This window comes from Sphingobium sp. 3R8, from assembly GCF_020166615.1.
GTDB lineage: Bacteria > Pseudomonadota > Alphaproteobacteria > Sphingomonadales > Sphingomonadaceae > Sphingobium > Sphingobium bisphenolicum.
Window position 1 is genome coordinate 230,687 of record NZ_JAIQXR010000003.1, and the last position, 57,671, is coordinate 288,357.

Here is a 57,671-nt window from a genome sequence, read left to right on the forward strand (position 1 = left end):
TTCAAGCCGTTCGATCCCGAACGTCGCCTCTATGTCGCTGACGTACCCAAGGGCATCGATGCGCGGCAGCTCTGGGTGGACGACACGCTCGCCGAACGGCCGTGGATCGAAATCCGGCCGTCCGACCTGACGTTCAACGCCACGGGTTTCGAGATTACCAATCCCGACCTCACATGGATTGCGGGCGTGAAGCGCGCCGACCGGATGGAGTTGGAGGCGACCGGTTTCTTCACCGATCGCGTGTCGCCGGTGCAGGCGATCGCGGGCGGAAAGGTTACCATGGCGCAGCCCGCCTGGGACAATAATAGCTGGGGCTATGACACGATCACCAAGCCGATCTTCCCGCAGGACAGCCGGCTCTTCCTCGTCAATGCGCTGGAATTCGTGGACAAGACCAACGAATGGCACAGCAAGCCCTATCAATGGGTGATCGATCCGCAGGCGGGCAAGCTTTACCTGCGCATGGGGCTGGACGAGGATATCGCCAAGCGCCGCGTTGTCCTGCCCCGGCTGGAGACATTGGTGTCGATCAGCGGCACGCCCGACGCGCCGGTCGAACGGCTGCGGTTCGAAGGGTTGCGTTTTTCTCATAGCAGCTGGCTCGGCGCGTCGCGCGCCACCGGCTACGCCAATCAGCAGAGCGGGTCGTTTCTGGCCGAAACCTCGCCGATCCGCCCGGCGGATGCGTGGAAGACATGCGGCTGGGGTTGCGTCGCATTCGAATCCATGCGCCAGAAATGGAACCAGATGCCCGCCGCAGTGCAGGTGTCGGCGGCGCGCGACATCGTGTTCGAACGCAACCAGTTTTCACAACTGGGCCAGATCGGGCTTGGCATCGGCAATGACGCCAACGCCAACCTGTCGGGCGTGGGCCTGGCCGCCAGCAATATCCGCGTGGCGCGCAACCGTTTCGCGATCCTGTCGGGCAGCGCGATCATGGCGGGCGGTATCCGGGTGGAGGCGCATCATCCCGACAATGCGGCGCTCGTCAACCGCGACATCGTGATCGAGGACAATGTCGTCGCCACCGTGTCACAGGATTACAAGGATAATGCCGCGATCCTGACCACCTATGTCAGCGGTGCGCGCATCGTCCATAACGACATCAGCGACGCGCCCTATGACGGCATCGCGGTCGGATGGGGCTGGGGCTATAATGACGCCGGCGGCAATCCCAATTATGACGAGAACGCCAAAGGCTACGTCCATAATATCAAATATACGACGCCCACCACGCTGCGCGACACGCTGGTCGAGGGCAATCGCATCCATGGCGTGAAAGGCTGGTTCATGGATGGCGGGGCGATCTACAATCTGTCGGCCAATCCCAACGCGATCGTGCGCGGCAACCATATTTTCGACATAGGCGACAAGATCGGCCTCTATCTGGACGAAGGATCGAAGCATTTTCGCGTCACCGGCAATGTGATCGAGACGCGCGGCAAATGGCTGAACATCAATACCGCGGGCAAAATGTACAAGCGCCGCATCTCGACCGACAATGTCGCGACCGGCAACTGGCATAACTCCAACACTATGGGCGGCCGCTGGCTGGAGGAGATCGGCAATGTCGCGCGCGACAACATATTGCTGCCCAATCGCGACTGGCCGGCCGATGCGCAAAAGGTGATCGATGAAGCGGGGGTACGGCCATGAGTCTGATTGAACGCCGGACGCTTTTGAAAAGCGCAGGTGCGCTCGCTGGCCTGCCCGCCTTTGCCGCAAAGGCGCAGGAGGAGGGCGACCTGCGCATCACCGATCTGCGCGCCGAAGGGCTGGTCGATCCGATCGGTCTGGATCAGCAGGATGTGCGCCTGTCCTGGCGGCTGGAGAGCCGCGACCGCGCCGTGCGCCAGACCCGTTGCGAGATACAGGCGGCGAGCAGTCGCGCGCTGCTGGAGGCGGGCACGCCCGATCTGTGGCATGCAGGTGAGGTGCTGACCGACAAGAGCATGGACATGGGCTGGCTCGGTGCGCCGCTCTTATCGCGCCAGTGCGTCTGGTGGCGCGTACTGGTGCGCGACGAGCGCGGCGCAAAGGCGACCAGTCCGGTCGCCAGCTTCGAGATGGGATTGCTCGATGACGCCGATTGGAAAGCGCAATGGATCGAGGCGCAGACACCGCTGGAGCGTGCCGATCGCGCCGCCGGGCTACACTGGATGCGCGGCGACCGGCCCAAGGACAAGTCGCCGCGTCAATTCCGCCTCGCGTTCGACCTGAAGCAGGCCGGGGATATCACCCTCTTCTCGATCGGAAATTTCCGGGCGCCGCTAGTGTGGCTGGATGGCGAGCCGGTCGCCCTGCCCCCGCGCGGCCCCCATCGCTTCGGTGCGGAGCCGATTGCAGAAACTCAGCATAAGCTGGCTTCCGGCGCTCATGTCGTGGCGATGGAGGTGACCGATCCTGAGGGGTTCGACGAGCCGCGGATGCATGAGATCGCCGCCGCGCTGATGATCCGCGCGGGCGAGCGGCGCATCACCGGCGAGGCGATGCGCACCGCGACCCACGCGCCCGTCGGGTGGCAGGCGGTCGCTTTCAACGACGCGGGCTGGGACAAGGCGCAGCGCTCCGCTAGCCAGCCACAGGCCTGGCCGCGTGCCGGCGCCTATATGCTGCGGCGCGATTTCGAGCTGAAACGCGCCATCCGGCAGGCACGGCTGCGCGTTACGGCGCTGGGTTCCTATATCGCGCAGATCAACGGCCAACGCGTCGGCGATGCCCAGCTCGCACCGGAAAGCAGCGACTTTCGCGAAACCGCGCTGGTGCGCACCTATGATGTGACCGCCCTGCTCCACCCAGGCGCGAACGCGATCGGCGCGCTGCTGGGCGAGGGCTGGTATGGCAGCTATCATGCCCCGGCCGGCCGCTACGCCTTTGGTGACCCGCCGCTGCGCCTGTTCGCGCAACTGGAAATCGAGCATGATGATGGCAGCCTGTCGATCGTCGCCACGGACGACAAATGGCAGCTTCAGGTCGACACGCCGATTACCCAGGCGGAAATCTATTATGGCGAGGATTATGACGCCCGGCGCGAACAGCCCGGCTGGTCCAGCCCCGGCTATCGGGCGAAGGGCTGGACGCCCGCCCGTGTGGCCAAGACGCCACCGTGCCGCCTTCGCGCCCATGTCGCCCCGCCGATCCGGGCGATCGAACGGCGGCAACCCGTCACCATCCGCAGCTTCGACGGCGACCGGCATGTCATCGACTTCGGCCAGAATTTCGCTGGCTGGGCGGAACTGAAGGCGAAGGGCGCGGCCGGGCAGACCGTATCGTTGCGCTTCGCCGAAATATTGCACTCCGACGGCACGGTCGATGTCGCCAACCTGCGTGCCGCCCGCGCGTCCTGCCTCTACACCTTCCGGGGCGACCCTGCGGGCGAAAGCTACCAGCCGCATTTCACCTATTTCGGCTTCCGCTATGTCGAGGTGAGCGGCCTTGGCCGCGCGCCGACCCCGGATGAAGTCACCGGCATCGTCCTGTCGAGCGCGCTCCCCGAAACCGGCAAGCCGCTGGTGGAAAGCCGCATCATTCAGGGCCTGTGGCAGAATAGCCGCTGGAGCCAGCGGTCCAATTTCTTCGGCGTGCCGACCGACTGTCCGCAGCGGGACGAGCGGCTGGGCTGGGCCGGCGACGCCAATGTCTTCTGGGACGCGGCCGCCTTCACCATGGACGTCGGCCCCTTCACCCATCGCTTCATGGGCGACCTGCGCGATGCGCAGGGGCCGCGCGGCGAGTTTCCCGACTATGCGCCGACCGGCTGGCGCGACCTGTCGCTGGGCGCCTCGCCGGGCTGGGCGGATGCGGGCATCATCCTGCCCTGGACGGCGTGGCAGCGCTATGGCGACACCGCGATCGTCGATCGCAACTGGGCGTCGATGACGCGCTATATGCGCTTCCTGGCAGAGCATAATCCCGACCATATCTGGCGGAATCTGCGTGGGTACGACTATGGCGACTGGGTCGCGCTCGACGCCAAGAAGCCGAGCGACGAGACGACCCCCAAGGATCTGATCGCCACCGCCATGTGGAAATATTCGGCCGACGCCATGGCCGACATGGCCTTCGGATCGAAACGCCAGCCGGAAGGCGAACGCTACCGCCAATTATCGCGCGACATCGCCACCGCCTTCGCCAAGGTCTTCGTGCGTGCCGACGGCAGCGTCGGCAATGGATCGCATTGCGGCTATATCCTCGCGCTGCGCTTCGGGCTGGTGCCGGAATCGCTGCGAGCCGCGGCGACGGCGAAACTGGCGGCGGATATTCGCCGGCGCGGCACGCTCATCTCCACCGGCTTCCTCGGTACGCCCTACAGCCTCGATGCACTGGCCGATGAGGGGGAGGAGAGCTTGGTCTACGACCTGTTGCTGCGCACCGCCTTCCCGTCCTGGGGCTATATGATCGCCAAGGGCGCGACGACGATCTGGGAGCGGTGGAATGCCGACATGGTCGATTCCGCGATGAACAGCTATAATCATTATGCGCTGGGCGCGGTGGCGGGCTTCATCTTCCGCCGTGTCGCCGGAATCGATCCGATCTCGGCCGGTTTCCTGACCTGGCGTTTCAATCCGGTTCTGGACAAAAGGCTGGAACGCGGCGGGGCCAGTTACGACAGCGTGCTGGGACCGATCCGCACCGACTGGCGCAACGGGCCGGACGGTTTCGCAGCGGATATCAGCGTGCCGGCCAACAGCCGCGCGGAAATATATCTGCCGACCGCCTCCAGCGATGCGATCCGCGAAGGTGGGCAACCGATCGGCGCGATAGTAGGGCTTCGTCCCATCGGCCTGCGGGGCGACCGCTTCGTGCTGGAGGCCGGATCTGGCGACTATCGCTTCACCGTCGCGCGCTGACCCCCCTGTCCCCCACTGGCCGCCCACTGCATCGGGCGGCCATTTTTTCGTCAGGGCCGCGTCGTCCATATCCAGCGCACCGCATCGGTCAGCGCCGTGCCGCCCGCCTGCACCCGCGCATCGACCCTGTTCTCGCCCTTGGCCAGATCGATATCCCAGCTGGCGATATGGTCGTCCACCGGCACGCGGGTCCATGCTCCGTCATTCAGGCGCAGCTCGACCGCCGGTTGGTTGGAAAAGACCTGCACCTTCACCCGCTGCGTCCGCTTGGCGACGTCGCGGCGACTGGCGATGTGCAGCATCGGCGCGTTCGACCAATTGGCCTGATACCAATAATAGGCATCCTTGCGGACCTTGCGATCCTCGCTCACCAGCCCCTTGTCGTTGATCGCGGGACGATCACCCTCATTGCGCTTGAACGACGGGAAATCGATCCCAACCCAGACGAAGGTCGACCAGAGGAAGGGCCGCGTCTTCATCTCGCGCCAATGTTTGATGTGGAAATCGGTCTGATATTGTTCGGGATGCCAATAGCCATTGGATTCCGGCCGCTTCATCACCGGGTCTTCCTGATGCAATATGCTCGCCCCCGCGCCATATTCGCTGACGCCGATCGGACGCCCCGGTAGCTTCGCGTGCAATTCGTCGGCCCAGGGACCAATGTCTTCCGACTTGGTCCAGTACCAGCCGAAATAGCGATTGTAGGACACGGTGTCGCTATGCTGTGCGATCGGGTCGCTATCCTCCAGACAGCAATGGGCATAGGTGGTCGGCCGGGTCGGATCGAGCGCCTTCGCTGTCGCCTGCAACGCCGCGAGGATGCGGTTGGACGCCGCATCCGACTTGCGGATTTCATTCCCGATGCCCCAGAGCGCGACCGAAGGATGATTGCCCGTCTGCGCGATCAGTTCGCGCATCTGCTCGACCAGATTCTCGCGAAAGGCATCCGACGGGTCATGATCGTCGATCAGCGGCACTTCGGTCAGCAGCAGCAGGCCCAGTTCGTCGGCCCGTTCATAGACGCGCTGGGGATGCTGCATATGGGCCAGCCGCAACGCGGTTGCGCCCATATCGGCGAAGATCGCCAGATCCTCGTCGATCTCCGCATCGGTGACGATCGGCCCGCGCCCGAAGCGGGTCGGATGCTGGAGGTTGACGCCGCGCATCGGATAGGGCGCGCCGTTGAGCAGCACCGTGCCATCGGGCTTGACCGTGAGGGTCCGCACGCCCAGCGGCACGCTCTGGCTGTCGATGATCTTGCCGCCCTCCACCACATCGGTGACGACATGGTAGAGATAGGGCGATTTGCGCCCTTCCCAGAGATGCGGATTGGGCAAGGACACAGACTGCCTCACCGCCTCCCGCGCGCCAGTCGCCAACGTTGCGGGCGCGACATGCCGGGCCACGATCTTGCCGGCCGCGTCCACGATCCGGCTGGCGATAGTGAACTGCGCGGGCGTGGCGCGGTCGTTGCGCACCGCCACGGCGACATCGATCATGGCGCGGCGCGGCTGGAGCGCGACCGTGCGCGTCTGCACCCCCGGCCCGGCATGGTCGAGCCGGTCGATCGCCAGCGCATCGCTCTCGATCAGCGACACGCTGCGATAGAGGCCGCCAAAAATGTTGAAGTCGCCATTCAGCGGCGCGATATGGGTATCGCGGCTATTGTCGACCCGCACCGCCAGCAGGTTGCGCCCGGGCTGGAGCGCATCGGTCGCATCGACACGAAACGCGGCATAGCCGCCCTGATGCGCGCCCAGCTTCCGTCCGTTCAGCCAGATGTCGGCCTTCAGCGTTGCGCCGCCGAAATGCAGCAGATAGCGCTTGCCCGGCTCCGGCTGGTGATCGATTTCCAGCCGATACCAGGCCGGGCCGCGATAATAGACGCCCTCCGGCTCACCGCGCGCCTTGGCCCCGCCGACGCCGCTATCTTCAGCGTTATAGCTGTGTGGCACGTTGACCGGCGTCCAGGCGCGATCATCCAAATCGGGCGTTTCCGCTCCGGCCGCATCCGCCTTGACGAAACGCCAGCCCGTCGCGAGCGGCGTTTCGGTGGCGGCCTGAGCAACGCCAGGCAGCAGCAGGGCAAGCGCGAAACCATGGCGCATCGTCATTCCTTTAGCTCAAAGTCTGGATATCGCCGATCTGGATGACGCTGCTCGCGGTCGACCGGATCGCCGTGTCGCGGGCATGGCGGGACCGCAGGCCATCTACCATCGCCCCCTGCACGTCGTCGAACAGGATTGCGGGGCGCGCATCCGCCGCCTCCACGTCGAAACTGACGTCGCGCAGGCTGATGTTGCGGGCGTGGCGCACGTAAAGGCCGTGCGCCGGGAAAGCGCCCATGAAGCTGGGCTCCAGGCTGCTGGCGGGCCGTTCGGGGATAGTGCGGCGCGCATCCGCCTCGCTGCCGCCGCCGGCCGAACGGACATGGACGTTGGAGAAGCTGACATCCTCGATCGGTTCGCCCGGATTGCCGACGATACCACAGGCATAGGGGCCGGATGCGCCGGAGACATTGATGTCTGAAAAACGCACCCGGCGCACCTTTGACGGACCCGTGCCACGCGGAGAACGGTTGCGCGCCGCCAGCCGCACGAAAATCGGATGGTTGACCGGATTGCGCAGGTTGATGTCGCTGAAGGTCACGTCTTCCAGCACCCCGCCGTCGATCGCGCCTAGTTGCAGCCCGCGCGTATGGTCGCAGATGCAGCCCGATATCAGGATATTGCGGAAGCCCGTGGCGGAATCGGTGCCGAGCTTGATCCGGCCCAGCACGCCGACATCGTCGACCGAGCGATAAGGCGAGGGACGATAGCTGCCAGCGACGATCGATCCCAGATCATAGCCGCTGGTCTTGCAACCGATGATGGTGACATCCTCACAGAAGACCGGTTCATCGAGCGCATAGCTGCTCTTGAGGACGATTGCGTCATCCTTGGGCGCGTTGACGATGCAATTGCTGATCCGCACGTCGCGGCAACAGTCGATATCGATCCCATCGCGGTCGGTGTCGACCGTCAGATTGTCGATCGTGACATTGGTCGATCCCAGCACATAGCAGGCGAAATGCCCGCCCTGCAGGATGGTGAAGTCGCGCAGCAGCACATTGCGACAGCGGCGCAGCGCCACCGCCTTGTTGCCACGCCCCTCATAAGCCATTTCGCGCGGGATCGCCCGGCGCGCCGCGTCGGCGGACAGGCCTTGTTCCCTGGGTGCCTTCCAGCCCTCTATGCCATGCCAGCGCGGCGCCGGCCCTTCCCGGTCCAGGCCGATGCCGTGGATCAGCCCGCGTCCGACGATCGCCACGTCGGTGACACCGTCGCCATAAAGGAGGGCGTTGTGGAAATGGGCAACGCCATAATCGACATATTGTTCGTCATAGATGCCTTCGGGCAGGTCGTAGCGCCCCTTGTGCCGGCGCGGATCGGCGGCCTCGATCAGGCTGCCGGGCATCAGCAGCAAAGTGATGTAGCTTTTCAGGCGGATCGAAAAGCAGAGATAATGGCCCGGTGGCACCACCACCGTCCCGCCACCCGCCGCGCTGGCCGTCTCGATCGCGCGGTTGATGGCGTCGGAATCGACGGCGATGCCGTCACCCTTCGCGCCATGGTCGCGGACATTGTGGAAGCCGCCCAGCGAGCCGGTGGCGCGGACGGGCGATGCCGCCGATGCGAAGGCCGCGCCCAATCCCAAAGTCATGGCGCGACGGCTGAACATCGCGCGGTCGATCACGCTGCTCATGCTGCGATCCTCTCATTATGTTGTATGACGTATTACATAATGAGAAAGATGTGCCAACCCTAAACCAGCGACCTACTGTCCAACTCGGTGACGCTTTTTGCGCCGCTCAGCGCCATCGACACCTTCATCCCCTGCGCGATCAGTTCCAGCAGACGGGTCACGCCCGCCTCTCCCTGCGCCGCCAGCGCGTAGATATAGGCGCGGCCCAGCAGCACGCCGCGCGCGCCCAGCGCCAGCATCCGCACCACGTCCAGTCCGGTCCGCACGCCGCCATCGACCAGCAGGGTCAGATCGTCGCCCACTGCATCGGCGATGCCGGGCAGGGCGCGCGCGGTCGACACTGCGCCGTCGAGTTGCCGCCCGCCATGGTTGGATACGACGATGCCGTCGGCGCCGAAACGCACCGCATCGCGGGCGTCGTCCGGATCGAGTATGCCCTTCACGATCATCTCGCCCTTCCACACGTCCCTGATCCATTCCAGGTCGGACCAGGTGATGGACGGATCGAAATTCTCCCCCAGCCATCCGATATAATCGGCCAGGTTCGTAGGCTGGCCACGATAGGCGGAGACATTGCCCAGATCGTGCGGCCGCCCTTGCAACCCCACGTCCCACGCCCAGCCCGGACGGCCCATCGCCTGCAGCATCCGGCGCAGCGGCGCATTGGGGCCGCTCATGCCCGAATGGGCGTCACGATAGCGCGCGCCGGGCAGCGGCATGTCGACGGTGAAGACCAGCTTGGTGACGCCCAGCGCCTGCGCCCGCTCCAGCGCGTGCCGCATGAAGCCGCGATCCTTGAGCACATAGAGCTGGAACCAGACCGGCCGGCCGCAATCCTCGATCACTTCGGTCACCGAGCAGACGCTGACGGTGGAGAGGATATAGGGAATGCCAGCGCGACAGGCCGCCCGCGCCACCTGCAATTCGCCGCGCCGGCGCATCATGCCGCCGAGGCCGATCGGCGCGAGCAGCAGCGGCATCGCCATCTTCTCGCCGAACATCGTGGTTTCAAGACTCAGCGCAGACACATCGCGCAGCACCCGCTGGCGCAGCTTGATATCCGCCAGGTCGGCGCTATTGGCCGCCATCGTCTCTTCCCCGAACGCGCCGCCATCGACATAGTCGAACAGGAAACGCGGCAGCCGCCGTCGCGCCGCTTCGCGATAGTCGAGCGGGGAGGAGATGATCATGCTGTAGCCCCTGGCTGGCGGTTATGGTCGAGTTGCAGCGTGAGATCGGCTCGGCCGGGCATTTCCGCCAATATATGCCGGGTCAGCCGCTCATAATGCTGGACGAAGCGATCGAGCTGCGCAGCGTCCATCGCGCCGCTCGCCTTGCTGGCCCACAAGGTCTCCTCCTGCTCGCCGCGCCAGTCACGCACAACACCGAAGTCCGGCGCGGCGAGCAGAACCAGCCGGTCGATGCGGGCGAACAGTTCGGCATAGATGCCCCAGAGCTGGCGATTGACATGGCGCCGCCAGACCGTGTCCGGGTCTTCGATCCGCTCCAGCGCATTGATCGGTGCGGCGAGCGCCGATTCCGCCTGCGGCCGCGCGCCGACGCACCAGCCTTCGAAGATCAGGAGATCGACGGGTCCGGCCGCCTCCTCCCGATCGAACGGCTCGTCCCGCCCCTTGTCGAACCGCGGCAGCGGCAGCGCCTCGCCAGCCTTGACCGAATCCAGAATCGCGATCCCCCGCAACGCATCATGGGTGCCCGGCACGCCGCGGGTGCGCAGCAGCGGATGCACCGTATCGGCCAATTGTGCCCGCGCCGTGCCGCTCAGATAGAGATCGTCGAGCGACAGGATCGCCGTCCGCCGCCCCTCCGCCTCCATCCGCCTTTGCAGGCCGGCGGCGAGCGTCGACTTGCCCGAACCCTGCGCGCCGCACAGGCCCAGAATCAGCGGCCCGTCGGCCGCCGCAAGCCAGGCCCGCGTCGCCGCTGCGATCCGGTCAAGCGACGGGGTCAAGCAGCGGCTCGCCGGCAAAGAAGCGATCGAGATTGTCCGCAACCTTCATCCCCATGGCGGTGCGCGCCTCGATCGTGGCGCTGCCCAGATGGGGCAGCAGCACGACATTGGGCAGGTCGATCAGGGTGGGATGGACCTGCGGTTCGTTTTCATAGACGTCCAGCCCCGCCGCCGCGATCCGCCGCTCCGCCAGAGCCTCCGCCAGCGCGCCTTCATCGACCAGCGACCCGCGCCCGGTATTCACCAGCACCGCATGGACCGGCATCACCGCCAGCAACGCGGTATCGACCATGTGCCGCGTTTCCGCCCCGCCCGGCGCGTGAAGCGACAGGACATCCGCCTGCTGCGCCAGCGCGCCCAGATCGGCATAATAGGCGTCGGCCGGCATGTCAGCCGCAGGACGGCGGCTGTGATAGGCGATGCGCATCCCGAACGCCTGCGCCCGCCTGGCCACCGCGCGGGCGATCCGGCCGAAGCCGACCAGCCCCAACAGCTTGCCATCCAGCGACTGGCCGACAAGATGGGTCGGTCGCCACCCCGTCCAGTCGCCGGCGCGCAATTCGCGCTCACCCTCGGCCGCCCGGCGCATCGCCATCAGCATCAGGGTGATGGCGATGTCCGCGGTGGCTTCCGTCAACACGTCGGGCGTATTGGTAACGGCCAGTCCCGCTTCGCGCGCGGCGGCGAGGTCGATATGCTCATATCCCGCGCCATAATTGGCGATGATCCCTACCCGTCGTCCTTGGACGAGCAATATGTCGCGCGTCACCCGGTCGGTAACGGTCGGGCAGAGCGCATCATGATCGCGCATCGCCCGGACCAGCGTCGCTGCGTCCATCGGCCGGTCGCCTTCGTTGAAGGTCACATCATAGGATGCGGCCAGCCGCTGTTCGACTATGTCCGGCCAGCGCCGGGTGAGGAGAATCCGGGGGCGAGCGCTCACAACAGGCCTCGCTTGGCCAGATTGCGCATCAGCGCCCCTGCACCAAAGGTCCATGGTTCGACCCGATCGGTCGCCGTCACCCGATTCACCAACGTCCCCAGTTCATCGCAGCCAATGCGCACCTCGTCTCCTTCCGCATGGGTGAAGCCCCGTCCCGGCTCGCCCCGGTCCTGCGTCGGCGCGAACAGCGTACCGAGATAGAGGATGAGGCCGTCGGGATAGGAATGATGGGCGTTCACCGCCTGCGCCGCAAGCTCTGCCGGGGAACGGCTGATCTCCGCCATCGCCGACCGTCCATCCATGATGAAGCCGTCGGTACCATGGACCGACAGGGTGACGGTGATCGCCTCCACCACCTTGAGGTCGAACCCACCGTCGAATAGCCGCACGAAGGGGCCGACTGCCGCCGCACCAACATTGTCCTTGGCCTTGCCCAGCAGCAGAGCGGATCGCCCCTCGACATCGCGCAGATTGACGTCATTGCCCAGCGTCGCGCCGATGATCCGCCCGTCCGATGCTATCACCAGCACGACTTCGGGTTCCGGATTGTTCCAGACCGATGCGGGATGGACGCCGATGGCGCTGCCCGCGCCGACGGTGGCCATCGGCTGCGCCTTGGTGAAGATTTCGGCGTCTGGGCCGATCCCCACCTCCAGATACTGGCTCCAGGCGTTCGCGTCGATCAGCGTCTGTTTAAGCTGCGCGGCTTGCACCGATCCCGGCTTCAGGTCGCGCAGGTCGTCGCCGACCAGCGCGCGCACCTGCTCGCGGATTTGGACGGCGACCTCGGGATTGCCGCGCGCCTTTTCCTCGATCACCCGCTCCAGCATCGAGGTGACGAAGGTGACGCCCGCAGCCTTCACCGCCTGTAGATCGATCGGCGAGAGCAGCCAGGGCCGCAACGGATCGCGGCGTTCAATGGGGGTGTTGGCGAGGATGTCGATAAGGGGGCCGGCATCCTCGCCCTTCGCGTCGCGCAGCGCCTGCGCCGGGGAGACACTTTCGCACAGGTCACGCGCGGTCGCGAAGCGGGTGGAGATATCGGTCAGCCGATCGCCATCGACCCGCACCGGCGATGGCCCTTCGCAATCGGGACGCCAGATGCGGCCGAACAGCAGCGCGTCGGGATCGGCCGGCAGAATGGCGGCGGGGGTCAGGTCCATGACTCAGCGCCGCTGAAAGTCGGGCGCGCGCCGCTCGGCAAAGGCCGCGCGGCCCTCGGCGGCGTCGGCCGTGGCGAAGCAGATCGCCTGTAGGTCGCGCTCATAGTCGATCGCCTTGTCATAGGGCATCTGGTGCGCGGCGCGCAGGTTGAGCTTGGCCGTTTCGGCGGCGATCGGCGCGCGCTCTGCAATGGTCGCGGCGATGGCCTGCGCCCGGCCGAGCAACTGGTCGGGCGGCGTGACTTCGCTCACCAATCCCCATGCCAGTGCCTGCTCCGCGCTCACCATGTCGCCGGTGTAGAGCATCAGCGCGGCGTTCGACATGCCGATCGAATGGGCCAGGCCTACCGCCATGCCGCCGCCGCCGATCCAGCCCAGCTTGATCTCCGGCGCAGCGAAGCGGGCATTACTCGACGCGATGCGGATGTCGCAGGCCATAGCGGTTTCCAGCCCGCCGCCCAGCGCATAGCCGTTGATCGCCGCGATTACCGGCTTGCGGCAGGCGCGCAGCGCGTCGCAATAATCCTGCCGATTGCGAAAGTCCCAGGGGGTCGCATAGGCGTCCAGCGTCGAAATGTCGGAGCCGGCGGAAAAGGCCTTTTCGCCCGCCCCGGTGACGACCAACACTCGCACCGCGTCGGAACTGTTGCATTCGCTGACCGCAGCGACCAGCGCCGCCGCCATGTCGGGCGTCATCGCGTTGAGCTTTTCGGGGCGATTGAGCGTGATGGTGGCGATGCGATCGGCAATGTCGAAGCGCAGTTGGGCGCTCATAATGGGGTTCCTTTGCGGTGATGGCGGTGGAAGGCCGCTTCGATGGCGTCCAGCACGGGATCAGCGGGGTCGCCATCGATCAGGCCCGCGCGGAGGCGGTTGGAGGCTTCGGTCTGGAAGGGGATGGCACCGTCATGGCGCGGGCGCAGGCTGGCCGCCTCCAGCGTGGCGCGCGTGCCGCTGTAGAAACCGCCCCAGCGGGCATCGACTTGCGGATCGGCCCAGGCGGTACGGAGCGAGGGCTGGCCGTCCTGCGCTGGAATGAACTGGCGCTGGGCCTCCTCGCCCATCAGCCAGAGGAGGTGCGCCTTGAGCGCCGGGGTCATCGCGCAACGTTTCGACACGGCGATCCCGGTGCCGCCCAGGATCGATCCGATCCCTGCCGTCCCGCGTGGCGCATCGGCGAAACCTACGCGACCGGCGGCGGCATAGTTCACATAGCCGTAGATCAAAGGGACGAGGGCGATATCCTCGCCGGTCGCCATCGCTTCGAGCAACGCGATGGGATTGGCTGCAACAAACGCACGGCTTGTGGAGCCTGTGAGTCCCGCCATGATGGCATAGGCTTCGCGCCCGATCCGCCGATCGACAAAGGCATCCGCCGGGCGGGCGCCGCCCAGCGCGGCGACGATCGACTGGAAGGAGAGGATGGCGTGCGGCCCGGCGAGCGACAGCGCGACCGGCTGGCTGCCGGCAAGGTCGATCACCGCATCCCATGTCGTGGGCGGTCGATCGATCCGGTCGCGGGCATAGGCCATGACCTGCGTCGCCGCGTCGAGCGGCAGCGCCCAGTGCGCGTCGGCATAATGATAGCTGGCGAGCGAACGGCCGATCGCCGCCGTCTCCAGTTCTGCAAGCATCGTGGCGTCGAACAGGCTTTCCATCGGCAGCAGGCAGTCCTGCGCTACAGCTTCGCCGATATGAGGATGGTCCAGAACGATCAGGTCGTAGCGATCGGCGAGTTCCGCAATAGGCGCGGCTTCGAACCCTTCCAGAGAATGGCGGTCCCAGGCGATGGTCAGCCCCTGCCCAGGCGCTATGGCGCACGCGGCCGCCTCCAGCGCGCGATAGCCGCGCGGATGATCCCAGGTCAGGCCGCGATAAAGGGGCAGGCTCATATATGCTGGCGCACCACGCCGGATTCGATCAGTTGCGCGATTTCCGCTTCGCTGCGGCCGATTTCCGCCAGCACGTCGCGGCTATGTTCGCCGACCAGCGGCGCGCCACGGGTGATGGCGGACGGCGTCCTGGAAAAGCGGATCGGAAAGCCCGGCACCTTTACCCGGCCTTCGGTCGCATGGTCATATTCGACGAAGGTGCCGTTGTGGCGGATCTGTGGATCGTCGACCAGGTCGGCATAGCCATAGACCGGCCCGCACCAGATATCGGCGGCGCGGAACGTATCCAGCCAATGCGCCGTATCGCGGGTGGCGAGATGCGTCTTCACCTGGGCGAAAATGGCGTCGCGCTGGGTCCAGCCGTCGCGTTCCTCGTCCAGCTCGGCGAAGAAGGGATCGTCCAGCACCTGCCCCAGCGTCTTGAGCGACGCCATCGCCAGCGTCATATAGCCGTCGGCCGTTGCGAACACGCCATAAGGCGCGCGGATATAGCTGTGCGCATGGGGCTGCGCCGATCGCGTCTGCGCCTTGCCGCCGACGGTGAAGACCGACAATTCCTGCATCTGGAGCGTGGTGATGGCGTCGAGCATATTGACCTGCACCAACTGCCCCTCCCCTGTCCGTTCGCGGTGGAAAAGGGCGGCGAGTGCGCCTTCAAAGGCGGTATAGGCGGTCACGGCGTCAACCAGATATTGTCCGGCGGGCGATGGCGGCGCGCCGTCCGCCCCGGCCGAAAGCATCGCGCCGGACATGCCCTGAAGCAGCAGATCCTGCCCCGGATAGAGGCGGTAGGGACCATCCTCGCCATAGCCGGACATGGACACATAGATGAGGCGCGGGTTGATCGCCGACAGGGTCGCATAATCAACACCCAGCCGCTCGGCGACGCCGGGACGGTAATTCTGGAGAAAGATGTCGGCATCCTTGACCAGGTCGAGCAGCACCGCCTTCCCCTCGGGCGATTTGAGATCGATCGCCAGCGACCGCTTGTTGCGGTTGAGCGAGAGGAAGGAGACGTTGATGCTATTGCCGGTGGCGCCGCCCGCCGAAGCATGGCGCTGCCATTCGCCGCTGGTCGGTTCGACCTTGACGACGTCGGCGCCCATGTCGCCCAATCGCTGCGCCGCGAACGGCCCCGCCATGGCGATCGAACAGTCGAGAACGCGAATATCCTTGAGAATGGTCATTTATGGTCCTTCAGGCCATGACCCAGCCGCCGTTGACGTGCAGCGTCTGGCCGGTGATGAAGCCCGCCGCGTCGGCGGCGAAAAATCCGATGGCATGGGCGATATCGGCGGCGACGCCCCGGCGTTTGACCGCCTGCGCATCCAATACCATGCGGTTATATCCGTCCGGGTCGGGGTGGATTTTTTCTGCGTCGGTCGGAAAGGCGCCCGGCGCAATGGCGTTGACGGTAATGCCGTCGGGACCGAATTCCCGAGCCCAGGCGCGGGTCAGGCCGACCAGCGCGCCCTTCGATGCGACATAGGGCGACAGGTTCGCCCAGCCGCCCGACAGGGTGATGCTGGCGATATTGACGATCCGACCGAAGCCCCTGGCCCGCATCCCCGGCAGCGCCGCCTGCACCGCGACGATCCCGGCATCGACATTGATCCGCTGGACCAGCTGATGCTCCTCGATGGAAAAATCCTCGAAGGGCCGGGACGGATAGATGGCGGCATTGTTGATGACGACATCGAAACCATCATGCTCAGCGAGCAGATCGTCGAGCGTTGCGCGGAAGGCAGCAAGGTCCGACAGGTCGGCGGTCGATACGACCAGCCGCCCCGGTCCCTTGCACGCCGCCGCTTCGGTCAGCCGCGCCACCTTGGCCGGGTCATTGTCTACCGCGATCACGGTCGCGCCGCCTTCGATCAGGAGCAGCGTCGTTTCGAGGCCAAGCCCGCCGGCTGCGCCGGTATAGAGGATCGTCCGGCCCTTCATGCCGCATTCCCGATCGGCGGATAGTGGCCGGAAGGCGCGGGATAGTCGTCATCGGGCTGCAACTGGACGCCCTCGATCCGCGCCACTGCGGCCGATACCGCGGCGGCATCGGGCAGGACGCGCAGGATCGTGTCGTAGCGGCGCTCTTCGCCATGCTCCAGTTCGATCAGTTCGCCCCGTTCGCGCGCGAAATCCTTGCCCAGCACATGGTTGGTCGACGGCTCGATCCCCACTGCATAATGGCCGGCGTGCAAATTCTGCCATTCGAACATGGCGGGAAACTGGTCCTTGCGGGTGACGACCGAGAAGCCGAAGCCCAGCGCTTCGTTGACGATACCGACCTCGACCCGGCCGTCGGCGTCGGGCGCCATGTCATGCTGCCACACCTGTTCGTGGAAATTGACGATCGGAGCGGGCAAGGTGCGATATCCCACGCCCTGCGCCTGATAGGCATCGGCATGAGCGGCCCACAGCACGTCGCGGATCGGCGCAACATAGCGCGCACCTTCCGCGACCACCGGATGACCGACGTTGATATGATAGCAGAACATGTGCGGCGTGCGGTAGAAGCCGTGATTGACCACGCGGTCGGTCAGACGGATCTCGTCGCCGCCCAAATCCGCCTCGATCCGGCGGATGAGATGCAGATCCTCGCCGAAGACGGTCGACTGGCGGACGACGCCTTCCGCCCAGAAGGTACAGGCGTCGCCGTCCCATTGCTCGCCATAGCCGGTGAGTTGCGCCGGAATGGTGCCGATGCGGCCGTGCAGCGAAGAAGACACCGTCTCTCGCGGGCCATAATGATAATGGCCGGCGGGATCATCGTGCATGAAGAGGATATGGTCGAGGCCGCAGGTGATATTGAGACCGGACATGGAGCGGAACCAACCAAGCCCGCCCTCCCCTTCATACTCATGCAGGCCGGGATGGCGGAAGCCCGACGGCGAGTGCCAGCCGACGGCGCGCCCGGCATGGTCGCATTCGGCGATGTCCATGGCGCGGTCGACCAGCACGGTGAAGGCAAGCCCTGAGCCGGTGCGGAATTGCAGCATCCGCACGCCGCGCTCCACCCCATCCCCCAGGGTCATCAATCGCACGCCGGCAAATTGCGACAGCGCGCCGGATCGTTCGGCGATATGTCGTTTGGACACTTCGCCGCCATAAAGCCGGGCCATGATCAGCCTCTCCATCTTGTAAGACATATGATGAATATCTACACTGGACGGACTCGTCAACCGGGAGAAGGACATTGGGTGAGATTGTGCGACGTTGCTTCATGGTCGACCTGGTGGACGAGCCGGATTCGATCGCGCGCTATCGCGAATGGCACAAACCCGGCGGCCCACCGCAAGCGGTGAGCGATGCGATCCGCGCCGATGGCGTGACGGACCTGCAAATATGGATGATCGGCGACCGAATGGTGATGATCATGGAGCAGGATATCGCCCTTGCTCCCGACGGCGCAACCAAGAGGGCGCAGGATGCCGCCAATCCGGATGTCCAGGCCTGGGATGCCCTGATGCGAACGTTCCAGCGCCCTCTCCCATTTGCGCCGAACGTCACCTGGGCTGAAATGGAGCGAATCTACGCGCTCGACGAACAACCCTGAGCCGTGCGCTATGTCTCGACGCGGGAACTGCGCCGTTTTGCCCAGGAAGATTCTATATGCTCGCGCATCGCACGGGCAGCCGCCTCCGAATCGCCAGCGACGATCGCGTCGTGGATGCGCCGATGCGCCGCCTGGGTATCGCGCACATGCGCGACGCTCAGCTTGCCGGCATAGCCATGGGTGTTGAGCGCCTTGCCTTGGATGCCGTCGATGATCGCCTTGCTCAGCCGGTCGCCCGACATGCGCATGATGATGTCGTGGAAATGCACATCCTCATGCACATAGGCAGCAGGCATGTCGACCAGCCCTTCCAGCTTGTCGATCTGCGCCGTCAGTTCCGCCACGCTTTCGGGAGTCGCCTTTTTCGCCGCCTTGGCCGCCATCGACGCTTCAAGCGATGAGCGGATTTCGGAAAGATTGTCGAGATAGGACAGGCCGTCCTCGCGCCGGAACAAGGCCGCCAGGATCATCGGGTCCAGCAGGTTCCAATCGCGCGAATCGCGCACGATCGTCCCGCGTCCCTGCTGCGATACCACCAGTCCCTTCTCGGTGAGCGCCGTCGTCGCTTCGCGGACCACGGTGCGGCTGACGCCATAGAGGTCGCAGAGCATGTTTTCCGGTGGCAGCGCGGTGCCGGCGGGGTACATTTCCGTCACGATCGCATTGACCAGGTCTTCGACCACGGCCTCGGCCAAGCGGGGACGCCGCCGCACCCGCTGCGTTGCCGCCAAAGCCCCGCCGCCCAGTCTATCCTGCATGTATCTTCACGCCTTTTGTCATGCCTGCGCCCTGCACGACGCTAATTTCCAGCGTGGACCCGATTGACAAGCGCCGTCAAGACTTGTCAAACAACATAGATAATACATAATATGACTCGTGGCCGGTAACACCGGAAGGGTAGAGGACATCCCGATGAACATTACAGGCTATCGCAGCCTCACAGCCTATCATGACTGGCGGCGGCCGGTCGGCGACGTGAACGGCGTCGTCGAATCCGGCATTACCGAAGTCCCGGTCCTGCTGCTCGAAACCGATGGCGGTTTGACCGGCATCGGCCTTGGCCAGCATGGCGAGATCGACCGGCTGTTTCCCGCGGTCGAGGGCGCGGACCCGCGCGCGGTGTCGAGCCTCTATGATTCGATGCTCGCCCACGTGTTCAAGAGCGGCCACGCCGGCGCCACCTTCGGCACAATCGCGGCGATCGACATGGCATTGTGGGATCTGAAGGCGAAGATGGCGGAAGAGCCGCTGTGGCGCACGCTGGGCGCGGGTGACCGGTTCGTGCCGGGCTATGCCTCCGGCCTGTGCTACGGCCTGGAGGACGATGCGTTCGCCGGTCATTATGGCGCCTGGGCCGATCGCGGCTTTACCGCAGCCAAGATCAAAGGCGGCCGCGATCTGGACCGTGACATCGGCCGGCTGGAAACGGTGCGCGACATCCTGTCGCGGAACAGCCACCGGCCCGCGCTGATGCTGGACGTCAACGAAGCCTGGAATTGCAAGCAGGCGATCCGGCACCTGGCCGAGATCGAAAAGAGGATCGACCTGACCTGGATCGAGGAGCCGGTGCGGCGATGGGACGCGGCGGGCCATGCCGCCATATCGCGCGCCGTCAAAACTGCGGTGGCGACGGGCGAAAATCTCTCCGGCCTCGAACAATATGCGCCGTTGTTCGACGCCTGCGCCGTCGACATCGTCCAGACCGGAAGCGTTTGGGGCATCACCCATTTCCACCGGGTGGCCATGGCCGCCCATGCGCGTGGCCTGCCCGTCTCGCCGGTCGCCTATAACGCCAATCCGGTCGCCCATGCCGCCGCGGCCGTACCCAACATGATCGGCATCGAAGTGCAGGATTTCGCTTTTCCCACCGGCTTCGACGTCGACCAGCAGATTGCCGATGGCGGCATCATATTGGGCGACCGGCCGGGTCTGGGCATCGTGATCGACGAGGCGGCGATCGCGCAAAGTGTTGCCGGCAACGGCTGGAACGTGCGCGGGGGGCCGCATCGCAGGCCGCGCAATGCGGGGCTGCGCCTGGTCCCGGAAAGCCGGGCGGCCAACTGATGCACAGCATCCCCGCCCCTGCCGACCAATCATCACCGGTCTGGGTGACCGGCGCGGCGCGCGTCCGGCTGCAATTGTCGCTGATGGTCAATTTCTTCCTGCTGATGGCGCTCTACAGCGGCGTGCTGGGCGTGCTTCTGCCCAATCAGATCGCGGAGCTGTCGCCCGGTGCGAAGGAGAACAACCTCGCCCTGCTGTTCGCCATCACATCGATCTTCTCGACCCTGGCGACGCCGATCGCGGGCGCCCTGTCGGATCGTACGCGTAGCCGCTGGGGTCGCCGCGCGCCCTGGATCGCCATCGCATCGCTGATCGGATCGCTCTGCCTGTTCGGCGTGTCGCTGATGACGAGCTTCTGGTCGCTGATGATCCTCTGGGTGATGGCCGCGATCGCCTATAACGCCATGCAACCGGCGATGACGACGCTGATCGCGGACCGGTTCGCGCCGGTGTCGCGCGGCGGCGTATCGGGTATCGTAGGCGCGGGCATGACCGCGGGGTTGACGGCGGGCACGGTGGTCGCCGGCTATCTCGCCGGGGAGCGGGTGCTGGCTTATGGGCTGTTCGCGGCTGCCATCGCCGCCTCCTGCCTCGCCTTCGTCGCGCTCAATCGCGAACCGCCGAGCGACACGATGCCCCGCCGCCCGATCCATTGGGGCAGTTTCTTCAAGAGCTTCTGGATCAGTCCGCGCGCGCACCCCGATTTCGCCTGGGCCTTCGCCAGCCGCTTCACCATCTATATGGGCTATCAGGCGGTCGCCGCCTATCTTCTCTATATATTGCGCGACTATATCGGCCTGGCCGACGGCGCGTCGAACATCGCCATCGCCAACATGGCGCTGCTCACCCTGGTCTGCCTGGTCGCTTCCTCCTTGATCTCGGGATGGCTGTCCGACCGGTGGCAGCGACGCAAGCCGTTCGTTGTTCTAGGCAGCCTGATCATGGGTGTGGCGCTGACCGCCCCACTGCTGGCGCCCTCGATGACCGGCATGTGGGTTTATGCCGGCGTGATCGGCATTGGCTACGGCATGTTCATGTCGATTGACATGGCGCTGATGACGCAGGTGCTGCCGAAAAGCGCACTGGGCGACGAAGGCAAGGATTTGGGCGTGCTGACCACGGCGGTCAATATTCCCCAGATTCTCAGCCCCGTCATGGCCGCCATCCTGCTCGGCATGTTCGACAATGACTATCGCGCGATCTTCATCGCGGCGCTGCTGTTCGTGTTCGGATCGGCGCTTTGCGTGCTGCCGATCCGCTCGGTGCGCTAATTCATATTATGTATTACGTCATTTGACATATGCTGTGTGGTGCGCCATAAACACCGACAATAAACATAGGGAGAGTGGAAGATGACAAAGGTGGGTAAGGTCCGTCTTGCGAGCATGGTGGCGGCGTCGGGCCTGGCGCTGACGATCGGCAGCGCAGCCTGTGCACAGGACGCCGCGGCACCCCAGGGCAGCGATCCGGCGACGAGCGAGGACATCATCGTCACCGGCATCCGCGCCAGCCAGAAGGCGTCGATCGACATCAAGCGCGACTCGATCGGCGTGGTTGATTCGATCGTGGCGGAGGATCTGGGCAAGCTGCCCGATCAGAATGTCGCCGAATCCCTGCAGCGCGTCGCCGGCGTCACCATTGAGCGCAACCGCGGCGAGGGTCGCTACATCACCGTTCGCGGCTTCGGTCCGAAGTTCAACGCCGTCACCGTCAATGGCCGCACGCTGGCCACCGACAATAATGGCCGCGAATTTTCCTTCGACGTGCTGCCGTCCGAAATCATCGCAGGCGCCGATGTGTTCAAGTCGCCCCAGGCGAACCTCAACGGCTCCTCCATCGGCGCGACGGTGGACGTCCACACGCTGCGGCCGATCGACCAGAAGGAACAGTTCGCCTTCAGCGGCTCGGCCGGGCAGATGTGGGCTGAACTGGCCGACAAGTTCAATCCGGAAGTCTCCGGAGTCGCGTCCTGGCGCAATGCGGACCGGACCATCGGCCTGTCACTGTCGGGCGTCTATACCAAGCGTCAGACCCGCAACGACGAATTCACGATCGGCGCGGGCCATGTCCGCCGGTCGAGCGGCGACTCCTATTATCGCGCCAATGGCGTGAATGGTGGGCGTATCGGGCCGGACGTTGCGCCCTTCAGCAATGTTTCTATGCCATCGAACCTGTCGCCCTTCTTCTTCGAACGTGGCCTGGAGCGCTATGGCTTTTCCGGTTCGTTGCAGGTCCGGCCCACCGATACGCTCACCGTTACGCTCGATGGTCTCTACTCCAAGGCCAAGTTTACCGAGCAGCAGACCGGCTTGGCCTACGACTTTTCCGGCGGAACCTTGGTCGAACAAGTCGTCGAGGATGGCGAGGCCGTCTATCAGCGTTATCAGGGCGGCTTCGTCGACCAGATCCTGCAATATGACCAGCGCAACGTCACGACCGACCAGTTTGGCGTCAATGTCGAATGGAAGCCGGCCGACAATTTCAAGCTGAAGCTCGACGCTTCGCGGTCCAAGGCCGAGCGGCGCGGCAAGGAGAATAATCTCTTCACCACCATCCGCCGCAAGAATATCGACCTCTGGTATGATCGGCGCGGCGACAGCCCGATTTATGATTATGGCTTTACCAGCCCCAACTATCCCAATGCCGCGACCAACCCGCAGGGCATCACCGCCCATTATTATATCTGGGGCGGCGGCACCGACGTCGACGACAAGATCAGCGAATATCGTGCCGATACCGAATGGAAGGCGACGTCGAACCTGACCCTCTTTACTGGTGGCATGATCGCCAATCGCAAAAAGCGGCTGACGTCGGACGAAATGCCCTTTGGCGAGCAATGCGCCTATTGCGGGTCCGACCGGCTGTTGCCGACCTCGTTGTTCAGTTCCACCAATCGCAATTTCTTCCAGGGCACCGGGCCCGACAATATCATCCGTGACTGGGTAATCTACAATCCGCAGCAACTGGTCGGCGTGATCGACCAGTTTGCGACGGAGGATGGCAAGGCGTTCAACCCCGCCGTCTTCTCACCCTCCGCCTCGTCGGTGATCGATGAGAAGGTGAAGATCGGCTATGTCATGGCCAATTTCGAGACAATGCTGGGATCGATGCCGCTGACCATCAATGCCGGCCTGCGCTACGAAAACACCGATTACACCTCGTCTGGCGCATCCCGCACGATTTTGAGCGCCAAGCCGCGCCTGGATGCCAATGGCAATCCCACCGGCCAGAACGACATCGTCGTATCGGGGGTGGTGCCCATCAGCTTCCGCGGCAAATATGACGACTGGCTGCCGTCGCTGAACATCAAGCTGGAGGCGGCCGATGATCTGATCCTGCGCCTGTCCGCATCGAAGGTGATGACGCGTCCGACCCTGACCGACCTGTCGCCGCGCCAGTCGATCCAGACCAATCCGGGCAATGAGACGATCAGTCGCGGCAACCCGGACTTGCAGCCGTTCCGCGCCAAGCAGATCGAGGCTGGCGTCGAATGGTATTTCGCCGATTCCTCCCTCTTGTCCTTCGCCGCCTTCTACAAAAAGATCGATTCCTTCGTGGCCCTTTTCACCACCCCGCAAAAGGTCGATCAGGTGACGTTCCAGGTAACGGTGCCGGGCAACGGCAAGGGCGCGACGGTCAAGGGTTTCGAAGTCGGCTATCGCCAGGCCTTCACCAGCCTGCCCGCGCCGTTCGACGGCCTGGGCGTGCAGACCAGCTTCAACTATACCCAGTCCAACGCCAACTATACCAATGCCGTCGCCAACGTTTCCTATGGCCTGGAAGGCTTGTCCAAATATAGTTACAGCCTTGTCGGCTTCTACGAGAAATATGGCGTGCAGGCGCGCGTTGCCTACACCTGGCGCGACAAGTTCCTGCAGGTGGCGGTGGGCCGCAACGGCGAGCCGGAATATTTCGACGCCTATGGCCAGCTCGATGCCGGTCTGTCCTATGAGGTGACGCCAAACTTCACCGTCTTTGCCGACGCGCTCAACCTCAACGACGCCAAGGAGTTCATCTACTCCGTCAGCGCGGATCGGACGAAGGAATATCGCAAGACCGGCCGTCGCCTGTCCGCCGGCGTCCGCGTCCGCTTCTGACCCTGGAGGGCGGGGCCGGACCCCGCCCTCCGCCGCATCGAGGACGATCATCGATGAAACTCGGTTCGGTCGCGATCCTTTGCGCCCTGATGCTGACCGCCCTGCCGTCAGCCGCGCCGTCCCGGCCCGCGCCGCTGGCGGAAAACAACCTCCCCCGCTCGCGCGTCATCGTGCTGACCGATGTCGGGTCGGACCCCGACGATATGGAGTCGATGGTCCGCTTCCTGCTGTACGCCAATGATTTCGACATCGAAGCGCTGGTGCCATCCACGTCGCGGCACCTGAAGGATAGCGTCCATCCCGAGCAAATCCTGCGTCGCATCGACGCCTATGCGCAGGTGCTGCCCAATCTCAAGGTTCATGCCGATGGCTGGCCGAGCGCCGACGCGCTGCGCGCCGCGGTCAAGCCCGGACGCCCGGAATATGGCATGGCCGGGGTCGGCGCGGGCAAGGATACGGCCGGGTCCGCAGCGATCATCGCCGCGATCGACAAGCCCGATCCCCGCCCCGTCTGGATCACGGTCTGGGGCGGCGCGGTCGATCTGGCGCAGGCGCTATGGAAGGTCCGCGAAACCCGCACGCCCGAAGAGGTGGGGAAGTTCGTGGCGAAACTGCGCGTCTATTCCATTTCCGATCAGGACAATGCCGGCCCCTGGGTCAGGCGCATGTTTCCCGACCTGTTCTGGATCGTGAGCCTGACCGCGCACCGCCATTATAACCTGTCCACCTGGGGCGGGATATCGGGCGATCGCATGTATTATTTCGACGGGCCGGACTTCACCACCGTGTCCAAGGAATGGCTGCGCGAAAATGTGCAGATCGGGCCACTGGGGTCGCTCTATCCCGATTATCAGTTCATCATGGAAGGCGACACGCCCAGTTTCCTGTACCTGATCCCGAACGGCCTGGGCCACCCGGACCATCCCGATTATGGCAGTTGGGGCGGCCGCTATGGCAAGGTTTCAGAGTGGGACGGCGTCTGGACCGACACCAGCGATCTCGTGAGCGGCGCGGACGGCCGCACCCATCAGACCAACAAAGCGACCATCTGGCGCTGGCGCGACGCCTTCCAGCATGATTTCGCCGCGCGCATCCAATGGTCGCTTCAGGCGAACTACAAGGGCGCCAATCATGCCCCGCAACTGGTCCTCAACGGGATCGCCGGCAATGCGCCGGTCGAGATGGCGGCCAAGGCCGGCGACGTCGTGCATCTGTCCGCCGCCGGATCGCGCGATCCCGATGGCGATCGGGTCGATTATAGCTGGTGGCAATATCGCGAAGCCGAGGCGGTCAATCGCAATACCCGCATCGAATTGCAGCGCGGCGATCCGCTGGACACGCGCTTCGTTGCGCCCCAAGTCGAGGAGAAGACCCGCTTTCATGTCATTCTGGAGGCGCGCGACCTGGGCAAGCCGGCCCTGACCAGCTACCGGCGGGCCATCATCACCGTCACGCCCTGACCCAGAACGCAGACCATTGTTGCTACGCTGCCGCATATATGTGGTGGCGCCATTCGTCATTCCCCCGGCCCGTGCGGCGCTCAATCTCGTTTTCATGAAATTTCGTATCTATGAATATTTCATCTATGCGAATTTAGTCCGATGCTCTAGGAAGAGTCGGGAGAGGCAAGGTTGAAGGGGATAGGATATGCCGGTCATTCATCCGAACTGGGAACGGCCACCCGTCAACATGGTCGATGGCTATTCGCTGGAAATGACGGCGAAGGACGTGGACTCCCTGCGTGATGCAGCGCCGTCCATCGCGCCCGAAACGCCCGTGGCCGTCACTTTCCTGCCCGGCGAGGATTTCGCGGCTCGCATCGCCGCGACCAAGCTGGTCCGCAGCCTGGGCTTCGAACCCATGCCGCATTTTTCGGCGCGGCGGATCACGTCAGCCACCGAGTTCGAGGCGTATCTGGCGGCGGCCGTGGCGGAAGCGGACGTGCAGCGCTGCTTCGTGATCGCCGGCGACCCGTCTGAAGCCGAAGGCCCCTACGACGACAGCAGCGCGCTGATCGCCAGCGGTGCGTTCGAACGCGCGGGCATCCAAGCCATCGGCGTCGGCGGGCATCCCGAAGGCCATCCCAACATGACGCCGGACCAATGCTGGTCGGTCCTGCTCGACAAATGCACCGAGATCGGGCGCCGCGGCATGGCGCCGCTGATCGTGACGCAATTCGTGTTCGACGCCGATGCCGTCCTGGCCTGGCTGACAGAGTTGCGCGCGCGTGGCATCGATGCGCCGGTGCGCATCGGCGTGCCGGGACCGGCCGGCATCAAGACGCTGATGCGCTTTGCCGCGCGGTGCGGCGTCGGGGCGTCCGCTTCGGTGCTCGCAAAATATGGTATTTCCATTACGAAGCTGCTCGGCACCGCTGGTCCCGACAAGCTGGTCGAGACGTTCGAACGGGCGCTGGGCGAGGAGCATGGGCGCGTAAGACTGCATTTTTATCCCTTTGGCGGCCTGGAAAAGACGGTCGCCTGGATCAACGACTATGCCCGCGCGCATTGACGCAGACGGACAAGTGGGAGGATTGACGTGACGACTATCTATACGCTGCGATTGCAATGCGACGACAAGCCCGGCCTGGTGGCGAAGGTCGCCGGCTATCTGGCCGGACATGGCTGCAACATCGTAGATGCGCAGCAGTTCGACGATGCGATGAACAATACCTTCTTCATGCGCGTCGCGTTCAAGCCCGGCGCGGGCGAGACGCTGGACGCGCTGCGCGACGGTTTCGCTCCGATCGCCGCGGAAGCAGGCATGGAATGGTCGATGGCGGACCAGGCCACGCCCAAGAAGGTCGTGCTGATGGTGTCCAAATGGGACCATTGCCTGGGCGACCTGCTCTATCGCCAGCGTATCGGCGAACTGCCGATGGACGTGGTCGGGATCATCTCCAACCATCCGCGCGACGTGCTGCATACGTCGCTGATCGGCGACATGCCCTTTTTCCACTTCCCGGTGACCAAGGACACCAAGGCGGCCCAGGAAGCGCAGATCAAGCAGGTCGTCACCGACACCGGCGCGGACCTGGTGGTGCTGGCCCGCTACATGCAGATTTTGAGCGACGACCTGGCCGGCTTCCTGTCGGGCCGCTGCATCAACATTCATCACAGCTTCCTGCCAGGCTTCAAGGGGGCCAAGCCCTATCACCAAGCCTATGAACGCGGCGTCAAGATGATCGGCGCGACCGCCCATTATGTGACCGCCGACCTGGACGAAGGCCCGATCATCCATCAGGATGTCGAGATGATCGGGCATGCCGACGTGCCCGACGAACTGGTCCGCCGCGGCCGCGACATCGAGCGGCGGGTGCTGGCCGAGGGGGTGCGGTTGCACCTGCAGGACCGGGTGTTCATGAACCAGTCGCGCACCGTCGTCTTTCGAGGCTGAACCATGAGCGACATCATCGACGGGCGGGCGATGGCGCGCGCGCTGTCGGACCGGACGGCCGCGGATGTCGAGCGGCTGAAGGCAGACGGCGTCGATCCGACGCTGGCGGTCGTGCTGGTCGGCGCCGATCCCGCGAGCGACATCTATGTCCGGCGCAAGATCAGCGAATGTCGCAGGGTCGGCATAGGATCGATCGAGCAGCGCATGGCCGCCGATTGCGGCGAACAGGCGCTGCTCGACATGATCGATGCGTTGAACCGCGATCCCGGCGTGCATGGGATATTGGTGCAATTGCCGCTGCCGGCGGGTATCGATGCCGGGCGGGTGCTGGATCGCATCGCGCCGGCCAAGGATGTCGACGGCTTCCATCCCGTCAATGTCGGGCGATTGTCGACCGGGTCTCAGGGTTTGGTGCCCTGCACGCCGCTGGGCATCATGATGCTGCTCGACAGCGTGATCGACGATTATCGCGGCCTGAACGTCGTGGTGATCGGCAAGTCCAATATCGTCGGCAAGCCGGTGGCGATGCTGCTGCTGGAGCGGGAAGCGACGGTGACGGTCACCCATATCGAGACGCGCAACCTGCCCGATATCGCGCGCGCCGCCGACGTGATCGTGGCGGCGGCGGGCGCGCCGCATCTGGTGCGCGGCTATTGGGTCAAGCCCGGTGCGGTCGTCATCGACGTCGGCATCAGCCGGGTGGTGGATCATGACGGGAACAGCCGGATCGTGGGCGATTGCGCGACCCATGAACTGGACCATGCCAGGGCGGTGACGCCGGTGCCCGGTGGGGTCGGGCCGATGACCATCGCCTGTCTGTTGAGCAATACGGTGCTGGCCGCACAGAGGAGCATAGCCTGATATGGCGTCCGTCACCACCAAGGTCCGGGTCAAGGACCTGCCGCTGCTGGCCGATATCGGCATCAACCCCGATGAGATCGGCCGTCGCCAGCCGCTGGTCATCACCGTCCAGTTGCTGCTGTCCGGCGGCGCGGTCGAGGGGATCGGCGAAACCATCGACTATCGCCGGATCGTACGCGCGGCCGAGGCGTTGTCGGAAGTGCATATTCCGCTGATCGAGACATTCGCCCACCGACTGGGTGAGGAATGCCTGGGCTGGCCGGGCGTGGTGGAGGCCTGCGTCAATGTCGACAAGCCCTTCGCCCTGACGCGCGGTTTGGCGGGGGTAGAGGTTATCGTTCGCCGCGACTGATTATCTGCTGCGCCTGTTTGAGGTGCGGCCGGTCGATCATCTTTCCATCCAATTGCAACGCGCCCGCGCCGGGATTGGCGGCGAAGGCGGCGACGATTGCGCGCGCATGGGCCAGTTCGTCGGCTGTCGGGGTGAAGCCCGTGTTGATCGTCGCGACCTGCGCCGGGTGGATCGCCATCATGCCGGTAAAGCCGTCGCGGCGCGCGCGGGCGACATAATCGGCCAGGGCATCGGGCGCATCGATGCGGGGGAAGACGGTTTCGATCGCGGGCACATGGGCGGCATGGGCGCCGAACAGGGTGAGCGCGCGGACCATTTCATAAGGCGCGGTGTAGCGGCCATCCGCATCGCGCGAGGTCGCTGCCCCGATCGCGGCGGGCAGGTCTTCGGCGCCCCATGTCAGGCCGGCGAGATGCGTGGTCGTCGCGGCGTAGCTGCCCAGTTGGAAGATCGCGGCGGGAGTTTCGGTCGCGATCGGCAGGATCGGCGGCGGGTTCTCGCCGATCAGCGCCAGCAAGGCCCTGACGCTGGCCGCGCCCTCCGCCTTGGGCAGGACCAGGCCGTCGGGACGACCCGGCAGGACCGCAGCGAGATCGGCAACGGTCTGGTCGCCGTCGAGCGGATTGACGCGTACGAAGCCGGGGATCCTCCGATCCTCCGCCAGCCAGTCGGCGACGGCGGCGCGCGCCTGCGCCTTGCGTTCCGGTGCGACCGAATCCTCCAGGTCGAGGATCAGCGCGTCGGCGCCGCTGGCGGCGGCCTTGGCGAAGCGATCGGGGCGGTCCCCCGGCACGAAGAGCAGCGAGCGCAGCGTCATGCGTCGGATCGTTTGAGCAGGGCCATGCGCAGGCATTGGCAGACGATTTCGTCGCGCTGGTTGCGCAGGCGGTGGGTGAAGGTGACGATGCCCGCGCCGGGGCGGGATCGGCTGGGCTTGAGGTCGGTCACTTCGGTTTCGCAACGCATCGTGTCGCCGATGAAGACCGGATGGGGCATGACGAGCTTGTCATAACCGAGATTGGCGACCAGCGTGCCGAGCGTCGTATCCCCCACCGACAGGCCGACCATCAGCGCGAAGGTGAAGGTGCCGTTGACGAGGATCTGGCCGAACTCGCTGGCCTTGGCCGCTTCCGCGTCGAGATGCAGCGGCTGGGGATTGTGGGTCATCGTCGTGAAGAGGAGATTGTCCGTTTCCGTCACGGTGCGACGGATGTCGTGGACGATCATGTCGCCGATGGTCCATTGATCGAAATAGCGTCCCGCCACCCGTAACTTCCCTTCCCGAACTTCGCGCATATGCGCACTATATATTTTTTCAAAAGTCTTGCGATTACAGTTTATTATAGCGACCCGTATTTCTGTAGGACAGCGTAAAGGCAGGTTTTTCAGTCCTCCACCGTGGCGATCCGGGCGAGCAACGCCCCTTCGCTGACCTGTCGGCCTTCGGCCGCGTCGAGTTCCGCGACGACGCCGTCGAACGGGGCGACGAGGCTATGCTCCATCTTCATCGCTTCCAATGTCAGCAGCTTCTGCCCCTTGGCCACGACGTCGCCCGCCGCCACCGCGACCGCGATGATGCGGCCAGGCATGGGGGAGAGGATCGCGCCGTCGGAGGCGGCGCTAGTTATTGAAGTGGCGGGAGCAGCACTATTGAAAAACCAGCTTTGCCCCCCTTCTGTGACAACAATCGTTCCGTCCGGTTCGAAATCCGACGACAGCCCGGTGACAACATTATCACTCGCAACATCTACGGTAACGTGCGTGCCGTTGATTTCGTACAGGTCAACCGTCTGTCGCGCCGGGGCATTGAGCCTGAAACCGAACAGATCCTCTTTCATCGCGCGGTCGTTACAATCCTGATAGGTGAGCCAGTCGCGCCTGAAGCGCCGACCTGCGGTCAGGATCGCTAGCGAAGACGGCCAATCAATCTGCGTCAGCGCATCGCCTTCGCGTTCAATCAAGCCGGTATCCAAAACACCATCCTGAAAATTTGACAACGAAAGGCAGGCGTGAAGGAAGGCTTTATTCGTCTTCAATGGGCCGATATAACTCTGGTTCATCCATTGCAGCAGGCCAGTGCGCGCCTCCTCCCTGTCCGATCCATGACAAATGACTTTGGCGATCATGGGATCGTAGAATGAACTGACGATGTCGCCTTCATCGACGCCAGTCTCTACCCGTGCTCCAAGGTTGAAGACATAGCGTTCGATCCGTCCCGGACTTGGCAGGAAGCCCTTTGCCGGGTCTTCCGCATAGAGCCGCGCTTCCATGGCCCAGCCGTTGATCGACAGGTCTTCCTGCGCCTTGGGCAGCGGTTCGCCCGATGCGACGCGGAGCTGCCATTCGACCAGATCGACACCCGTGATCTCCTCGGTCACCGGATGTTCGACCTGAAGCCTTGTGTTCATTTCCATGAACCAGATGCGGTCGGCGCGCAGGCCTTCCGATCCGTCGGCGATGAACTCGATCGTGCCGGCGCCGACATAGTCGACCGCTTTGGCCGCCCGCACCGCGGCGTCGCAGATGGCGGCGCGGGTGACGGCGGTCATGCCCGGCGCGGGGGCTTCCTCGATCACCTTCTGGTGGCGACGCTGGAGCGAGCAGTCGCGTTCGAACAGATGGACGACATTGCCATGGGTGTCGCCGAAGATCTGCACCTCGATATGGCGCGGGTTGGTGATCCATTTTTCGAGGAGGACATGGTCGTTGCCGAAGCTGGACGCGGCCTCGCGCCGGCAGGAGGCAAGCGCGTCGGCGAAGGCGTCGGCGCTGTCGACCTTGCGCATCCCCTTGCCGCCGCCGCCCGCGACCGCCTTGATGAGGACGGGGTAGCCGATGGCGTCGGCTTCGGCGGCAAGGCGTTCGAGGCTCTGGTCTTCGCCCAGATAGCCGGGCGTGGTCGGGACGCCGGCGGCCTGCATCAGTTTCTTGGCGGCGTCCTTCAGGCCCATGGCGGTAATGCTGGACGGGTCGGGGCCGACCCAGATGAGGCCGGCGTCGATCACCGACTGGGCGAAGGCGGCGTTTTCGGACAGGAAGCCGTAGCCCGGATGGATCGCCTGCGCGCCGGTGGCTTTGGCGGCGGCGATGATCTTTTCGCCGACAAGGTAGGATTCACGCGCCGGAGACGGGCCGATATGGACGGCTTCGTCGGCGTCGCGGACATGGAGGGCGTTGGCGTCCGCGTCCGAATAGACCGCGACGGTGCGGATGCCCATCGCCCGCGCGGTGCGGATGATGCGGCAGGCGATTTCGCCGCGATTGGCGATGAGGAGGGATTCAAGCACAGGGATCTCCCAGTCCGTCTTGCTGAACTTGTTTCAGCATCCATTTAGCGGCAGGCTCAGTACTGCGATGGAAAAGCAACCGTGCGTCTATATTCTGAGTAGTGCGCCCTATGGCACGCTCTATGTGGGCGTGACGTCCGATCTGATCGGTCGCCTTTATCAGCACCGCAGCGGTAGCGTGCCAGGTTTCACGACCCGCTACGCCGTTCATCATCTGGTGCGCTTCGAAATGTTCGGTGATATGGAAGGCGCCATCCTGCGGGAAAAGCAGCTCAAGCGCTGGCATCGCCAATGGAAGATCAACCTGATCGAAAGCGACAATCCGCACTGGGCGGACCTTGCGCCGTCGATCGGGCTTCCGCCTTTGCGGCCCGATGGATGCTGAAACAAGTTCAGCATGACGATTGTCATATCCCACCCCCATCACATCCTGAAAATGCCGAACTGCGCGCGGTCGGGGACCGGGGCGTTCAGCGTGGCGGCGAAGGCGAGGCCCAGCACATCGCGGGTCTGAGCGGGGTCGATGACGCCGTCGTCCCACAGGCGCGCGGTGGCATAATAGGGATTGCCTTCGTCTTCGAAGCGCTGGCGGATCGGGGCTTTGAACGCTTCGGTTTCTTCAGCGCTCCATCGGCTCGCATCGCGATGCACCGTCGCCAGCACGGACGCCGCCTGCTCCCCGCCCATCACGCTGATGCGGGCATTGGGCCAGGTGAAGAGGAAGCGCGGGCCATAGGCTCTGCCGCACATGCCGTAATTGCCCGCGCCGAAGCTGCCGCCGATCAGCACCGTGATCTTGGGCACCTGCGCGGTGGCGACGGCGGTGACGAGCTTGGCGCCGTTCTTCGCGATCCCCTCCGCCTCATATTTGCCGCCGACCATGAAGCCGGAGATATTCTGGAGGAAGAGCAAGGGGATGCGCCGCTGGCAGGCGAGTTCGATGAAATGCGCGCCTTTCAGGGCGCTTTCGCTGAACAGGACGCCGTTGTTCGCCAGAATCGCGACCGGCATCCCCCAGATATGGGCGAAGCCGCAGACGAGCGTGGTGCCGTAGAGCGCCTTGAACTCGTGGAACTCGCTGCCGTCGACGAGGCGCGCGATGATTTCGCGCACGTCATAGGGCGCGCGGACGTCGTCGGGGATGATGCCGTAGAGGTCGGCGGCGTCATATTTCGGCGGGCGGGGATCGCGCAGGTTGAGGTCGGACTGGCGATCGGGCTGGAGCGTCGAGACGATGTCGCGGACGATGGTCAGCGCATGATCGTCGCTTTGCGCGACATGATCGACCACGCCCGACTTGCGGCCGTGCAGGTCGCCGCCGCCTAGATCTTCGGCGGTGATGACTTCGCCCGTTGCGGCCTGCACCAGCGGCGGGCCGGCGAGGAAGATGGTGCCCTGGTTGCGGACGATCACGGTTTCGTCGGACATGGCGGGGACATAGGCGCCGCCTGCGGTACAACTGCCCATGACGCAGGCGATCTGGGGGATGCCCCGCGCGGACAGGTTCGCCTGATTGTAAAAGATGCGGCCGAAATGATCGCGGTCCGGAAAGACCTCCGCCTGGTTGGGCAGGTTCGCGCCGCCGCTGTCGACCAGATAGATGCAGGGGAGGTTGTTTTCGAGCGCGATTTCCTGCGCGCGCAGATGCTTCTTGACGGTGAGGGGGTAATAGGTGCCGCCCTTCACCGTGGCGTCGTTGCAGCCGATCATCACCTGGCGGCCGGAGACGCGGCCGATGCCGGCGATAAGGCCCGCGCCGGGGACTTCGTCGTCATAGAGGCCGTTGGCGGCGAGCTGGCCGATTTCGAGGAAGGGCGAGCCGGGATCGAGCAGCCGTTCGACGCGGTCGCGGGGGAGCAGCTTGCCGCGCGCGACATGCTTGTCGCGGGCGGTGGCGGCGCCGCCCTGGGCGGCGCTGGCGACTTTGGCGCGCAGTTCTTCGGCGAGCGCCCGGTTGTGCGCGGCGTTGGCGCGGAAGCTCTCGCTGTCGAACGCGAGCTTGGTGTCTAAAATCGGTGCGCTCATTTCAGCCTTCTGCCTTGCGTTTGGGGCCTGCCCCTCCACCACCCGGCTAGGCCGGGCGATCCCCCTCCCCGAGCAAGCTCGGGGAGGATTATGCGCCGATCAACTCGCGGCCGATTAGCATCCGGCGGATTTCATTGGTGCCCGCGCCGATGTCCAGCAGCTTGGCGTCGCGCATATAGCGTTCGACCGGCCAGTCCCTGGTATAGCCCGCGCCGCCCAGCGCCTGCACGGCTTCGAGGGCGACCTTCATCGCATTTTCCGACGCCAGCAGGATCGCCCCGGCGGCGTCGAAGCGGGTCGTCTTGCCGGAATCGCAGGCGCGGGCGACGGCGTAGACATAGGCGCGGGCGCTGTTGAGCGCGACATACATGTCGGCGACCTTGGCCTGCATCAACTGGAAGGCGCCGATCGGCTTGCCGAACTGCTTGCGCTCGCGGATATAGGGCAGGACGGTGTCGAGGCAGGCCTGCATGATGCCGAGCTGGATGCCCGCCAGCACGGTGCGTTCATAGTCGAGGCCCGACATCAGGATGCCGACGCCGCCGTTGAGCGGCCCCATGATATTCTCCTCCGGCACGGCGCAATCGTCGAACACTAGTTCGGCAGTGGGGGAGCCGCGCATCCCCATCTTGTCGATCTTCTGGCCGATGGAGAAGCCCTGCATATCCTTTTCGATCAGGAAGGTGGTGATGCCTTTCGACCCCTCGCCGGTCTTGGCGTAGACGACCAGCGTGTCGGCGTAGGTGGCGTTGGTGATCCAGAACTTGGTGCCGTTGAGGATGTAGCGGTCGCCCTTCTTTTCGGCCTTCAGCTTCATCGAGACGACGTCGGAACCGGCGCCGGCCTCCGACATGGCGAGCGAACCGACATGCTCGCCGGAGATGAGCTTGGGCAGATATTTCGCCTTCTGTTCGGCATTGCCCCAGCGGCGGATCTGGTTGACGCAGAGATTGGAGTGGGCGCCATAGCTGAGACCTATGGAGGCGGAGGCCCGGGCGACCTCCTCCTGCGCGACGACATGTTCCAGATAGCCCAGGCCCAGGCCGCCATCTTCTTCCGACACGGTGATGCCGTGCAGGCCGAGTTCGCCCATAGCCGGCCATAATTCGCGCGGAAACCAGTCCTTCGCGTCGATTTCGGCGGCGAGCGGGGCGATGCGGTCGGCCGAGAAGCGGGCCGCGCTGTCGCGGATCATGTCGGCATTGTCGCCCAGCGCAAAATCGAAATCGGTCATCGGCGTCTCTCTCCTGTTGGTCCGATCATAGCGCGGGCCGGTGCGGCTGGAAAATTGACAGTTGCATATCAGTGTATAGATGGAAGCTATGATCGAACGCTATCTTCTCCGCTATTTCCTGGCGGTGGTGGACCAGGGCAATTTCTCCCGCGCGGCGGTCCATTGCAACGTGTCGCAGCCCACGCTGTCGGCCGGGATCGCCAAGCTGGAGAACGCGCTGCAACGGCAACTGTTCAGCCGGACGAACCAGCGGGTGCAATTGACCGAGTCCGGCACCCGCTTCCTGACCCATGCCCGGCGGATCGAGCGGGAGTTCAATGCCGCGCTGGGGGCGATGGCGGACACCGCGCAGGAACGGCCGGTGCGGATCGGGGTGCTGAGCAGCATTGCGGGCGCGACCGTGGCGCGGGCGGCGCGGGCCTATCGGGCGGGCGGCGGCGGGCCGGTGGAGATCGCCTTTGCCAGCGAGCGCGAATTGTCGGCAATGCTGGCGCGCGATCGACTGGACGCGGCGCTCACCATCCTGCGACCGGGCGCGCAGGCGCTGGCGCAGCTTGTGGTGGGAGAGGAAGGCTATGCGATGGTGATGGCGACCGATCATCCGCTGGCCGGCCGGGCGCAGGTCGATGCCGAAGATCTGCGCGACGAGACGATGATCGTGCGGCGGCATTGCGAATTGCTGTCGCAGACCAGCCGGCATTTTCTGGAGCGCGGGGTGCGGCCGCATTTTTCGCTGCGCACGACCAATGACGAGCGGGCGTTGCAGATGGTGGGCGCGGGCATGGGGGTGACGGTGATGCCCGACTGCTATCGCAGCGCCGATGTGGCGCATGTGCCGCTGGCCGGGTTCGACCATCGGCGGACATTGGGCTTCGTCCTGGCGGACGAGAGCGTGGCGGACCATGGGCTGCTGCGCGCGCTGGCGGCGGCGTTCGGGGAACGGACGTGAGCTTCTATGCCGATCGGCAATTTGATGGCGCGAGGTCGGGCAGGAACTGGAAGGATGGTGCGCGCCCGCCTATGAGGGGCGGAATTTTCCTGTCCGGGGCATAGCGCATCATGTCTTTCCGTCCTTTCCTCCAGAGCGCCGCCGCATGAGCGCCCTGCCCTATCTGGCCGGTGTCGAACTGGGCGGGACCAAGATATTCGTGCTGAGGGCCCGCGGGCGGGAGATTGTCGAGCGGGTGTCGATCCCGACCACCGCCCCCGCCGAAACGCTGGGTGCGGCGGGCGCGCTGCTGCGGCGCTGGCATGAGGCGGAACCGTTTGCAGCGCTCGGCATCGGGTCGTTCGGGCCGCTGCGGCTGGATCGGGCGGCGGCGGATTTCGGCCATATGCTGCCGACCCCCAAGCCGGGCTGGACCGGGGCGGATATCTATGGCGCGCTGGCCGGTGTGCTGCCCTGCCCCGCCGCGATCGACACCGACGTCAATGGCGCGGCGCTGGCGGAGCTGCGCTGGGGTGCGGGGGCCGAAGGCGGGACGCCGTCCGATTGCCTCTGCTACATCACCATCGGCACCGGCCTGGGCGCCGGTTTTGCGATGCAAGGCCGGCCGTTGCATGGTGCCATGCATCCGGAACTGGGGCATATATTCACCCGCCGGGCGCCGGGCGACGGCTTTGCAGGCGCCTGCCCGTTCCATGGCGACTGTATCGAGGGGCTGGTGGCGGGACCGGCGCTGGCCAGGCGGTTCGGCGTGCCGGGCGACCGGATACCCGCCGACGATCCGCGCTGGGACGACGTCGCCCATGATATCGCGCAAATGGTCGGCACGATATTGCTGACGACGGCGGCGCGGCAGGTGCTGATCGGCGGGGGCGTGGGCATGGGGCGGACCGACCTGCTCGACCGCGTGCGGACCAGGCTGGTGGCGCAACTGGCGGGCTATCTGTCCTTCGTCACCAAAGACACGGTGGGCGCGATCGTCCGTCCGCCTGTGCTGGGCGATCAGGCCGGGCCGCTGGGCGCGGTGGCGCTGGCGATGGATGCGCTGGAGGGCGCCGGCCGGGTCTGATGCGACAAGGAGTGCGACAATTATAGCGTGTTTTCCAGTCAGTGACGCCTTATAACATATTGAAAATAATATATATTTTTTGAGCGTATCGAAAGTGTTGATCGACAAAATCCATATTACCGTTATTTATCAATTACTTATATGCATTTTCACGCATCTTTCGGCTTGGCGTCATGCCGTGATATCGCCTGGAGGATAACGGCGCGGAAGGCCTGAGCCGTCGGCGGCAAATCATCCTTGTGGATCATCCACAGGCGCGTCCTGACCTGCGGGAAGAGCGGGCGCAGGATCAGTTTTTCGACATGCAGGCGAGACAGCGACCTGGCGAGAATAGTCGCGCCGAAGCCTGCGGAGACCAACCCCAGCAAGGTCGCGAAGCTACCGACTTCCAGCGTGACATCGGGCTTGAACCCCGCCTGATCGCACAGGGCGAAGAAATGGTCGTTGAAGTCGGCGCTGCTGGTGGTGGCGTAGAGGACGACGGGGACGCCGGCGAGATCGGCGATGCCGGGATCGGCGGTCCGCCGGGCCAGTTCATGGTCCTGCCGTACGGCCAGCAGCATCTCTTCGTCCAGCAGGCAGATGGCCTGGAGGCCCGGCGGGAGCGAAGGCGGTTCGACGCCGCGAATGATACCGATGTCGAGATCGCCGCGCTCGATCCGCGCGACCTGATCGTCGCGGCCGAGTTCGTGGAGTTTGAGGTCGACCTGTGGAAAGTTTTGACGGAAATCATACAGGGCGTCGGCGATCTGCGGCACGAACGGCGCTGAGGCGGTGAAGCCCATGGCGAGCCGGCCCAGATGGCCATTTTGTGCCTGACGCGCGACCTGCGCCGCATGATCCGCCTGGGCCAGCGTCTTGCGCGCTTCGGGCAGGAACAGGCGGCCCGCTTCGGTCAGGGCGACGCGGCGGCTGGTGCGATCGAACAGGCGGACGCCCAGTTCCTGCTCCAGCGCCCGGATCTGCTGGCTGAGCGGCGGTTGCGACATGCCCAGGCGCTGCGCGGCGCGGCCGAAATGCATTTCTTCGGCCACGCAGAGAAAATAGCGCAAATGTCTCAGGTCCATCGGATTAGGTCGCCATCGATATCAATCATGCTTTATTATATATTGGACACGAAATAGACAACTGCGCATAGGCGCGGATCAAGGGTGGCGTTTCGAAACTAGAATCCAGCGCCTCCGCAGAGCATGACGGGAACGATATGGCGGTTTGATCGCCGCCCCCCGTTGTGCCTCTCGCGACCCTTTCCATGGGGGGAGGCAGGCATCAAGCATCCGGCGGCGGGCGCCGGCGCGATGAAGGCGGGAGTCGTGGATTGATCGGTATCGTCAAGGTTGCGCTGCATCGGCCGCTGACCTTCATCGTCATGGCGATATTGATCGCGATCGTCGGCCTGATGGCGGCGATCCGCACCCCCGTCGACATTTTTCCCAATATCCGCATCCCGGTGATCGCGGTGGCGTGGCAATATTCCGGCCTGCCGCCCGAAGATATGGGCAACCGGATCATCAGTCCCTATGAGCGGGTGCTGACCACGACGGTCAACGATATCGAGCATATCGAAAGCCAGTCGATGCAGGGCATCGGCATCGTGAAAATCTATTTCCAGCCGGGCGCAGACATCCGCACCGCCACCGCGCAGGTGACATCGGTGTCGCAGACCGTGCTGCGCCAGATGCCGCCCGGCATCACGCCGCCGCTGATCCTGAACTATAGCGCGTCGACCGTGCCGATCCTGCAACTGGCGCTGTCGGGCAAGGGACTGTCCGAGCAGCAATTGTTCGACCTGGGCCAGAACCAGATCCGTCCGCCGCTCATCACTATTCCGGGCCTCGCCATGCCCTATCCTTCGGGCGGGAAGCAGCGGCAGATCCAGATCGACCTCAATCCGGTCGCGCTCCAGTCCAAGGGGCTGACGGCGCAGGATGTCGGCACGGCGATCGCGGCGCAGAACCAGATCAACCCGGCCGGTTTCGTCAAGATCGGCGCGACCCAATATAGCGTGCGGCTGAACAATGCGCCCGGCACGATCGAGGCGCTGAACGACCTGCCCGTCAAGGTGGTGAACGGCGCGACCATCTATATGCGCGACATCGCCTATGTCCGCGACGGCAACGGGCCGCAGACCAATGTGGTGCATGTCGAGGGGCGGCGGTCGGTGCTGCTGACGGCGCTGAAGAACGGCGCGACATCGACGCTGGCGATCGTGGACGGAGTGAAGGAAGCCCTGCCCAAGATCAGTGAAACATTACCCGAGAGCCTGAAGATATTGATGATCGGCGACCAGTCGATCTTCGTCAAGGCGGCGGTCGAGGGCGTGATCCATGAAGGCGTGCTGGCCGCGGCGCTGACGTCGCTGATGATCCTGCTGTTCCTGGGATCGTGGCGGTCGACCGTCATCATCGCCTTGTCGATCCCGTTGGCGATCCTGTCGGCCGTGGCGGCGCTGGCCATGTTCGGCCAGACGCTGAACGTCATGACGCTGGGCGGGCTGGCGCTGGCGGTCGGCATATTGGTCGACGACGCCACGGTGACGATCGAAAATATCAACTGGCATCTGGAACAGGGCAAGGGCGTCGTGGAGTCCATATTGGACGGCGCGGCGCAGATCGTGACGCCGGCCTTCGTGTCCTTGCTGTGCATCTGCATCGTGTTCGTGCCGATGTTCTTCCTGCCCGGCGTCGCGGGATTCCTGTTCGTGCCGATGGCGCTGGCGGTGGTGTTCGCGATGATCGCATCCTTCATCCTGTCGCGGACATTGGTACCGACGATGGCGATGTATCTGCTGAAGCCCCATGTCGAGCATGGCGACGCGCACATGGCCGGCAGCGCCGGATCGCGGAACATCTTCGTGCGGTTCCAGCGCGGATTCGAGAAGAAGTTCGAGACGATCCGCCATGGCTATGTCGGGTTGCTGCGCCGGGCGCTCGATGCGCGCAAGCCCTTCCTGCTGGGGTTCATGGGGCTGGTCGTCCTGTCCTTCGGGCTTCTCCCGATGCTGGGCAGCAATTTCTTCCCGGCGGTGGATTCGGGCCAGATCGCCATGCATGTCCGCGTGCCGGTGGGCAGCCGGATCGAGGATACGGCCGCGCGGTTCGAGCGGATCAGCCATATGGTGGAGCAACTGGTTCCGGCCGCCGAACTGGAGGCCATCACCGACAATATCGGCCTGCCCGTCAGCTCGATCAATACCGTCTACAATAATAGCGGTACGATCGGCCCGCAGGATGGCGACATGCTGATCGCGCTGAAGAAGGGGCATCGCCCGACCGACGAGATCGTCGCGACGCTGCGCGAGGAATTGCCGCGCCGCTTCCCCGGCACGAGCTTCGCCTTTCTGCCCGCCGACATCACCAGCCAGATCCTGAATTTCGGCGCGCCCGCCCCGATCGACATCCAGATCGCGGGCAAGAACGCCGCGGCCAACCGCGCCTATGCGCAGAAGCTGCTGGCGAAGGTCGCGACCATCCCCGGCCTGGCCGATGCGCGCATCCAGCAGCCGGGGCGATCACCGCAGCTCGACGTCGATGTCGACCGGTCGCGCGCGGGCCAATATGGGCTGACCGAGCGGGACGTGACGACCAGCCTGGCCAGTTCGCTGGCAGGCACGGCGCAGACCGCGCCGGTCTTCTTCGTCGATCCCAAGAGCGGCGTATCCTATCCCGTCGTGGCGCAGGCGCCCGAATATCTGATGGGGTCGATCAGCGACCTGTCCAATGTGCCGGTATCGGCCGCCGCGGGGAGCAATGGCGCGGTGCAGCCGCTGGGCGGCCTGGCCACGATCGCGCGGTCGAGCACGGTGCCGGTGGTGTCGCATTATAATATCGCGCCGGTGCTGGACATTTATGCGACGGTGCAGGGCCGCGACCTGGGCGCAGTGGCGGGCGATATCAACGCCGCGATCAAGGCGCTGGAGGGCGAAGTGCCCAAGGGCGCGACCGTTACCATGCGCGGTCAATATGCGACGATGAACACCGCCTTTTCCGGGCTGGGCTTTGGCCTGGCGGGCGCGATCGTGCTGATCTACCTGCTGATCGTCGTCAATTTCCAGAGCTGGGTCGATCCCTTCGTCATCATCACCGCCCTGCCCGCCGCATTGGCCGGGATCGTGTGGATGCTGTTCGTGACCGGCACCACCCTGTCGGTCCCGGCGCTGACCGGCGCGATCATGTGCATGGGTGTCGCCACCGCCAACTCGATCCTGGTCGTGAGTTTCGCGCGGGAGAAGCTGGCCGAGCTGGGCGACGCGACCAAGGCGGCGATGGAGGCGGGGCTTGTGCGGTTCCGCCCGGTGCTGATGACCGCGCTGGCCATGATCATCGGCATGGGTCCGATGGCGCTGGGCCTGGGCGAAGGCGGCGAGCAGAATGCGCCGCTGGGCCGCGCCGTGATCGGCGGGCTGGTCTGCGCCACCATCGCCACCCTCTTCTTCGTACCCGTCATCTTCGCCTTCGTCCACCGCCGCCAAAAAGCCACCGATCCCCAGATGGAATATCAGCCCAGCCATGCATGACAGTCAGCCTTCGCAAGATATGACCGCGAGCGGTCCCGACAGCCGGATGCTGAAGCGCGTGGGCATCGGCGCGGGTGTGATCGCCCTGGCGGTCGTGGCGGTCGGCGCAGCGACGCGGATCAACGCGACCAACGATCTGCGCGACACAGCACAAAAGGCGTCCATCCCGGCGGTCGCGATCGTGTCGCCACAGAGCGACGCCAAGGGCGGGGCGCTGGTGCTGCCGGGCAATGTCCAGGCCTATAACAGCGCGGCCATCTATGCGCGGACCAACGGTTATGTCAGCCGCTGGCTGGCCGATATCGGCGACAATGTGCGGGCGGGCCAGTCGCTCGCGGTGCTCGATGCGCCGGAGATCGACCAGCAACTCGCGCAGGCGCAGGCCGATTACCAGACCGCGCTGGCGAACCAGCGGCTGGCGGGGACGACGGCCAAGCGGTGGAGCGCGATGCTGGCCAAGGACGCGGTGTCGCAGCAGGAATCGGACGAGAAGGCTGGCGACCTGGCGGCCAAGTCGGCGCTGTCCAACGCGGCGCTGGCCAATGTGAAGCGGCTGCGCGCGCTGCAGGGCTTCACCCGCCTCGCCGCGCCCTTCGACGGGGTGGTGACGAGCCGGTCGGCGCAGATCGGCGCGCTGGTGGTGGCGGGCAATGCCGCGTCGCAGCCCTTGTTCACCGTGTCCGACATCCACCGGATGCGAATCTATGTGCGCGTGCCGCAGGGCTATTCGTCGCAGGTGAAGGTCGGGATGCCGGCCACGCTGACCCTGCCCGAATTTCCCGGCCGCAGCTTCACCGCAGCGCTGACGCGCAGCGCTGGCGCAGTCGATGCTCAGTCGGGCGCGGTGCTGGTCGAATTGCAGGCCGCCAATCCCGACCGCGCGTTGAAGCCGGGCGCGTTCGCCCAGGTCCGCTTCGATGTCGGGCAGGGCGGCGGCAATGGATTGAGTTTGCCAGGTAGTGCGATCCTCTATGGCAATGACGGTCCGACCATCGCCGTGGTCGGCCGCGACAGCCGCGTGACCGTGCGGCCGATCAGCATCGCCCGCGACGAAGGCGCGACGGTGCTGGTGGCGAGCGGGATCAAGCCCGGCGAGCGGGTGATCGATTCTCCGCCGGATTCGATCCAGTCGGGCGACACGGTGAGCGTGCAGAGCGGCGGCAAGGGTGCGGCTCATGCCGGCTAGGGCCGCGGCGCGCGCGGGGGTGCGTCTGGGGCTGGCGCTGCTGGGCGGCTGTTCCATGGCGCCCGCCTATCAGCCGCCGCAGATCGCCGCGCCGCAAACCTATAAGGAGATGGCCGGCTGGACCGTCGCCACGCCGATGGATGCGGTCCCGCGCGGGCCGTGGTGGGAAGCGTTCGGCGACCCGGTGCTGAACGAGCTGGAGACGCGCGCGCAAGCGGCAAGCCCGACGCTGGCGGCAGCGCTGGCCCGCTACGACCAGGCGCGCGCGGTGGCGCGGGTCGAGGCGTCGGACCTGCTGCCGACCGTGGGCGTGGGCGGCGATGCTGCGCGCCAGCGCGTGTCGGGCAACCGATTCCAGGGCAATGGCGATGCGCGGACTTACAATGATTTTTCGATCGGCGCAGCGCTCGACTATGAGCTGGACATGTGGGGTCGCATCCGCAACAGCGTGACGGCGGCGCGGGCGGACGCGCAGGCGAGCGAGGCCGACCTGACGGCGGCGCGGCTGAGCCTGCAGGCGGCGGTAGCCGACGCCTATGCGCGGCTGCGCGGGCTGGATGCGCAGGCGGACCTGCTGCACCGGTCGGTGGATGCATTCGAGCGCGCCTATCAACTGACCAGGACGCGGCATGACGGCGGCATCGCATCGGGCATCGACGTCAATCGTGCGCGCACGACATTGAGCAACGCCAGGGCGCGGATTTCGGCGGTGGCGAATGATCGCGCCGCGACCGAGCATGAACTGGCGGCGCTGACCGGGGCGGTCGCTTCCGACTTTTCGATTCCCGCGCGTGTGCAGACGCTGAGCGCACCTGCCATTCCGACCGGTGCGCCGTCCACCCTGTTGCAGCGACGGCCCGATGTGGCGGCGGCGGAGCGGCGCATGTTCGCCAACAACGCCCGGATCGGCGTGGCGCGCGCGGCCTTTTTTCCTTCGCTTACGCTGGGGCTGAGCGGCGGTTGGCAGACCACGCACGGCCAGTTGCTGACCACGCCCAACAGCGTGTGGGGCCTGGGGCCGCTGGCCGCGGCGCTGACCCTGTTCGACGGTGGCAAGCGGCGGGCGCAGGTCAGATTGTCGCGCGCGGAATATGAGGAGCAGGCCGCGCTCTATCGCGACACGGTGCTGGGCGCGTTCCGGCAGGTGGAGGACGGCATTGCGGCGCTGCACCACCTGTCGGTGCAACTGGTCGACCAGCGCGATGCGGCGCAGGCGGCGCAGCGCACGAGCGACCTGGCCTTCACCCGCTATCGCGACGGCGCGTCCGACTATCTGGAGGTCGTCACCGCCCAGACCGATGCGCTGGATTCGCAGAGCGCGCTGCTGACCGCGGAGATCGAACGGATGCGGGCGAGCATCGCACTGGTCAAGGCGCTGGGCGGATCGCCGGCCGCCGCCTGAACGGATGAAATACGGGCGTCGGACCAATTGCAGTAGAGGTCCAGTCGTTGCAAGACTAGCAGGGGATCGCGACCGTCCCAGCGACCATCTCGACCAGTGTTCGTCCACGACGAGATGCCTTGCACGCTGTGCCGCCAGCCATGCTTTTGACAAAAGCGCCGGGGGACGGCAAAAGGGCAACCGGGCCAGCCAATCCTACGCCCCGGCCCGCCCTTTTCTGGATAGGATATTCCCATGGCCGACATCGAACAGCCCGACTATCCGAGCCTGACCGTCCAGTTGTTGAGCGCCTATGTCGCCAACAACACAGTCGCCAGCGATGACCTGGCGGGGCTGATCCAGTCGACGCGCGCGGCGTTGATCGCGGAGACTGCGCCTGCGCCGGTCGAGACGGTCGAACATGTCCCGGCGGTGAGCGTGCGCAAGAGCATTGCGTCGCGCGAGCATATTCTGAGCCTGATCGACGGGCGGCCGTACAAGACGCTCAAGCGGCATCTGGCCACCCATGGCCTGACCCCGGCCGATTATCGCGAACGTTACGGCCTGCCCGCATCCTATCCGATGGTGGCGCAGGCCTATTCCGACCAGCGCCGCGCAGTAGCGCAGAAGCTGGGCCTGGGCCAGCGCGGCACGCAGGCGCGCGCGGCAGCGGCCGCTGCGGAGGCTGCATCGGCCGCGCCCGCGCCAAAGCCGGCAAGCGCAGCGAAGGCAGCGGCGCCCAAGCCCAAGGCCAGCCGCAAGAAGCCCGCCGTTGCGGCCACGCCCGCCCCTGCCGCTGCTACGCCCAAGGCAAAGGCAAAGGCTGCACCCAAGAGCGACCGCGTCCCGGCCGAAGCGGACGTCGAGACCGCGGCGACGCCGAAACCGGCCGCCAAGAAGCCCGGTCGCAAACCCAAGGCGGCGGCCGCGCCGACGATTTCTACGGTCGAAACGCCCATAGCGGCGGCGGAGCCGGTCAAAGCGAAGAGCCCGGCCAAGGCACCGCGCAGGAAGCTGGGCATCAAGGCGGCCAAGAGCGAGGCGGCCGACGCCACGTCCTGACAGACGAGCGCGCCGTCCGGATGGGCGGCGCGCCGCGCGGGCGATCATTCCGGATCGGTCGCCGCCTTTTTATAGCGTTCCTGCGAGGCGAGGCGAATGCTGGCATTGGGCGCGCCATAGCCCTGATACCTGTCGCGCTCGACAAATTCGAAAAAGAAGCGTTTGCGGAACGCGCGACTGTAGAGTTGCAAATATTCGCCGGTGCCATCCGCATCGTATAATATATTCGCCTGCGCCAAGGCTGCCATGCGCTGGTCGTCCAGGCCGAAGCGGGCGGCGATATCGTCATGATAATTGGGCGGGATCGGCAGGATATCGGCGCCCTTTACGGCCATGCGGCCGGCAGTCGCCAGCAGATCCGGCGTGGACAGGGCGATATGCTGATAGCCGCCCCCCAGATTATGTTCCACGAAGCGCGACGACAAGGTGCCGAGCGCCTCGGAGGCATTGAGCGTTACACGCAGCGCGCCGTCCGGCGACTGGAGCGGCTGGCTCAATACCAGCCCGGACGGGTCGATGACATCGGCCTGGAAACTTTGTTGCAAGCCGAAGAGCGAGCGCCAGTAGAGTTGCCAGGACAGATATTCCTCGATCCGCACGACCGCGGCGAGATGATCGATGGCGAGCGGGGATGCGTCATAGGGCGCGCCGGTGGGCGTGAATTCGCCGGCCCACATGGCATCGGCCTCTCCCTCCCCGATCAGATAGACGAGACTGCCGCCGATGCCGCGCAGCGCCGGGAAGGCGAGGTTGCCCGGCGCGTCGCTATCGTCCACCGCCCGGATGCCCAGATGCGCGGCGCGCGCGGCGACCGCATCGCGATCCGGCACGACGAGGCCGACGGCGCAGATGGACGGGCCGTGGACGCTATGAAAATCATGGCCGAAGCCATGGGGTTCGGCGTTGATGACGAGGTTGACCGACCCGGCCTGCCAGCGGCTGACCGCCTTGGCCGGGTGGACGCCGGTGCGGATGAAGCCGAGCGATCCGAACATTGTTTCAAGCGCCGGGACATCCGCATCATCGACGGCGAATTCGACGAATTCGGGGCGGACATGGGACGGCGGCGATGGGGCGACGGTCGGGCGGTCGAGCAGGCGCAAGGCGGAATCCTCGACATGGCGCAGCGCGCGCAGTCCGTCGGCGGCGATCAGGTCGGCCGACCAGCCGCGGAACCGATCGTTGAAGATTTCGAGTGACAAGGGGCCGCTATAGCCGGTCGCCAATATTTCCGCGACATAGGCTTCAACCGGCAAACCGCCTTGCCCCGGAAAGTTGCGGAAGTGGCGGCTCCAGTAGAGCAGGTCCATATCGAGTTTCGGCGCATCGGCCAATTGGACGAAGGCGATCTTGTCGCCCGGAATGGAGCGGATGCTCTCGCTGGGGATGCCGCGCGACAACGAGTGGAAGCTGTCGAGAATGATGCCGATATTGGGATGATCGACCGCTTCCACAATCGCCCAGGCGTCGCGATGGTCGAAGACATGGCGGCCCCAGGCGAGCGCTTCATAGCCGACGATGATGTCGCGGGTGGCGGCGACGGCGCCCAGTTGCTGGAAGTCGGCGATGATGCGGTTGCGTTCGCCCAGCGCGTGCGGCGAGCAGTTGGAGCAGACAAGGATGTGACGGGCGCCCAGTTCGCCCATCAGGTCGAATTTCGCTGCCGCCCGGTCGAAGGCGCGCTGGCGCATGGCGCCGGGCATCCCTTCGAAATCGCGGAAGGGCTGGTAGAGCATGCAGGCGAGGCCGAGATCGTCGAGCATCGCACGGACTTCGCGCGGGCGCAGCGGCGAGGCGATCAGGTCGTTTTCGAAAATCTCGACGCCGTCGAAGCCCGCGGCGGATGCGGCGCGCAGCTTTTCCTCCAGCGTGCCGCTGAGCGAGACGGTGGCGATGCCGCATTGCAGGCTCATGATCGCATATCCTCCCTCTATGTCAGCTTTGCAGCGCGGCGCGGAAACTGCCGCCCATGCGGCCGGGATCGGCGCTGCGGCCGGTGAAATGCCGGAAGGCGCCGACAGCCTGGAAGATCGTCATGCCGCTGCCGTCGAGCGTGGTGCAACCGGCGGCGCGGGCTTCGCGCAGCAACTGGGTTTCGAGCGGGAAATAGACGATGTCGGTGACCCATAGCCGGGCGTCGAGCAGGTCGCGGGGGATCGCCGAGCCGGGATGCACGGCCATGCCCATGGGCGTGGCGTTGACGATGCCGTCGGCCAGCGCGATGGCCGCAGGCAGATCATGGCCGACGACCGCCCGGCCGATGCCATGCACGCCGCAGAGCGCGTCGCAGAGCGCGGTGGCGCGGCCGGTGTCGGAATCAAACAGGGTGAGTTGCGTCACGCCCAGATCCATCAGCGCATGGGCGGTGGCGGCCCCTGCCCCGCCGGCGCCCATCTGGACGACGCGGGTCATGGCGGCGCCCTGTGGCAGGCCGGAGCGGAGATTTTCGGCGAAACCGCTGACGTCGGTGTTGTAGCCGATGCGCCGCCCGTCGCGGAAGACGACGGTGTTGACGGAACCGATCTGCGCCGCCTGGGGCGAAAGTTCGTCTAGATGGGCGATGACCGCCTGCTTATAGGGATGGGTGACGTTGACGCCCGCGAAACCGGCGAGGTGCAGCGCGTCGAGCAGGCGCGGCAGGTCCGATCCGGTCATGCCGTCGGCGGCGAAATCGAACAGGCGATAGATGAGGCGGATGCCCTGCGCATCCGCTTCGCTTTCGTGCAGGCGCGGCGTCAGCGACGCCTGGATGTCGCGGCCGATCAGGCCGGTAAGGTAGCGCGGGACGGAGCGTGACTGGGTCAAGGGATGGCGATCCGAATAAAAGGGTGGTCCCCGTCAGAGTATGACGGGGACCGGGGGGAGATCAGAATTTGAACTTCGCGCCGACATAGAAGGACCGGCCGACCATGTCGTAAGTGCCGGCATCCGTGCCGTTCTGCGAACTGGCGACGAAGGGAATGCCCTTGTCGAACAGATTGGTGACGCCGCCGCGCAGTTGCAGATTGTCGTTGATGTCGACGGTCGAGAAGATATCGAACAGATTATAGGGCTTGACCCCCACCTGTTCGGCCGCGGGCGAGGTGATTGCGCTGATGTCGCGCAGCTTGCCCTGATAGCGCCAGCGCAGGCCGATGCCGAACACGTCGGAGCTGTAGCCAACGGTGGTCAGCGCCTTCCATTTGGGCAGCGGACGGCCTGGCGTGCTGGTGCCGACGAAATCCTGCGCCGCCGAGCCGGGCAGGGTCTGGACCTTATAATGGTTCAGCCAGCCGATGGCGGACGAGGCGTAGATCTTCCCCGATCCATCGCCGATGCCGGCGTCCGACAGGCGCAGCGACCAGTTGACCTGCACATCGACGCCATCGGTGTCGAGCGCGCCGAGGTTGAGATAAGGCTGGGCGATGGCGACGAGCTGACCGGTCGGGTCGCGCTGGACCAGCTGGCAGAATTCGTTGCTGTTCGAATAGCTGCTGTTCGATCCATCGAGATTATAGCATTTGGCGAGGACCGTCAGACCATTGATGGTCGAGATGACGTTGCGGATCTTGATATTATAATAGTCGACCGAGAAGGAGAAGCCCGACAGCCAGGGCGACGAGAATTTGGGATTGTAGACGAAGCCGACGTTGAAGGTGTTCGCCTTTTCCGGGGTCAGGGCGCTGTTGCCCTGGATATTGCCGCCGGTGGCGGTGGTGGCGAACTGATAGGCGTCGATGGCGGCGGCGGGAATGCCCTGCGCCAGGCAGAGGCCGCGGACCTGCGCGCCATTGGCGCCGGTGCGGGCCGCCGAACGGACGTCGCAGGGATCGCCGATGGCGAGCGGCGGCGTTCCGATGGCGAGCTGCGAGCCGGTGACGGGCGAGAAGAGTTCGCCGATATTGGGCGCACGCACCGCGCGCTGGTAGCTGCCGCGGATCAGCAGCGACTGGACCGGTTGCCAACGGGCGTCGAATTCATAGCTTTTCACGCTGCCGCTGGGCTTATAGTCCGAATAGCGGAAGGCCGCGCCGACGCCCAGTTCGTGGAAGAAGGGCGTGTCGGACAGCAGCGGGACGTCGATCTGCGCTGCGAATTCCTTGACGCTGATCTCGCCCCGCGCCGGGTTGGAGCCGACGACACCCTCGACATTGTTGGAGACGAGGTCAGAGCTGGGGTCATATTTATACGTGTTCTCGCGATAACCGGCGAGCAGCGCGAGCTGGACCGGGCCGGCCGGCAGGTCGAACAACGGACCGTTGACCTGGCCCTGGACCTGGGTCTGCGTCAGCCGTTCGCGGCTGTTGATCGTCGCGGTCATATATTGCTGGCATTCGCGCGACAGGCTGGTCGCGTTGGCGATGCCGAAAGGATTGAAACCGCCCGCGCAGAGCGAGGCGCCGCCATCGGGCGCGTTGAGCAAGGTCTGCACCCGCGATTTCAGAACCGCGTTGAACATCGACTGGTTGTGGACGGTTTCGTCATAGGAGGCGAAGGCGTCGAACTTCCACGATCCGGCCAGCGTACCCTTCAGCCCGCCCAGATATTGCTGAACCCGGTAATTTTCGTCCCAGCCCTTGTCGCCGATGCCGACATAGCGGGCGCTCCAGCGGAAGGGCGCGGCCGGGTTGGCGCGCGACGCCAACAGGGTGGCGAGATCGGTCGGGATGAAGGGATTGGTGACGGGAATGGTGGTGAAGGGCGCGAACTGCGTCAGGCTGCCACCGCTTTCGGTGGTGACGGTGGAGTCGACATAGAGGAACTGGCCATAGGCGGTCAGCGCGTCCGTCAGGTCATATTCGCCCTTGGCGAAGGCGGATTTGCGTTCGAATGCGTTGAGGATCTGAAGCTGCGGGCCGACCGGCATACGCACATTGCCGCCGACCACGGCATAGGCGCCGGTCGTCGGCCCCTTATAGTTGATCGCGCCGGTCTGGGCGAACAGCGAGCCGTCATGGTTGAAGCCGAGATTGAGCGTCGGGTTGATCGGCGTGGTCGCGCCATAGCTGGCGAACAGGCCGTTGAGCACGGCTGCGTTCGGCAGGTTCAGCGCATTGGGGACGAAGGTGCCGGTGCCGATGAAGGACGATGGCACCTTGTCGTTGAAGAAGCTGCGCTGCGAACCGGAGAGCGGATCGCGCTGGCCATAGCTCAAGGCCAGCATCAGGCGGCCACGATCGTCGGCGAATTTGGTGCCGAGCGCCAACGAGGCGTTGAACTTGCCATAGTCGCCGCGGAAGCTGTTGCCGTTCTGGATGTCGCCGCGAATGCCGTCGAAATATTTGTCGGTCTTGAAATTGACGACGCCCGACATGGCGTCGGACCCGTAGATCGCCGAGGCGCCGCCGGTGATGACGTCCACCGAGCCGATGATCGATTCCGGCAGGATGTTGATGTCGACATTGCCGTTGATGTCGGACAGCGGCAGGCGGCGGCCGTCGAGCAGGACGAGGTTGCGGTTGGACCCAAGGCCGCGCAGGTTGAGCGTGGCGCGACCGCCCGCCCCCTGGCCACCGGTGCCGGCATTGCCCGAAGGGGTGAAGCCGGGCAACTGGTTCAGCGAGTCTTCCAGCGTGATCTGGCCGCTCTGCTGCACCAGTTCATCCGAGACGGTGACGATCGGGCTGACCGCGACATTGTTCGGGCGGGCGATCAGCGATCCGGTGACGACGATGTCGGCGGTGGCCGGCTGGTCGGCGGCGGCGGCGTCGCCGGCCTGCTGCGCCGGGGCGGCCTGATCCTGCGCCCAGAGCGGTGATGTGCAGGCGCCGAGCGCCAGTGCGGCCAGCGATCCGCCGAGACGAAGCTGCATGGTGAAACCTGTCTTCATTTCATCCTCCCGTTTTTATTACTAACTAGTTCGTACATAAATTGATGCGACCCGAGGCTTTGCCCCTGTTTTTGCGTGACCTTCCTGCCCCTATATTCGTCAGTCCAGTTCGACCCGGCGTACATCCCCTACGATGAAAATATAGGCCGCGGCCCCGACCAGCGCGAGTATGCCGATGAAGGCGAGCGCGAAGTAGAAGGAGCCGGTCTGCCCCACGATCAGCCCGACCACGATCGGCGTGACGATGCCGGCCAGATTGGCGCAGAGATTGAAGACGCCGCCGGTCAGGCCGATATATTGGCGCGGGGCGACGTCGGAAATCAGGGTCCAGCCCAGATTGACCATGCCCTGGCCGAAAAAGGCGATCGACATGATGGCGATGACCAGCGTGTTGCTCTGAACGAAATTGGCCGCGACGATGGTGGAGGCCAGCAGCAGGCCCGCGACGATCGGCAGCTTGCGCCCGATATTGGCGGAGCCGGTGCGGCGGATCAGCATGTCGGACACCTGCCCGCCCAGCAAGACGCCGGCCGAGGCGGCGATATAGGGCAGGACGGCGAAGGTGCCGGACTTGAGCCAGTCCATGCCGCGCTCGGTCGCCAGATAGGTCGGGAACCAGGTCAGGAAGAAGACCAGCGTCGAATTGCCGCAAAACTGGCCGATCGACGCCCCCAATATCTGGCGCTTGCCCATCAGTTTGCGGACATTGGCCCAGGAGAAGGGGATTTTTTCGTCCTTGCCAGCGATGGCCACGCCCCCGCCCGCCTTGATATAGGCGAGTTCGGCGGCGTTGACGCGGCGGCTGTCGGCCGGATCGCGATAACGGGCATACATGAGCAGGCCGAACGCCATGCCGAGCGCGCCGGCGATCAGGAACAGGGCGCGCCAGCCGAAGCTGCCCACCACCCAGAAGAGGACGGGGCTGAAGAAGGCGAGACCCGCATATTGCCCCACGGCATAGACGGAGTTGGCCCGCGCCCGTTCATCCTGCGGGAACCAACTGCTGAGAATGCGGCTGTTGCACGGGTAGCAAGGTGCTTCCGCCATGCCCAGCGCCAGGCGGAAGCCGAACAACATCGCCACATTGCCGGCTATGCCGTGGAGCAAAGTGAAAAAGGACCAGAGGATCAGCGATCCGGCATAGGTGATGCGCGTGCCGAGCCGGTCGAGCAGCAGGCCGCCGGGGATTTGCGACGCGGCATAGGTCCAGGAGAAGGCAGAGAAGATGAAGCCCATCATTTCCGGCGAGATATGGAGTTCCGCGGTCAGCGAGGGGGCGGCGACGCCCATGACGGCACGGTCCATATAGTTGAGCAAGGTGGCGACGCTGATGAGCGCCAGCACGCCGATGCGCGCGCGGGTGGGGCGGAGCAGTCCGTCGGAATGTGCGGACGCCCTCATGCCGGCGTCGATGCGCAAGGGGCCATGACCGCAGTGTCGGACGGACGGGCGTTCGGACGATAGATGCTGCACTGGGCCGTCACTGGCCGATCCTCCCCATCAGTCGGGATATGTTTCCCGATCTTGCAGATTCGCTTCTATGCCAAGCCGGATGTTTCGGCAAGAGAAATGTACGAACTAGTTCATACAAATTTGCAGCAACAGATAGGACAGGCGCCGGATCGCGATCCGGTCCGCCTGATAGGAGCCGAGCCACAGATCGTCGCCCAGCATCACCGCCGCCGATACGCCGTTGAAGACCGGGTCGGGCGGGCCATAGGCGACCAGAGAAAAGCGGCGGGTTTCCGGGTCGAGCTGTGCCACGGCATAGCCGCGATGGCACAACATGCCATCGGCCACGCCATTGACGATTTTACGCAGGCCGCCGCAGGCCGGTTCGTCGCGCACCATGCCGGCGAGCAGCAGCCGGTCGCCGTCCCAATGGATATTGTCGGGCATGAATTCGGGCGCCTGCGCGCGCCAGAGCGGCTGGCGCGTATCGTGGCGCGCATAGGCGACCACATCGCGCAGGCCGAAGGCGATGACATAGAAGCCGCTATCGTCACGCGCCGTTTCCAGCCCGTTATTGCCGGGCAACTGCGTGCCGGGCAGCAGGCGGAAGGCGCTGTCCTGCGGGCCGCGTTCATAGACGCCGCCGGTGATGCGACCAAGGACGAAATCGGTGATGCTGGTGCCGGGGCGCGTCAGCACCGTGGCGATGACCGTGCCGTCGGCATAGGAGGCGACGGCATTGGCGACATGGCCCGGCGGCATGGCGAGACAACCCTGCCAGCGCAGGGTCGGCGCACCCAGCCCGCGCGCGTCGATCGCGAAAACCTCGATCGCTTCGCGCCCGCCATGATTGACGACCAGCAGCCGCCCCTGCCCCGCTTCAGTCATGCGCAGACTGAGGCCGCGGGCGGTGAACAGCGCGGGATCGGGCGGCGTGGCGCAATCGGGATAGCGGGGTTCGGGCGTGACCTGATCGGATGAGGCGGTGAACCAGAGGCTGGCGCGGCGGGTGCGGCTGTCGATCAGTTTCAGCCCCGATCCGGTCGCAAATCCGCTGGCGATCACCCAGGGGGTTGCCGGGATATGGGCAAGGTCTTCGGGCTTGTTTGCGCCGCAGACGAAGCTGAACTGCGCGGTTGGGGCGCAGGCGGTGGTGGATGGTGGCGCGGGCGATGTCGTCGCGCAGCCCGCCAGCGCCAGCAGCGCCGCACCGGCGAGGATCGAACCCCGCCTCATGTGACGCGATAGACGCGGATGCGTACAGACGGCTTGGGCGCGTCTTCGGGCGGCGGGCCGAGCGTGCCGATGAAGATCGCCTGGTTGAGCCAGTCGTGCGGGCCGGTGGGCGCTTCGAAGCTGGGGACGGTGCGCAGATAGCGACTGGGGGCGGCGGAGACGCGGCTGTTGGTCAGGCCGACATTGCGGACGTGGATCGGCGTGCCGTCATCGGTGCGCATCATATAATCCGCCTCTATCACGGTCCAGTTGTCGGCGCGCTGCAACTGCCAGTCCGCGCCGCCCGCCAGTACGACGCCCCGGATGCGGGGACCGGCGAAGGTGCCGCCGGTGATGGGGATGCGCCTGCGGGTGCCGAGCGGGGTCGGGCCGAACTCCTGCGTGGGTTCCAGCGTGACGATGGCTTCATAGACGAAATCCAGGCCCGGCGCGTCGGTCGCCGCCCATGCGCTCGCCGGCAGAGCGGATGCTGCGATCACCCCGCCTAGGCCGGTGAGCACATACCGTCGGTTGATCATCGCCATCAGTCCCTGATCCGCGGACGATCGGCCGGCGGCGGGGCGTCGCCGAACAACGGCCAGTCGGCGAAATGCGGCCAGGGGATGACGGCGCGCGTGTCGCCCAGTTCCAGCGCCTTGGACCTGGCGCGCGTGAAGGCGGGCCAGTTCGGGCCGGGGTCGCCCGTGCGGGCGAAGGCGATCAGGCGATCCATCATCTCGGTGGACAGGCTCTGGTCCACCGCGGTCCAGTCGCGGGTGATGCGGAAGCGGTTGAGGCTGTCCAGCGTGCCGAGCCAATAAGGGATGTCCGCCGAATGATAGGCGCCCACGGTCGTGGGATCATGGTCGGCGAAGGAAACGCCGGGGCGATAGGGATGAACGCGGGTGAAGAACCAGGCGTGGACCGGCGCCTTGCCGGTAGCGGCCTGCGCCAGCGCCCATTGCGCCATCTGGGCGTTGAGGGTGGAGTCGCGTTCGATGTCGCGCGCCTGCCGTCGCGCTTCGTCCGGCGTGCGCGCGGGATAGCGTTGCAGGATCGTCGTGGCATTGGCCGGAAAGGCGCGGCGGACGGCGGATTCATAGTCCGCTACGGTGGCGACCGGCCCCAGCGACCGGAAGCTTTCGTCGCGGGTGAAGCCAAGCAGCAGCGGCACGTCATGCTGGCGTCCGGCGGCAAAGGCGCTGGCGGGGGTTTCCGCCACCACATCGCCGTCGATCACGATCGGACGGCGGCGCACCGGCGCGGCGCGGGCGATCAACTGGTCGGCGGGCAGGTCGCGCATCTGTTCGATCGACTGCGCGCCCAGCGCCTGTTGCAGCGCGAGGCCTTCGGCTTCGGCGTCCTTGAGCGAGACAGGCGTGCCGATGCCACCAAATGCGCCGCCACTCATGCCGACGGCGCGCTGGAACAGGCCTTTGGTCGCCGGGCTGGCTTGCAACAACGAGACCGACATCGATCCGGCGGACTGGCCCGCGATCGTCACATTGCCCGGATCGCCGCCGAAACCGGCGACATTGGCCTTGATCCACTGGAGCGCGGCGACCTGATCCTTCAGGCCGTAATTGCCCGACTTGCCGCCATTTTCGGCGCTGAGTGCGGGGTGGGCCAGAAAGCCCAACGGCCCGACACGATAGGCGATGGCGACATAGACGACGCCCTTGGCCGCAAGGGCGTCGCCCGCATAATTGCCCATGGAGGCCGAACCGATGTTGAAGCCGCCGCCATAGATCCAGGCGACGACCGGATAGCCGCCTGCGGGCGCGGGGCCGGGCGGCGCCCAGATGTTGAGGTAAAGACAATCCTCGCTGGTCGCTTCCTCCCCGAAATAATGGTTGATATTGCGGGCGCGCAGCGGCTGGATGCATTCCGGCGCAAAGCGATCGGCGTTCCAGACGCCGTCCCAGCGCGCGTGCGGCTGCGGCGCGCGCCAGCGCAGATCACGCACCGGCGGCGCGGCGAAGGGGACGCCCAGCCAGGCGCGCACGCCCGACGCCAACGTCTTGCCCGCGACCAGACCGTCGGTCGTGCGGATGGGGTCGCCGGCGGACCGATCGACGATCTGGGCCGAAGCGGGCGCGGAAAGCAGGAGCCCCAGGGCCAGCAGCAAGCGGCGCATTATTTCTTGCCCTTCAGTTGCGTGTCGAAGAAGCGGAAGGTGAGGTCGAGCGCGCGCAGCGAGGCGGCGCGGGTCGCCGCCGCATCCGCGCCGATCCAGCTATGGCCGACGCCGGGGATGATCTCCAGCGTGACGGGGACATGGGCCGCCTTCAGCGTCGCGGCGAGCTGCTGCGACTGGGCGGCGGGCACGACCTTGTCGTCGGTGCCGTGGATCAGCAGCATCGGCGGGTCTTTGGCGTCGACATGGGCCGCGGGACTGGCGGCCCTGACGCGATCGGCCGGGCAATCGGGCTTCACGCAGTCGAGATAGGCGTTTTCCGCGCCGGCGATCGCCTGCGGCATAGTGGCGAAATCATAGACGCCGTACCAGCCCGCCCCGGCTTGCACGCAGTCGCTCTGGCCGGGGTTGCTCTTGTCCTCGCCGGTCGGCGCGCTGCCGCACTGGAGCGCAGCAAGCGCCGCGAGCTGGCCGCCAGCCGATCCGCCCCAGACGGCCACCTTGCCCCCGTCCAGCCCGAAGCGCGCGGCATTGGCGCGCAGAAAGCGAATGGCGGTGCGGACATCGTCGATCGCGGCGGGGAACGGCGCTTCCTTCGACAGGCGATATTCGAGCGAGGCGACGATATAACCCCGCGCCGACAGGTCGGCCAGGACCGCGGGGAAATCGCTGAATGCGCCGGACTGGCGCGTATGGCCGTTCGCCCAGCCGCCGCCATGGATGTAGAGGACGAGCGGCAGCGGGCCACTGGCGGCGGACGGGCGGTAAAGGTCGAGCGTGATCGGACGGTAGCCGGGAATGACGGAATAGACGATGTCCGCATTGACCGTGACGCCGTTGGCCAGGGTCAGAATACGGTCGGGCATCGGATCGCCCAGCGCCGGTTCAGGCGCGGTGGCGGGGGATGATGGCTGGGCAAGGAGCGGACCCTGCGCCGCCAATAGCGCCAGACCCAAAGATAGCGTGATCCGCCTAAGCATAATCCTCTCCCGTTCATGATTCTTGTGCTAACTATTTCGTACATTGATATCATCGGGGATTGCGATGGCAAGCCCGATGACGATGCGCATCATCATGGAGCGAGACTGAACCATGGCCGCCTGTGGGGAGAGCGGCAATCGACGCTGTGTTATCCCGCCTGACGCATTGCAGCGCAGCTAAAGCATCGTGCCGAAAAGTGCGAACCGGTTTCCCGCTAAAAACGATGCGAAAAAACTGGAGCGTGCGTCTTGCGTCCGGTTAGACGCAGCCCGCTCTCGATACCGTTCAGCATGTCAGTTTCAGACGGCGGCAAGCCACACTCAGGCCCGGCACCAGCTTTCGATGATGTCGATGACATTGGTGCGCCGCCGCGCCAGCACCTTGGGCGCAGTGACGTCGCGTTCGAAACCGTAGGAGACGGTATAGCGATTCGAGACATTGTAGAAGCAGAGCGCGCTGATCGTCATATGCAGTTCCAGCGGGT

The 57,671-nt window shown here is 65.2% G+C and carries 45 protein-coding genes (2 of these 45 running past the window's edge); 18 read left to right on the top strand and 27 right to left on the bottom strand.

Annotated features, from left to right (window positions below; translation table 11 throughout):
- Nucleotides 1-1,656: the 3' portion of a right-handed parallel beta-helix repeat-containing protein gene (locus K9B33_RS04470; RefSeq protein ID WP_224546990.1), read on the top strand. Its footprint begins 345 nt before the window's first position; only the last 1,656 of its 2,001 coding nucleotides appear in the window; the start codon falls outside the window, past its left edge; the stop codon is at nt 1,654-1,656.
- Entirely contained in the window at nt 1,653-4,850 is a 3,198-nt protein-coding gene (locus tag K9B33_RS04475; protein WP_224546991.1) for an alpha-L-rhamnosidase, read from the top strand. Before K9B33_RS04470 ends, K9B33_RS04475 begins: the two co-directional genes overlap by 4 nt.
- A 50-nt stretch (nt 4,851-4,900) precedes the next feature.
- On the opposite strand, the gene K9B33_RS04480 is transcribed toward K9B33_RS04475, so the two are convergent.
- Genes K9B33_RS04480 through K9B33_RS04530 form a run of 11 tightly spaced genes read right to left on the bottom strand, consistent with a single transcriptional unit; the run spans nt 4,901 to nt 17,683 of the window.
- Nucleotides 4,901-6,958, bottom strand: a complete 2,058-nt coding sequence (locus tag K9B33_RS04480) for a glycoside hydrolase family 2 protein (RefSeq protein WP_224546992.1) — start codon at nt 6,956-6,958, stop codon at nt 4,901-4,903.
- A 10-nt stretch (nt 6,959-6,968) separates the two neighbouring features.
- Nucleotides 6,969-8,594, bottom strand: coding sequence for a glycoside hydrolase family 28 protein (locus tag K9B33_RS04485; protein WP_224546993.1), 1,626 nt, complete (start codon nt 8,592-8,594; stop codon nt 6,969-6,971).
- Nucleotides 8,595-8,653: 59 nt separating this feature from the next.
- Nucleotides 8,654-9,784 carry an FMN-dependent L-lactate dehydrogenase LldD gene (gene lldD / locus K9B33_RS04490; protein WP_224546994.1) on the bottom strand — a complete coding sequence of 377 codons (1,131 nt, stop codon included), beginning with the start codon at nt 9,782-9,784 and terminating at the stop codon, nt 8,654-8,656.
- Nucleotides 9,781-10,566 (bottom strand): kinase, encoded by a 786-nt coding sequence (locus tag K9B33_RS04495; protein WP_224546995.1) that lies wholly within the window; start codon nt 10,564-10,566, stop codon nt 9,781-9,783. Before K9B33_RS04495 ends, lldD begins: the two co-directional genes overlap by 4 nt.
- Nucleotides 10,550-11,509 carry a 2-hydroxyacid dehydrogenase gene (locus K9B33_RS04500; protein ID WP_224546996.1) on the bottom strand — a complete coding sequence of 320 codons (960 nt, stop codon included), beginning with the start codon at nt 11,507-11,509 and terminating at the stop codon, nt 10,550-10,552. Before K9B33_RS04500 ends, K9B33_RS04495 begins: the two co-directional genes overlap by 17 nt.
- Nucleotides 11,506-12,672, bottom strand: coding sequence for a fumarylacetoacetate hydrolase family protein (locus tag K9B33_RS04505; RefSeq protein ID WP_224546997.1), 1,167 nt, complete (start codon nt 12,670-12,672; stop codon nt 11,506-11,508). The genes K9B33_RS04500 and K9B33_RS04505 overlap by 4 nt, the downstream gene beginning before the upstream one ends.
- Nucleotides 12,673-12,675: 3 nt before the next feature.
- On the bottom strand, nt 12,676-13,446 hold the full coding sequence (locus K9B33_RS04510; RefSeq protein ID WP_224546998.1) for an enoyl-CoA hydratase/isomerase family protein: 771 nt from the start codon (nt 13,444-13,446) through the stop codon (nt 12,676-12,678).
- Complete coding sequence (locus K9B33_RS04515; RefSeq protein WP_224546999.1) at nt 13,443-14,564, bottom strand: extracellular solute-binding protein; 1,122 nt, start codon at nt 14,562-14,564, stop codon at nt 13,443-13,445. Before K9B33_RS04515 ends, K9B33_RS04510 begins: the two co-directional genes overlap by 4 nt.
- On the bottom strand, nt 14,561-15,751 hold the full coding sequence (locus tag K9B33_RS04520) for a CaiB/BaiF CoA transferase family protein (protein ID WP_224547000.1): 1,191 nt from the start codon (nt 15,749-15,751) through the stop codon (nt 14,561-14,563). Before K9B33_RS04520 ends, K9B33_RS04515 begins: the two co-directional genes overlap by 4 nt.
- A gap of 10 nt (nt 15,752-15,761) precedes the next feature.
- On the bottom strand, nt 15,762-16,508 hold the full coding sequence (locus K9B33_RS04525; protein WP_224547001.1) for an SDR family NAD(P)-dependent oxidoreductase: 747 nt from the start codon (nt 16,506-16,508) through the stop codon (nt 15,762-15,764).
- Complete coding sequence (locus K9B33_RS04530; RefSeq protein ID WP_224547002.1) at nt 16,505-17,683, bottom strand: aldose 1-epimerase family protein; 1,179 nt, start codon at nt 17,681-17,683, stop codon at nt 16,505-16,507. Before K9B33_RS04530 ends, K9B33_RS04525 begins: the two co-directional genes overlap by 4 nt.
- Nucleotides 17,684-17,757: 74 nt before the next feature.
- On the opposite strand from K9B33_RS04530, the gene K9B33_RS04535 reads away from it, so the two are divergent.
- Nucleotides 17,758-18,117 (top strand): L-rhamnose mutarotase, encoded by a 360-nt coding sequence (locus K9B33_RS04535; RefSeq protein ID WP_224547003.1) that lies wholly within the window; start codon nt 17,758-17,760, stop codon nt 18,115-18,117.
- A gap of 8 nt (nt 18,118-18,125) precedes the next feature.
- On the opposite strand, the gene K9B33_RS04540 is transcribed toward K9B33_RS04535, so the two are convergent.
- Entirely contained in the window at nt 18,126-18,875 is a 750-nt protein-coding gene (locus K9B33_RS04540) for a FadR/GntR family transcriptional regulator (RefSeq protein WP_224547004.1), read from the bottom strand.
- Between the two features lie 154 nt (nt 18,876-19,029).
- On the opposite strand from K9B33_RS04540, the gene K9B33_RS04545 reads away from it, so the two are divergent.
- The 8 genes from K9B33_RS04545 (at nt 19,030) to K9B33_RS04580 (ending at nt 28,887) form a co-directional block, all read left to right on the top strand.
- The gene (locus tag K9B33_RS04545; protein ID WP_224547005.1) at nt 19,030-20,181 is read left to right on the top strand and encodes a mandelate racemase/muconate lactonizing enzyme family protein; all 1,152 of its coding nucleotides are present in this window, start codon (nt 19,030-19,032) and stop codon (nt 20,179-20,181) included.
- Nucleotides 20,181-21,452, top strand: a complete 1,272-nt coding sequence (locus K9B33_RS04550) for an MFS transporter (protein ID WP_224547006.1) — start codon at nt 20,181-20,183, stop codon at nt 21,450-21,452. Before K9B33_RS04545 ends, K9B33_RS04550 begins: the two co-directional genes overlap by 1 nt.
- Before the next feature lie 81 nt (nt 21,453-21,533).
- On the top strand, nt 21,534-24,278 hold the full coding sequence (locus K9B33_RS04555; protein WP_224547007.1) for a TonB-dependent receptor: 2,745 nt from the start codon (nt 21,534-21,536) through the stop codon (nt 24,276-24,278).
- Between the two features lie 53 nt (nt 24,279-24,331).
- Nucleotides 24,332-25,738, top strand: a complete 1,407-nt coding sequence (locus K9B33_RS04560; RefSeq protein WP_224547008.1) for a DUF1593 domain-containing protein — start codon at nt 24,332-24,334, stop codon at nt 25,736-25,738.
- A 187-nt stretch (nt 25,739-25,925) separates the two neighbouring features.
- Complete coding sequence (locus tag K9B33_RS04565; protein ID WP_224547009.1) at nt 25,926-26,789, top strand: methylenetetrahydrofolate reductase; 864 nt, start codon at nt 25,926-25,928, stop codon at nt 26,787-26,789.
- Nucleotides 26,790-26,816: 27 nt separating this feature from the next.
- Nucleotides 26,817-27,674: a formyltetrahydrofolate deformylase gene (purU, locus tag K9B33_RS04570; protein WP_224547010.1), complete on the top strand. Its 858-nt coding sequence runs from the start codon at nt 26,817-26,819 to the stop codon at nt 27,672-27,674.
- 3 nt (nt 27,675-27,677) lie between these two features.
- The gene (locus K9B33_RS04575) at nt 27,678-28,535 is read left to right on the top strand and encodes a bifunctional 5,10-methylenetetrahydrofolate dehydrogenase/5,10-methenyltetrahydrofolate cyclohydrolase (protein WP_224547011.1); all 858 of its coding nucleotides are present in this window, start codon (nt 27,678-27,680) and stop codon (nt 28,533-28,535) included.
- Nucleotide 28,536: 1 nt separating this feature from the next.
- Nucleotides 28,537-28,887: a dihydroneopterin aldolase gene (locus K9B33_RS04580; protein ID WP_224547012.1), complete on the top strand. Its 351-nt coding sequence runs from the start codon at nt 28,537-28,539 to the stop codon at nt 28,885-28,887.
- On the opposite strand, the gene K9B33_RS04585 is transcribed toward K9B33_RS04580, so the two are convergent.
- The 3 genes from K9B33_RS04585 to K9B33_RS04595 form a co-directional block, all read right to left on the bottom strand.
- Complete coding sequence (locus tag K9B33_RS04585) at nt 28,868-29,704, bottom strand: HpcH/HpaI aldolase/citrate lyase family protein (RefSeq protein WP_224547013.1); 837 nt, start codon at nt 29,702-29,704, stop codon at nt 28,868-28,870. The two genes, K9B33_RS04580 and K9B33_RS04585, sit on opposite strands and share 20 nt — an antisense overlap.
- A complete protein-coding gene (locus K9B33_RS04590) occupies nt 29,701-30,153 on the bottom strand; it encodes a MaoC family dehydratase (protein WP_224547014.1) in 453 nt (150 codons plus the stop codon). The genes K9B33_RS04585 and K9B33_RS04590 overlap by 4 nt, the downstream gene beginning before the upstream one ends.
- Before the next feature lie 119 nt (nt 30,154-30,272).
- The gene (locus tag K9B33_RS04595) at nt 30,273-32,174 is read right to left on the bottom strand and encodes a biotin carboxylase N-terminal domain-containing protein (protein ID WP_224547015.1); all 1,902 of its coding nucleotides are present in this window, start codon (nt 32,172-32,174) and stop codon (nt 30,273-30,275) included.
- A gap of 67 nt (nt 32,175-32,241) precedes the next feature.
- On the opposite strand from K9B33_RS04595, the gene K9B33_RS04600 reads away from it, so the two are divergent.
- Nucleotides 32,242-32,559: a GIY-YIG nuclease family protein gene (locus tag K9B33_RS04600; RefSeq protein ID WP_224547016.1), complete on the top strand. Its 318-nt coding sequence runs from the start codon at nt 32,242-32,244 to the stop codon at nt 32,557-32,559.
- 38 nt (nt 32,560-32,597) lie between these two features.
- Here the strand turns inward: K9B33_RS04600 and K9B33_RS04605 are convergent, their stop codons facing one another.
- Nucleotides 32,598-34,199 (bottom strand): carboxyl transferase domain-containing protein, encoded by a 1,602-nt coding sequence (locus K9B33_RS04605; RefSeq protein WP_224547017.1) that lies wholly within the window; start codon nt 34,197-34,199, stop codon nt 32,598-32,600.
- Between the two features lie 88 nt (nt 34,200-34,287).
- Nucleotides 34,288-35,433 carry an isovaleryl-CoA dehydrogenase gene (locus K9B33_RS04610; RefSeq protein ID WP_224547018.1) on the bottom strand — a complete coding sequence of 382 codons (1,146 nt, stop codon included), beginning with the start codon at nt 35,431-35,433 and terminating at the stop codon, nt 34,288-34,290.
- 88 nt (nt 35,434-35,521) lie between these two features.
- Between K9B33_RS04610 and K9B33_RS04615 the strand changes: the two genes are divergently transcribed.
- A complete protein-coding gene (locus K9B33_RS04615) occupies nt 35,522-36,382 on the top strand; it encodes a LysR family transcriptional regulator (RefSeq protein ID WP_224547019.1) in 861 nt (286 codons plus the stop codon).
- Between the two features lie 145 nt (nt 36,383-36,527).
- Complete coding sequence (locus K9B33_RS04620) at nt 36,528-37,448, top strand: ROK family protein (protein WP_224547020.1); 921 nt, start codon at nt 36,528-36,530, stop codon at nt 37,446-37,448.
- A 149-nt stretch (nt 37,449-37,597) separates the two neighbouring features.
- Here the strand turns inward: K9B33_RS04620 and K9B33_RS04625 are convergent, their stop codons facing one another.
- A complete protein-coding gene (locus K9B33_RS04625) occupies nt 37,598-38,515 on the bottom strand; it encodes a LysR substrate-binding domain-containing protein (protein WP_224547021.1) in 918 nt (305 codons plus the stop codon).
- 251 nt (nt 38,516-38,766) lie between these two features.
- Between K9B33_RS04625 and K9B33_RS04630 the strand changes: the two genes are divergently transcribed.
- The 4 genes from K9B33_RS04630 to K9B33_RS04645 all read left to right on the top strand — a co-directional run bounded on the left by K9B33_RS04630 (nt 38,767) and on the right by K9B33_RS04645 (nt 45,593).
- Nucleotides 38,767-41,964, top strand: a complete 3,198-nt coding sequence (locus K9B33_RS04630; RefSeq protein WP_224547022.1) for an efflux RND transporter permease subunit — start codon at nt 38,767-38,769, stop codon at nt 41,962-41,964.
- Nucleotides 41,965-41,983: 19 nt separating this feature from the next.
- A complete protein-coding gene (locus K9B33_RS04635; protein ID WP_224547024.1) occupies nt 41,984-43,150 on the top strand; it encodes an efflux RND transporter periplasmic adaptor subunit in 1,167 nt (388 codons plus the stop codon).
- A complete protein-coding gene (locus tag K9B33_RS04640) occupies nt 43,140-44,552 on the top strand; it encodes an efflux transporter outer membrane subunit (RefSeq protein WP_224547026.1) in 1,413 nt (470 codons plus the stop codon). The genes K9B33_RS04635 and K9B33_RS04640 overlap by 11 nt, the downstream gene beginning before the upstream one ends.
- A 234-nt stretch (nt 44,553-44,786) precedes the next feature.
- Nucleotides 44,787-45,593, top strand: coding sequence for a MucR family transcriptional regulator (locus tag K9B33_RS04645; RefSeq protein ID WP_224547028.1), 807 nt, complete (start codon nt 44,787-44,789; stop codon nt 45,591-45,593).
- A 44-nt stretch (nt 45,594-45,637) separates the two neighbouring features.
- Here the strand turns inward: K9B33_RS04645 and K9B33_RS04650 are convergent, their stop codons facing one another.
- The 9 genes from K9B33_RS04650 to K9B33_RS04690 form a co-directional block, all read right to left on the bottom strand.
- Nucleotides 45,638-47,506, bottom strand: a complete 1,869-nt coding sequence (locus K9B33_RS04650) for a bifunctional sugar phosphate isomerase/epimerase/4-hydroxyphenylpyruvate dioxygenase family protein (protein ID WP_224547030.1) — start codon at nt 47,504-47,506, stop codon at nt 45,638-45,640.
- A gap of 22 nt (nt 47,507-47,528) precedes the next feature.
- Nucleotides 47,529-48,398, bottom strand: coding sequence for a shikimate dehydrogenase (locus K9B33_RS04655; RefSeq protein WP_224547032.1), 870 nt, complete (start codon nt 48,396-48,398; stop codon nt 47,529-47,531).
- Between the two features lie 61 nt (nt 48,399-48,459).
- Nucleotides 48,460-51,402 carry a TonB-dependent receptor domain-containing protein gene (locus K9B33_RS04660; protein ID WP_224547034.1) on the bottom strand — a complete coding sequence of 981 codons (2,943 nt, stop codon included), beginning with the start codon at nt 51,400-51,402 and terminating at the stop codon, nt 48,460-48,462.
- Between the two features lie 99 nt (nt 51,403-51,501).
- Nucleotides 51,502-52,803, bottom strand: coding sequence for an MFS transporter (locus K9B33_RS04665; protein WP_224547036.1), 1,302 nt, complete (start codon nt 52,801-52,803; stop codon nt 51,502-51,504).
- Between the two features lie 177 nt (nt 52,804-52,980).
- A complete protein-coding gene (locus tag K9B33_RS04670) occupies nt 52,981-54,090 on the bottom strand; it encodes a hypothetical protein (RefSeq protein WP_224547038.1) in 1,110 nt (369 codons plus the stop codon).
- Entirely contained in the window at nt 54,087-54,614 is a 528-nt protein-coding gene (locus tag K9B33_RS04675; RefSeq protein ID WP_224547040.1) for a DUF3237 domain-containing protein, read from the bottom strand. Before K9B33_RS04675 ends, K9B33_RS04670 begins: the two co-directional genes overlap by 4 nt.
- A complete protein-coding gene (locus tag K9B33_RS04680; RefSeq protein WP_224547042.1) occupies nt 54,614-56,206 on the bottom strand; it encodes a carboxylesterase/lipase family protein in 1,593 nt (530 codons plus the stop codon). Before K9B33_RS04680 ends, K9B33_RS04675 begins: the two co-directional genes overlap by 1 nt.
- Nucleotides 56,206-57,186: an alpha/beta hydrolase gene (locus K9B33_RS04685; RefSeq protein WP_224547044.1), complete on the bottom strand. Its 981-nt coding sequence runs from the start codon at nt 57,184-57,186 to the stop codon at nt 56,206-56,208. Before K9B33_RS04685 ends, K9B33_RS04680 begins: the two co-directional genes overlap by 1 nt.
- Before the next feature lie 321 nt (nt 57,187-57,507).
- Nucleotides 57,508-57,671, bottom strand: the final stretch of a protein-coding gene (locus tag K9B33_RS04690) for a TetR family transcriptional regulator (protein ID WP_224547046.1). 493 nt of this gene lie beyond the right edge of the window; the window shows 164 of its 657 coding nt (coding positions 494-657); its start codon lies off the right edge, out of view — the gene reads right to left on this strand; it ends in the stop codon at nt 57,508-57,510.

What these genes read in the sequence shown, in the direction of transcription:
- K9B33_RS04565 (WP_224547009.1), top strand. Translation starts at nt 25,926, where the DNA reads ATGCCGGTCATTCATCCGAACTGGGAACGGCCACCCGTCAACATGGTC.
- K9B33_RS04485 (WP_224546993.1), bottom strand. Translation starts at nt 8,594, where the DNA reads ATGAGCAGCGTGATCGACCGCGCGATGTTCAGCCGTCGCGCCATGACT.
- K9B33_RS04640 (WP_224547026.1), top strand. Translation starts at nt 43,140, where the DNA reads ATGCCGGCTAGGGCCGCGGCGCGCGCGGGGGTGCGTCTGGGGCTGGCG.
- K9B33_RS04530 (WP_224547002.1), bottom strand. Translation starts at nt 17,683, where the DNA reads ATGGCCCGGCTTTATGGCGGCGAAGTGTCCAAACGACATATCGCCGAA.
- K9B33_RS04660 (WP_224547034.1), bottom strand. Translation starts at nt 51,402, where the DNA reads ATGAAGACAGGTTTCACCATGCAGCTTCGTCTCGGCGGATCGCTGGCC.
- K9B33_RS04540 (WP_224547004.1), bottom strand. Translation starts at nt 18,875, where the DNA reads ATGCAGGATAGACTGGGCGGCGGGGCTTTGGCGGCAACGCAGCGGGTG.
- K9B33_RS04580 (WP_224547012.1), top strand. Translation starts at nt 28,537, where the DNA reads ATGGCGTCCGTCACCACCAAGGTCCGGGTCAAGGACCTGCCGCTGCTG.
- K9B33_RS04615 (WP_224547019.1), top strand. Translation starts at nt 35,522, where the DNA reads ATGATCGAACGCTATCTTCTCCGCTATTTCCTGGCGGTGGTGGACCAG.
- K9B33_RS04685 (WP_224547044.1), bottom strand. Translation starts at nt 57,186, where the DNA reads ATGCTTAGGCGGATCACGCTATCTTTGGGTCTGGCGCTATTGGCGGCG.
- K9B33_RS04525 (WP_224547001.1), bottom strand. Translation starts at nt 16,508, where the DNA reads ATGAAGGGCCGGACGATCCTCTATACCGGCGCAGCCGGCGGGCTTGGC.
- K9B33_RS04610 (WP_224547018.1), bottom strand. Translation starts at nt 35,433, where the DNA reads ATGACCGATTTCGATTTTGCGCTGGGCGACAATGCCGACATGATCCGC.
- K9B33_RS04520 (WP_224547000.1), bottom strand. Translation starts at nt 15,751, where the DNA reads ATGACCATTCTCAAGGATATTCGCGTTCTCGACTGTTCGATCGCCATG.
- K9B33_RS04585 (WP_224547013.1), bottom strand. Translation starts at nt 29,704, where the DNA reads ATGACGCTGCGCTCGCTGCTCTTCGTGCCGGGGGACCGCCCCGATCGC.
- K9B33_RS04665 (WP_224547036.1), bottom strand. Translation starts at nt 52,803, where the DNA reads ATGAGGGCGTCCGCACATTCCGACGGACTGCTCCGCCCCACCCGCGCG.
- K9B33_RS04650 (WP_224547030.1), bottom strand. Translation starts at nt 47,506, where the DNA reads ATGAGCCTGCAATGCGGCATCGCCACCGTCTCGCTCAGCGGCACGCTG.
- K9B33_RS04545 (WP_224547005.1), top strand. Translation starts at nt 19,030, where the DNA reads ATGAACATTACAGGCTATCGCAGCCTCACAGCCTATCATGACTGGCGG.
- K9B33_RS04480 (WP_224546992.1), bottom strand. Translation starts at nt 6,958, where the DNA reads ATGCGCCATGGTTTCGCGCTTGCCCTGCTGCTGCCTGGCGTTGCTCAG.
- K9B33_RS04555 (WP_224547007.1), top strand. Translation starts at nt 21,534, where the DNA reads ATGACAAAGGTGGGTAAGGTCCGTCTTGCGAGCATGGTGGCGGCGTCG.
- K9B33_RS04475 (WP_224546991.1), top strand. Translation starts at nt 1,653, where the DNA reads ATGAGTCTGATTGAACGCCGGACGCTTTTGAAAAGCGCAGGTGCGCTC.
- K9B33_RS04600 (WP_224547016.1), top strand. Translation starts at nt 32,242, where the DNA reads ATGGAAAAGCAACCGTGCGTCTATATTCTGAGTAGTGCGCCCTATGGC.
- K9B33_RS04635 (WP_224547024.1), top strand. Translation starts at nt 41,984, where the DNA reads ATGACCGCGAGCGGTCCCGACAGCCGGATGCTGAAGCGCGTGGGCATC.
- K9B33_RS04670 (WP_224547038.1), bottom strand. Translation starts at nt 54,090, where the DNA reads ATGAGGCGGGGTTCGATCCTCGCCGGTGCGGCGCTGCTGGCGCTGGCG.
- K9B33_RS04515 (WP_224546999.1), bottom strand. Translation starts at nt 14,564, where the DNA reads ATGAGCCTGCCCCTTTATCGCGGCCTGACCTGGGATCATCCGCGCGGC.
- K9B33_RS04510 (WP_224546998.1), bottom strand. Translation starts at nt 13,446, where the DNA reads ATGAGCGCCCAACTGCGCTTCGACATTGCCGATCGCATCGCCACCATC.
- K9B33_RS04605 (WP_224547017.1), bottom strand. Translation starts at nt 34,199, where the DNA reads ATGAGCGCACCGATTTTAGACACCAAGCTCGCGTTCGACAGCGAGAGC.
- K9B33_RS04625 (WP_224547021.1), bottom strand. Translation starts at nt 38,515, where the DNA reads ATGGACCTGAGACATTTGCGCTATTTTCTCTGCGTGGCCGAAGAAATG.
- K9B33_RS04550 (WP_224547006.1), top strand. Translation starts at nt 20,181, where the DNA reads ATGCACAGCATCCCCGCCCCTGCCGACCAATCATCACCGGTCTGGGTG.
- K9B33_RS04575 (WP_224547011.1), top strand. Translation starts at nt 27,678, where the DNA reads ATGAGCGACATCATCGACGGGCGGGCGATGGCGCGCGCGCTGTCGGAC.
- K9B33_RS04620 (WP_224547020.1), top strand. Translation starts at nt 36,528, where the DNA reads ATGAGCGCCCTGCCCTATCTGGCCGGTGTCGAACTGGGCGGGACCAAG.
- K9B33_RS04560 (WP_224547008.1), top strand. Translation starts at nt 24,332, where the DNA reads ATGAAACTCGGTTCGGTCGCGATCCTTTGCGCCCTGATGCTGACCGCC.
- K9B33_RS04675 (WP_224547040.1), bottom strand. Translation starts at nt 54,614, where the DNA reads ATGGCGATGATCAACCGACGGTATGTGCTCACCGGCCTAGGCGGGGTG.
- lldD (WP_224546994.1), bottom strand. Translation starts at nt 9,784, where the DNA reads ATGATCATCTCCTCCCCGCTCGACTATCGCGAAGCGGCGCGACGGCGG.
- K9B33_RS04680 (WP_224547042.1), bottom strand. Translation starts at nt 56,206, where the DNA reads ATGCGCCGCTTGCTGCTGGCCCTGGGGCTCCTGCTTTCCGCGCCCGCT.
- K9B33_RS04505 (WP_224546997.1), bottom strand. Translation starts at nt 12,672, where the DNA reads ATGGACCTGACCCCCGCCGCCATTCTGCCGGCCGATCCCGACGCGCTG.
- K9B33_RS04645 (WP_224547028.1), top strand. Translation starts at nt 44,787, where the DNA reads ATGGCCGACATCGAACAGCCCGACTATCCGAGCCTGACCGTCCAGTTG.